Source organism: Thermococcus chitonophagus, assembly GCF_002214605.1.
Classification (GTDB): Archaea; Methanobacteriota_B; Thermococci; order Thermococcales; family Thermococcaceae; genus Pyrococcus; species Pyrococcus chitonophagus.
Genome location: NZ_CP015193.1, coordinates 1,781,437 through 1,837,825 on the forward strand (window position 1 = coordinate 1,781,437; position 56,389 = coordinate 1,837,825).

Here is a 56,389-nt window from a genome sequence, read left to right on the forward strand (position 1 = left end):
TTGCCACACCAATTACCGCAATAAACCCGATAATTTCAACTTTACTTGCAATAACCTTCCTTAAGGAGCCTCCAAACTGGAAGATATGGGTGAGTCTTGGCCTGGTGGTTTCGGGAATATGGCTACTCACGTCCTAATCAAGTTTTATCTTTTTCACGACTTTAACAAGGAAGGTTTTCCCGCTTTTTTCCCTAACTACGAGGCCTTTCTTCTCTAGGTTCTGAATTGCCCTGCTTATTGTTGGTCTCGAATAACCAACTATTTCCGGAAGTTCTTCCTGCTTTATTTCTCCACCATTCTCTATTATTGCTTTCAAAACTGCTACTTCTTTTTCGTTTAATTGGTCAAGTATTTCCTGCCTCTTTTCTGATCTTTTTTTGCTTAGATACACTAAGAGGGGACTCATGACCAAAAACGCGACGATCATTCCAAGTAGAAATGAGAGCTTTGAGCTCTTAGTGGAAGGTGGAACCGCCGTTGTTGTATTGGTCTCGATTGGAGGGGGCTCAATATCTCTCCCTATCCAGTAGGTTTCATACCCCATCTTTTCCAGGGTTTTCTCGATTGTTTCATTAAGCCCTAGTCCAACTAAGATCACCATTGTTGGATGCAATGCTTTTATTCCTTCTAAGGCCGCAGGTGAAAGCTGGTTTTCCCACGTGAGGAGGAGAGGATATTTGTATTCCATTGCAAATTTTGCTGCAGCTAGAGTTGACCCGTAGTCCCAGGCACTTGCCAGAACAACGACCCTACTCCCATTAGGATAAAAATGAAGAGCAAGTTTTTCTGCAGTTTCAGTCCTGTCAGCTCCCCCAATCCTTGTGACGCTGAAACCCATCTCCTTAAGCTCATTTTCAACTTCCAAACTTATCGCATTTGCACTGCCGACTATAAGAACCCTGTTTCGTCCAAGCTGAATGTAAGAGTATAGCTGAGCCTTTGTCACTTTATCCAATTTTTTTGGATTTACTGGCAGTATGGGGACATTTATAAGGTGAGAGTAAGGGAGAGCTATTAGGTAGTCAATTATATCATCATTCCTCACAATTATGAGATCATACTGAGGATATGAAGCATAAACGGAAGTAATGAAGAGTGATAGGAATACTAGCGAAATCAAAACTTTCTTCATTTAAACCCCCTCCTCTCTAACCCCAAGGTTTTTAAACTATTTAAATTTTCATGCATCGGGCTAAGGGGGAACCCGATGAATCCCGCTGATGAAAGTGGAGGTGGGAGGAAATGGCAACGTTCAAGCTTGTAATTTCCGATCCAAAGAGCGGAATAGCAAAGCAGATCGAGATTACTGGAGACGCCGCAGAGAAGCTCATTGGAAAGAAGATAGGAGACCAAATACCAGTAAAGGAGCTTGGGATAGATCTAAACGCACTGTTTGGCAAGGAGTTTCCAGAGGACGTTAAGATAGAGATCAGGGGTGGAACAGATAAGGATGGTTTCCCAATGAGACCAGATGTCCATGGACCAAGGAGAGTTAGGATCCTCCTATCCAAGGGACCGGGATTCAGACCCAGGGAGAAGGGAGAGAGGAGAAAGAAGACTGTAAGGGGTAACACAATAAGTCCCGAAATCGTTCAGGTTAACGTCAAGCTTGTGTACTAAAATTTTTAACCTTTCATTTCTCATTATCTCTTGCGCGGCTCAGACCGGCTGGGGCCGAAGCGATGGGGCCGCGCTGGACCGGGCTACATCGAGGTGTTGCTTTTGATATCACTGGCAACTCTAATACTGGTTTTAGCCCCGCTATTGCTTATCCTGATTGCATGGGAGTCAAAGGAGAGCCAATACCTAATTATAGCCTCCCTCCTATACGTCCTTTTAGCTCCTCAAAAGTACTTTCCAATGATACTCCTTATCCCCACGATATTCGGCCTAGCACCTAAGTTTGCAAGAGAGCTAGGATTTCTAATTCTTGGAATGTTCCTTATTGATCCAAATGTGAGGGCAGACCTCACACCCATGAAAACACTTTCCCTAAGTGCATTTACCCTATTGCTTTCTGTTATAATTTCTCCCCTTCCCAGAGGAAAAGCCAAGAGAATTTTTTATATAACAGTATTAGGGATACTATCAGGTCTACTAGGGATAATGATAAAGCCTTTTCCGCTTATAGCAATCTCTTACCTATTGGCTTTTCCAATAACGTTGACAAGCTATGCGTATGCATTTGTTACAATTGCTGTTTCACTCTTATTGCACGAAGTGGGTCTTTATTCTTTTCCCTCCCCAGGAACACCGAATTCCAACGTACTTCCAGCAATAATACTTCCAGCCATTCTGATAGGGTATTCTATTTATATTGAAAGGAAGAATATAATGATGAAAAGACAAACAATAATGCTCCTGATATTTGCACTTCTATTAATTCCTTTTCTAAATTTAGCAAAGTTAGAGTTTGTTCTTTTAATGTCAGCTGTTAGTATCAGGTTAATTACTTCTCTTCCCCATCCTGAGGAAACTTTATAGCACCAATTTTAGCAGGCTTTATGTATGGACCGATTTCCTTTATTATACCTGGGGCGTGAGTACCTTTCTTCAGGATTAGCATTGTTTCCATAAGCCCTAGCTCCTCTATCCTCCTTACATCCCTACTATGCCCTGTCTCGACCAAAGCCCTTTCCACATTTTCGCTTATCGTGCCAACTATGAAAAGCTTATCGTACTTATCACTTGTCCATCCCTTTATCTTCCTTACCCAGCGGTCAGTAAGGTAGGCCTCTATTTCCTGGGCCAACTTTTCAACTCTCTCTATCCTTATTTCAACTGGTAGATAGTCAACCCACCCAAATTCCCTTCTCATCTGCCTTACCGGTTTTTCTCCAAAAGTCCGTTTGAGCCAGTAGAGAGGAACTAAAGCATCCTTTGGCCGCGGTTTCAGAATCCCAATGTCGACGTAAACACCGTAGCCTACTTTCCCAAGGTCAACAAGCCTCCCTAAGAGTACATCGCCCTCATTTACACTTGCCAGAGAATAAGGAATTTCACCCCATTCTTCCCTAATGAGGTTTGCAGATATCTCACTATCTTCGCCCTCAAGCGTTATTTTAACCCACTGCCTTATTGTTATTGAAACTCTCCACTTTACATCAAGGTCTCCAATTAAGGATTTCAACTTCTTGTTGATCTTACTAAAACCACTCCTATCCCCATAAATCTTCTGAGGTATTATAACTTCCATAGGGCGTCACTTTCTCCTGCTTTTCTTTGACTTGGATTTTGGAGCTTTTCTCAGGCCCAGCTCTATTTCAAGCTCCTCAATTCTCTTTTTTAATTCTTCTATAATAGCCGAGTTATCGTATTCATGGAGTATTTCACCACATATAGGACATGTAAAGCCATACTCAAAGGCTTCATCAAAAGTCAGTTTTGGATGCCCTGGGGTGCCACAGTGGTAATACACTTCATTTGTTTCCTCTTGGAGCATTTTCTTCAACTTTTCGAGCTCTTGCATTTTTCTTGCCTTAATGATTTCAGGTAACCTCTTGGTCTCAATATGCCAGTAATAATAATACCATCCCGTCTCGTCATCCCTTATTCTTTTAAAATCGGCTAACTTTGCATCATAGAGAGCGTAAAGAATCTTCCTAACGGTATTAACTCTAATCCCCGTGATTTCAGCTAACTCTTCATCTGTGGCTTCTCCTTTCTTTTCAAGAGCCTTTATTACTTCTACAGCTTCATCTCCCCCTATGTCCCTTGCTATCTCAAGAAGGGCCTTGTTCCTTCTGGCCATTCTCTTAACCTCCCAATTTTAACCACTTTCCCCAATGAATTAATATGGACATAACCCTATATATACTTTAAGGAAGATATTCAAGAAGGGCGGGAAAACGTTATTTAGTTAAGTACTCATCGACAAGCTCTTTAGCGGAGGGTTTATATATCTCAAGAACCTCAATGTCCTCTATTACATTCCCCTCTCTTAGCTTCAATTTAACTTTACCACCATAGACTTGGAGATCTAAAAGACCATAGACAACGTCCTCTGCTTCTATTGGACTCTTGAACTTCATTATATACTCTCCATCTTCAGTAATAAGCTTCACCCACCATTCATTCTTCCTCTTAAACGGCCTGGTAACCTTTGGCTTGAACTTCTCGATGATTACTTCCAACTATGTCACCCCCACATCTCTGAAGTTGCTGGCCCCTTTGGGATTTATCAACCTAACTGTCCACAAAAAAGCTTATAAAACTTCTGCCGAGTTAGTCATCGGGTGGGCCGGTAGCTCAGCCTGGTTAGAGCACCGGGCTTTTAACCCGGTGGTCGCGGGTTCAAATCCCGCCCGGCCCGCCAAACCTATCCTTATTTATTTTAGGCGTCCTCCTATTGACACCATAGTTCCTTCTGCTAAGAAACCTAAAACACATTTTCTGCCCCAGCAGGCTATGTGTTGATTTTATAACCCCTCAAGATCATTTAGATAATAAAATATCAAGATCAAGAGGTGATGAGTTATCCTAATTATAGGGATTGATATAATCAGCGAAAATCCAAAAAGATTTGCCGTCGTAACTTGGTTTAATGGTAAGATTGAGAGGAAAGGTGAGTTTAACCTATATAGACTTATCAGATATATCAGGGCAAAAAGACCCGATATAATTGCAATGGATAGTGTTACCGAGCTTGGAGAAGACTTAAGGAAGTTTCTTCGAGCACTTCCAGAAGGAACTAAATTAGTACAAGTAACCGGGAGACCAGGGGAGCAGAAATCCCTTTGGAGTCTTGCTAAGGAGCATGGAATCAGGATTACGGATAAATTTGATCCTTACGAGGAAGCAAAAGTCGCAGCACTTCTCGCCTCCAAAGGCGTCGGCTATGAAGTCTTGGCGTTTGAAGATGAAGTTCTAATCACAGTAACAAGGGGGAGAAGTCAAGGAAAGGGGGGATGGAGTCAAGACAGGTACAGGAGAAGAGTTCACAGCCTAGTCCAAGCGAAGGTCAGGCAGATTGAGGAGGCCCTTAGAAGGGCCGATATACCCTTTGATTTGGAGATAGAAGAAAGGGATTACGGTGTCTCAAGGGGAGAGTTTAAGGTTTATGCCAGTAGAGAGGAGCTTGCCGGGTTAGTAAAACCAATGCGAGGCGGAGACGTTGAAATTAGGATAAAACCGGTTGAAAGGAAAGTCCTTGAGTTCGTCCCCCTAAAGGCGGAAACTGCGATAGAAGAAAGGAAGAGCATAATAGTAGGACTGGATCCTGGGATAACTGTGGGAATTGCCGCGATTGATTTAGACGGCAAGATACTTGCTATATACAGCGAGAAGAACATGGCACTAAGCGAGATAGTTCGCTTTATAAGCGAGATTGGACATCCTGTAATAGTTGCAACAGACGTTAATCCTGCCCCAGGATTAGTTGAAAAGATAGCAAGATCGTTTAAAGCACAACTCTTCGTCCCCAGGGAAAGTCTCAAGGTAGAGGAAAAGAACGAGTTGCTCAGGAACCTAGGAATATCAGTGGAAGATGACCACCAGAGAGATGCTCTGGCTGCTGCCTACAAAGCATACCTAAGGTACAAGCCAAAGTTTGAGCATATTGAAGCAAGATTAAGGGAAGTTGGCCTGTGGAAGAAGAGAAACGAGATAAAGGCCCTTGTTTTGACTGGATATAGCCTTGGAGAAGCCATAATGAAGGTCAAGCTTGCTGAAAGACCAAAGGAGGAACACCACGAAGAGGTCAAGCCAGAAGTAGATGTGGCATCTTATATTGAAAAAATAAAGGCTCTCGAGAAGGCAATAGCAGAACTCGAAAGGGAAAACGCAGAACTTAGAGCTATAATCGAAGAACAGAGGAAGATAATTGAAAGGCTGGAGAGAAAGCTCGCGGAATTTGATGAAGGAGTCAGATTTAAAGTACTTAAGGAGAGAGAAATAAGGGCGAGAGATGAGAGAATAGCTATTCTGGAGAAGAAGTTAAAGAAGGAAAAAGAAAAAGTTGAAATCTTAGCAAGAAAGCTTGCTCAAACCAGGAAGATGCACAGACTCGAGCTCAGCGGGAAGGTATACCCAATGAAGGTTCTTGAGAACTTAACTTGGAAGGACTTAGAGGAACTCGAGAAAGATATTGGGATAAAGAGGGGAGATATAGTATACGTTATTAATCCAGCTGGAGCGGGAAGGAAGATAGCAGAACACCTTGCAAAGAAAAAAATAAAAGCTATAGTTTCTCAAAAGGAGTTGCCAGTAGCAGTTTATGAAGTATTCAGAGAAGAGAGAATCCCGGTCTTGCTTGAGGGGGAGGATATCAAGGTAATAAGACTCGACGACTTTGCCGTTGTCAAAAGGGAGGAGCTTGAAGATATAATTAGAAAGAAAATTAAGGAGTGGGATGAAGAAGAAAAGAGGGAAGAACTAGAGAGCGTCCTTAGGGTGATAGAGGAGTACAGGATAGAGAGGGTTAAGGAACTCATCAGGAAGGCTGAGGAGGAAAGGCAATGATACTAGTCATTGCCGAAAAGCCCAATGTAGCGAGGAAAATAGCGGGAGCCTTAGCCGAAGGAAGACCAGCAAAGAAGAGTCTCTTTGGGGTTCCATATTATGAGCTCTTCAGAGATGGTAAAAAGCTGATCGTTGCTCCCGCCGTGGGGCATCTCTACGGTCTAGCTCCTAGGCAGGATTTCTTTGGCTATCCTATATTCGACATAGAGTGGGTTCCGGTGTACGTCGCGGAGAAAGGAAAAGAGTACGCAAAGGACTACATTAAGCTTCTTTCCGTTCTTGCCAAGAGGGTAAAGGAATTCGTGGTTGCATGTGACTATGATACTGAAGGTGAGGTTATAGGGTATACTGCACTAAAGTATGCCTGTGGTGTGGATCCTGGGGTAGCTAAGAGAATGAAGTTTTCCGCGCTAACCAAGAGGGATCTAGTAAAAGCATGGTATAATCTTGAGCCAACGATAAATTTCGGAATGGCAAACGCGGGAATCGCGAGGCATGTACTTGACTGGTACTGGGGAGTAAACTTATCCAGAGCACTAACCCATGCCATAAAGAGGGCTAGTGGAAAGTGGATAGTTCTGAGCACAGGTAGGGTTCAAGGCCCTACCTTGAAGTTCCTCGTTGAAAGAGAAAGAGAGATTCAAAACTTTGTTCCAAAGCCCTACTGGGTTATAAAGCTTATTTTTGAGAAGAACGGACAAAAATTCGTCGCTAATTATGAGAAAGACAAAGTCTGGGATGAAAAGGAGGCAAAGAAGATAGTCCTCGAGGCAAAGAAAGGACCCGTAAGGGTAGCAGGGGTAGATGTGAAGAGACAGAAGAGAAATCCACCTGTTCCCTTTGACCTTGGAACCCTGCAGAGAGAAGCTTATTCTTCCTTCGGTTTCAGTCCCAAGAAAACCTTAGATTTGGCTCAGAGTCTATATGAGAAAGGATTCTCCTCTTATCCCAGGACTGAAAGTCAAAAGTTGCCAAAGAACTTGAACTTTAGGTACATAATTCAAAGCCTGGCAAAGATGCCCCAGTACAGGCCCTACGCTCACATCCTCCTAGGCATGCCAGAACTTAAGCCAGTGGAAGGCAAAAAGGAAGATCCAGCACATCCGGCAATATATCCGACTGGAGAAGTCCCCAAGCCCGGCGACCTAACGAAGGATGAGGAGAAGCTTTACGACATGATAGTTAGGAGGTTCCTCGCGTTATTCATGGAGCCGGCCGTGAGGGAGAGTGTAAAGGTTACTATTAAAGCTGGCCCGCATAAGTTCATTCTTTCTGGAGGCAGGACAGTCAAGGAAGGATGGCTCGCCGTTTACGGAAAGTACGTTAAGTTCGAGGAGGTAACCCTCCCAACGTTCTTGGTTGGGGAGAAGATCAGAGTTCTGCAGATAAAGAGAGAGAAAAAGAAGACAAAGCCTCCTGCAAGATACTCTCCTGCAGCAGTAATAAAGAAGATGGAGGACTTGGGGTTAGGAACAAAGGCAACGAGAGCTCAAATACTCGAAACCCTATATCAGAGGGGCTACATAGAAGGGAAAAAGAGCATAAAGGTAACTCCCCTGGGGATGAAAGTAATTGAAACCCTCGAGAAGTACGTTCCCGAGATAATTAGCGTCGAGCTAACGAGAGAGTTCGAGAAGAAGATGGAGCTAATAATGCAAGGAAAACTCACAAAGGAAGAGGTCATTGAAGAAGCAAAGCAGAAACTAATCAAGATACTTGAGGAGTTCAAAAAGAAGGAACTTGAAATCGGCCTTGAGTTAGCTAAGATAGTCGTTGGGGAGGATAATGTGGAAAAGCCCCTCGTCGTTGGAAAGTGCCCAAAGTGTGGGGGAGACCTAATCGTCAAGTACAACAAGAAGACTGGTAAGAGGTTCATCGGTTGCTCAAACTGGCCTAAATGTGACGTTACTTACCCGATTCTTCAGAGAGGAGAGATAATCCCCACAGGGAGAACGTGCTGCAACGGAGCGCCCGTGGTCATAGTTAAGGATGGGAAGGAAAAGAGGGTAATCTGTCTCGATATGAACTGCAAGAAGTGGTAAGGTATTTAAAATAATTCGCATTTATTAAACTCATGTCACTTGAGGAACTATACAAGTATCTAAGATGGAGGATGGATCCTAAAGATGAGGGAGCAAGAAAGCGATTCCAGAGGATAGTTGAGGTAGCAAAAAAGCTTGCTCTCCCAGAAAATGAGAGAATTTTAGATATATGTGCTGGAACGGGAATAGCGGGCGTTGCCTTTGCTTTAGCTACCAACGCATCAAAGCTTACAGTTCTTGACGCAAGAGGGGATGATTTGGAGAAGGTCAACGAGTGGATTAAAATTTCGGGGAGAGATGTCCCAGTAGATAAAGTCGTTGGAGACGCTAGGAGTGTTCACGAGCTCGTTGGAGAACATGATATTGCGGTGCTTTGGGGATTAACGATGCCCCACTTCGACGCATTCGATGCTGTAAAGCTGTTCGCCTCAGTTGCCCTAACCCTTTCAAAGGAGGGGTACTTCATAATCGAAGAGACCGACAGAGTTTATGGAATAATGTACATGGTGGGTTACAAGGACTTCCTCGTTGAGAGCGAGGGTGAAGGCTATCAGCTGGCCTCAGTGCATTCAGGCTACGATAAAGGGAGAGGGGCGTTTAAGAGGACTTATTATAAGCTCCCAGGATTCGAGAAGGTCACTGAAGAGTACCACAGGCTCTGGGATCTAGCCTCTCAACTTGCAATTGGGTCGATATTCTTCAGAGAGTACAAGCTTTTTGAGAGGTTCCAGCACGGAGTGCAGGGGGTTTCCGATGTTATAGTGTTCAGAAAACCAAGGAAAAATGTTGCAGAGGAAATGGTTCACTCTCCATCTTCTACCTTTTGAATTGCTATTCTTTTTGCAAACTCTACCAGTTCTTTTGCATAGTTTATCAGCTTCCTAGCTATATCCTCAGAGTAGTACTCGTAAGGGGAACCCTCAGAGTACGCTAGTGGATACCTTGATGTTATGTAGTTCCTATCAAGCTCCATTGCCATATTATACATTTCATCTGGTACTTTAACTCCATGCTCTTCTAAAGCCTTTAGAAGTTTTGTTATGGAATGCCCAGGAAGTGTGATTCCTAAAGCCCTTGTTATTGCTTTCATTGCTAATTCTGCCGCCTGCTGAGCCTTAAAGCTCGCCCACTCATAGTCCTTGTACTCCAAATCCCTCTCCGCAGACCTTAATGTTCTCTCAGCCTGCTTTATCCACCTCTCATACTCGCTACCTTCAAACATCGTTCATCCCTTGGATAGTTATCTAAAGAGAGATATAACTATTTCTGAATTAGATAAGATTAATTTTTTGATTTGAGCCCTTAGAAAACCTTTTTAAGAAAAAACAGCTCGAAGTAAAAGTAAGAGGGAGAAGTTATGAAGGCAATCTATAGGGAGATGTGCCCAAACTGTAACGGTGCCATAACCGACAATAGACTTGCAAACAAGAACCCATGTGATGCATGCCTTGATGAACCCGAAGTTCATGAGGACTACTTTGAGCTCATAACTGCCATTAGGAATGCACTAAAGCTGAGAGGAACGCTAAAAGAGTGGGAGAAAATATACAGGTTAAATAAAGAGGTAAAGGACGTTGAAGAGTTCTTTAAGAAAGCTACAGGTTTCACGTTTTGGAGCGCCCAGAGAACATGGGTCAAAAGGATAATTAAAGGGAAAAGTTTTTCCATAATAGCTCCCACGGGAATGGGTAAGAGTACATTTGGTGCATTTATCTCAATATACTTCGCAATTAAGGGGAAGAAAAGCTACATTGTGGTCCCTACAACACCCCTAGTGATCCAAACGGTCAAGAAGATTAAGGGGATGATTGAAAAAGCTGGTGTTTCTGTAAACCTTGTCTATTATCACGGCAATTTAAAGAAGAAGGAGAAAGAAGAGGCATTAGAAAAGATAAAATCAGGAGATTTTGATATCCTTGTAACATCAAGCCAATTCTTAGCTACTAGGTTCGATGAGCTTTTAAAGGACAAGCACTTTGACTTGATATTCGTCGATGATGTTGATGCGTTTCTTAAGGCCAGCAAGAACATAGATAGGTCACTCTTAATGCTCGGCTTTAATAATGAAATTATAGGAAAGGCCTGGGAAATAATAAAGTTAAAGAAGCAACTGGCAAAACTCCTCTCAAAAGAGAATTCTAGCGAGGAAGTAGAAAAGCTAAACAAGGAAATAGAGAGACTTGAAAGGGGAATAGAGAGATATAAGAGGGAGCATGAAATAGGAATTCTAATAGTTGCATCCGCTACAGGAAGTGCAAAGGGTGATAGAATTAAGCTCTACCGTGAGCTTTTGGGCTTTGAGGTTGGAAGTGGAAGGAGCGTTCTCAGGAACATAGTCGATACTTATATACTTCCAGAGAAAGGCATGGAAGAGCACGTTGTGGAGCTACTAGAAAAGCTTGGTAAAGGGGGCCTAATTTTCGTTCCAATAGATAAGGGGATAGAGTACGCTGAACAGTTAACGAACTATCTGAAGGAGAGAGGCTTTAAAGTTGAGCTTGTATCTGCTAAGAACAAGAAGGGCTTAGAGCTCTTTGAGCAGGAGAAAGTGGACTACCTAGTGGGGGTTGCAACTTATTATGGAACCATAGTTAGGGGATTAGATCTGCCCCACCTCATAAGATTCGCAATTTTCACGGGAGTTCCCAAATTTAGGTTTTCCCTTGACCTTGAACAACCGACTATCTATAGAGTTCTAGGCTTAATGAGTGAAATCCTAGAGTTCTTGCCCGAGGAGAAAAGGAGTGAAGGAGAAAAATTATATGCAAGGCTTAGAAGGCTCATTAGGAACATTCCCCAATTCGAGCTTATGAAGATAGAGGAAGCCCTAGCGGAAGGCCTAGAGCTTGAAGGATTTCACAGTCACGTTCTTGAGGTATTTAGGCAGGCCGTTGAATTCCTGAGGTCTGCTCTCAAGGATAAGGAAGTTCTGAATAAAATTGCCGAGAATCCCTTCCTGAGCCTAAAGAAAGAAGGAGAAAAATGGTACATTGAAATTCCAGATGTGAGAACCTATATTCAGGCAAGTGGAAGAACGTCAAGACTTTTTGCAGGTGGAATTACGAAGGGACTTAGCGTTATCATCGTCGATGATCAGAAGGTATTCAACGGTTTAGTGAGGCAGATGCGCTGGCGCTTTGTGGAGTTCGAGATAAAGAGGTTTGACGAGATCAACCTTGAGGAGATACTCAAGGAGATCGATAGGGATAGAGAAAAGGTAAGATTAGTTATTGAGGGCAAGATAAGCGAGCAGGTAAAGGATCTCGTAAAATCTGCCTTAATGATTGTTGAAAGCCCAAACAAAGCAAGGACAATAGCGAACTTCTTTGGTCAGCCAAGCAAGAGGAGAATTGGAGACCTCGTAGCTTACGAAGTCAGCATTGGAGATAAGATGCTCACGATATTAGCTAGTGGAGGCCATATGTTCGACCTCGTTACCACGGAAGGCTATCATGGAGTTCTAATGCTTGAGAGGGAGGGGAAGAGGTACTTTGTTCCCGTCTACGATACAATTAAGAGGTGCAGGGACTGTGGTCATCAGTTTGTGGACTGGGAGCAGAAAGGAGTTTGCCCCAAGTGTGGAAGCAGGAACGTTCATGATGCCCTTGAAAACGTCAAGGCAATGAGAGATCTTGCCCAGGAAGTTGATGAGATACTAATCGGTACAGACCCAGATACCGAGGGAGAAAAGATAGCGTGGGACATAAGGAACGTTCTCTCGCCGTACGCTCCAAACATAAAGAGGATAGAGTTCCACGAGGTAACGAGGCCGGCAATTCTCAAGGCGATAAAGGAGGCAAGGGACATAAACGAAGATAGGGTAAATGCCCAGCTCGTCAGGAGGATAGAGGATAGATGGATAGGATTCGAGCTGAGCCAAAAACTGTGGCAGGTCTTCGAGAATAGGAACCTCTCCGCGGGGAGGGTTCAAACTCCAGTCCTGGGGTGGATAGTGCAGAGGTACAAGGAGTTCACTGAGAGTGAAACGGACTTCCTGGGGATAACCCTTGAAAACGGCATAAACGTGACCCTCGAGGGCGTTAAGGGGGAGGTTGAAGAGGTCACGGTCAAGGAGGTAACGATAGAGGAGAGGGAAATCAATCCACTCCCACCGTACACTACCGATGCAATGCTTCAGGATGCTTCAAGGTTCCTGGGCTTTTCTGCCACGAAGACCATGCAACTGGCCCAGGATCTTTTCGAGTTGGGTTTAACAAGTTATCACAGAACTGACTCAACTCACGTGAGCAATACTGGAATAGAGATCGCCAAGGAGTACATAACCCAGGAGATTGGAGAGGAATACTTCGCCCCCAGGAAGTGGGGAGAGGAGGGGGCCCATGAAGCGATAAGACCAACGAGGCCAATTGACACTGGGAGGCTTATTCAGCTAATCAGAGATGGGATAATAACTTTACCAAGGAACCTAACTAGGGATCACTTCAGGCTCTATGACATGATATTCAGAAGGTTCATAGCTAGTCAGATGAAACCAGCTAAAGTTCTCTACGAAAAGGCAGTTCTTGAGACACCGTTTGGAGAAGTTGAAGTTGAGGGCTACATCGAGGTACTATACGATGGGTGGTCCAAGATAAAGCCACTACCCCTAAAGCAGATACCCAAGCTCGAGAAGGGTCAGAAACTTAAAGTTAAGGAAGTAAAGCACTGGAGAGCCCCAAAAGTCTCCCTGTACACCCAAGGTGACGTTATTGCATTAATGAAGGAGAGGGGAATAGGTAGGCCCTCCACCTATGCAAAAATAGTCCAGACGCTGTTACAGAGAGGGTACGTAATAGAGACAAAAGGTAAAAAGAAGTTAGTTCCCACAGATAAGGGAATAAAGGTCTATCATTATTTAGTAAGCAAATATAGAGACTTAGTAAGCGAGGAAAGGACAAGGCAGTTGGAGAAGATTATGGACGAAATTGAAGAAGCAAAGGTCAATTATCAGGACGTTCTCAACGAGCTTTATGAAGAAATAAAGAGGTACGTTGCCTCCTCTTGATACTCTTTTTCTTTGTTGAGTTAGTGTTCCGTATTTGGAACAATTAATCTGGATTTGATTATTATGGTATCATCAAAAATCTTATTAGGTAGAAATCATATGCATGAACATGCAATCCTCCTATAAGTATCATAAGTATTTACCTCTTCGATGGTGTAAAGTTAAAGCTTTATCATAATATGGGAAAACTTTTATATAACAGTTAAGTCCCAAAAATATTGACAAGTTTGTGGTGGTGGTAAGAATGAGCAAGGATAGGATGGTAGAGCTATTACAAGAACATTTTGAGCTAAACTTATACGAAGCTAGAGCTTACGTTGCCTTAGTAGCGTTTGGAGTTCTTACACCTGCAGAGTTGGCAAGTGTTTCTGAAGTTCCTGCACCAAGGACTTACGATGTCCTGAGAAGCCTCGAGAAAAAGGGCTTTGCCATGAATCAACCAGGTAAGACAAACAAGTACAGACCAGTACACCCAGCTAACATACTCGAGAAGTTCATTCAGGACTGGCAGGAGAGAGTGAAAGAAGAACTCGAAGCTAAGAAGAAGGCTAAGGAGGAGCTACTTGAGCTCATGGCTCCCCTCATAGAGACAGAAGTTCCAAAGTACGGTGTTGAGAGAGTATGGGTCGTTAGAGGAATCAAAAACTCAACATTAAAGACCAAAGAGATGCTCGAAGAAGTTCAGAACGAACTCTTCCTTGCAGATGATGGCTTCATTGCGATTAACCTTGAGGACGATATAATCAAGGCCGTTGACAGAGGAGTTAAGGCCAAGATAATCTTGACCAAGAACCTCCTACCCAGGATCAAAGGTTCAAAGCTAGTTCAGTATGCAAACGATGGAAAGATCGAGCTTAAGGTTCTCGAGAAGTTTGACCTGCCAATGCTTATCTGTGACGAGGAAGTGTTCTTTGCTCTCGAAGACCTCGCAGCAAGGTACTTCAACTACGAGACCCAAGTTTGGATAAAGGATCACAGGGTCGTTGACCTCTTCAGGAAGAAGTTTGAGGAGTACTGGGAGAAGGCAGAGAGCGCCTAAAGGTACTTAAACTCTTCCTCTTCTGGCTTTTTCTCCCTTATCTTCCAGAATATCTTACCGTCCTTTTGAAAGCTCTCAACTTTTCCCTGCTCCGCGAGCCTAAGGAGAAACCTTCTTGTTTCAAGCCTCGAAAGCCCCGTCTCTCTTGATATTTCCTCTTCACTCTTCTCCCCAGCCTCAAGGGCTTTTAGGATTTTCAGATGCTTCATTTTCCTCCCTCCAGCTTTTTATACCTCTCGATTATTGTAAGTAGCTTTTCCATGACCTCAAGATGAACCCTAAGCTTTTCAACTTCCGTAGGCATTGAATTCGCTAGCTCTTTAAACTTTTCCATTAAAACTTCCTCTACGCCTTTAAGCTCCCGCTCCCTCTTCTTTTCCCTGTACTCACAAACGGGACAAAAGACCCTCCCGTCTTTTTCAAAGAGAGGGGAGCCACATTTAGGACAGTGCTTGTCAAGCATTTTTGCACCTGAGAGAAGGAGAGGGGCTATTACCTTTCTGATTTCTTCGTCGGTTATCATGAGACCACCTCCCTGATAAGGGAGAACACTTCTATTACTGCTCTTCTACCGAGCTTTGACCTTGCAACCCTGTCGCTGACTTCAGCAATGTCAACTGCAACTATAGTGAAGTCCCTCAAAATCTTCTCAAGAATCTCAAGCAGATCCTTGAGAGTTAACTCTCCATGCTGGAATCTGGCTATCCTGTATTCAGGCCTCAACACATCCAAATCTATTGTAAGGTAGATCTCATCCCCCAGGAATCTTCTAGCCTCGTCTATAACTTTAAGTCCGTGTTGCTCTAGGTTCATGTACCTCCTCCACCTACCCCTAACTCTTCTAGTCCTAGGTAAGGCGGGGAATATTCTAACGTTCCTCGTCCACAGCTTCGTCCTTTCGGTAGTGGGTATCATCAGGACAGCCCCTATGACGCTTGCCCTCTCAACTATCCTATCCTTAAGCGCGTAGGCAAGCCAAGAGGCGTGATCGAAGTAATCCTGCATTAGGTCAGTATGAGCATCTACGCTCAAGACGGCAGGAGGTTTTAGGGCCCGGAGGATACTATAAGTTCCGGAGTGATCCCCAATAACGTAAATTTTGTCCTCCCTGGGTTTCTCCGTTATCGTATAGTCGTCAACTAAGCCCTCCCTTTTAAGGAGCTTTGCCACGTACACTACTCCATCCCTGTTGGGCTTCTCGCCTACGGCCAAGAACGTCACCATGCTAACCACCTCAGGTCTTGTACACCCTCAGATCCAAGACGACGTGCCAAACCCCTGGGGCATACCTCTTTATTTTGAGCTCGTTCAGCTTTTCAACCTCATATCCGTGCTCCCTAGCAATCTTTTTGAAGGTTTCAAGGGGTTCCCTCGGCATTAACTTTTCGGGAACTGTGTTGTGGTAATGGATTATAGCTTCATTCTTGGCTATCTCGAGGGCTTTAGGGATGAATTCATGGGTTTTAACGACGTAGCCCATGAGTATTCTATCGGCTATGTCCTTCCCAGGGAAGTCCCTATTGTCCATATTGTATGCCGTCATCCTGTCTTGGACTTTGTTTAGATGAATATTCTCTACCAAGAATTTGAAGGTGTAGGGATCTTTCTCTATCGCTATCACCCTAGCTTTACAGTGAACGGCTATTGGGAGGCTTAAGTGCCCTACCCCAGCGAACATGTCAACGACGAGCTCATCGGGCCTAGCAATGCTCGCCATCCTAACCCTCTCTTTGACGTTCGCGGGGGAGAACATTATCTTGGCAACGTCAAGCTTGTACTTAATCCCGTTTTCAACATGAATCGTTACAGTATCCTTTCCGTAAAGCAATTCATAATCAGGCTTCCTCGTTTCCCCGTGTATGTGGCCCTTCCTCAAGACGGCCTTTGCACCAATGACCTCAGCGTACACTTGGGCTATTCTGTGCTTGTAGGGCTCAAGCTCTGGCCGGAGGGGAAGCAACAAAACATCTCCTATCTTAACCCATCTCTTCGGGAGCAAGCTCACTAACTCGGGGGGAAGCTCCTTAGAGAGAATTTCCCTAATCTTTGGCTTTATCACCTGGGTTCTCATTTTTCAGTCCCCTCTTAACCTTCCCCAGGATCTCCGCGAAAACTTCGTTCCTGTTCTCTGGAGTCAGCCAATAGTACTCTCCCAAAGGCCTGTACCTCTCAACTAGTTTCCTGTGAACGGTAGCTAGGAGGGGCTTTTCACTCTTGAGAACTAGGCCGAGAGCCTTTAAGAATTCGTTGCTCTTGAACTCCATTGGCCCTATCTCATCTATTATTATCAGGTCAGCTTCCCTGAGGGCCCTTGATATCGCTGGAATTGCGACCCTCTCAAAACCCTCAATATCTATAACATACTTTCCCAGCCTAGGTTGCCCGTAGCCAACGTAAGCCAACCTGCCAATTTCACCCGTGTCGATCGCTATCACCCTAAAGCCAACCCTCTTCGGGCCGCTCCTTATCTCTTGAGTTATTATCCCTCCGACCTTGTAGCCCTCTCGTCTTATTTCATCCGCTATCCTCTTGGCTAATGTTGTCTTCCCAACTCCGGGCATTCCGCTCACGAAGAACCTCATGGGTAGAAGTAGTCGTGAGGCTTAATAACGTTAAGGTATCACTGCCTTCATTCCGTTGGCCCTGATGACCTTGGGCACTACATTGTAGCTCTCCCATATCACCTTTTCTGAGATGTCCTCAGGAGTCCCACGCCAGAGAACCCTACCGTATTTGAGAACAAGGATTTCATCCGCGTAGTTGAGGGCTATATTAAGATCGTGGAGAACAGCCACTATGACCTTTTCTTCCTTGAGCTTGAGTAGGAGGTCGACAACTTCTTTTGCGTGGTTTATGTCAAGGTGACTAGTTGGCTCATCCAGTAACATTACATCACTTCCCTGGGCTAGAGCCCTCGCTATTAAGGCCAGCTGATACTCGCCACCGCTCAGGTTGGTTATCAGCTCATTTTTCTTTTCCAAAAGTCCAACGCTTCTCAAGGCCTCTTCAACATCTCCACCACTTGCGTACGTTCCAAGCTCAACGAACTCTTCAACCGTAAAGGCGAACTCAGGGAAAGAGCTCTGAGGAACGTAGGAAACTATCTTCGCTCTTTCCTTAGGTCTTAGACCAATCAAGTTTATGTCCCCGTACTTTATCTCACCCTCCGGCCTTAGTATCCCAGCTATGCACTTAAGTAGGGTGGATTTCCCGGATCCATTGGGCCCTATTATCGCCAGCAACTTGCCCTTTTTAGCGGTAAAAGAAACGTTATCTAAGATTTTTCTTTTTCCGTACGAAAATGATATGTGAACGTTAAGATCAGGCATACAGCTCACCTCTCTTCTTCCTCATCAGGAGGTATGCAAAGAACGGTGCCCCGAAAAGAGCAGTGACTATCCCTATTGGAATCTCAACGGGCGGTGTTGCAGTCCTGGATATTAGGTCAGAGAGAACCATCAATATCCCTCCGAACATTGCAGCAGTAGGAAGTAGCCTCTTGTGATTCGGCCCGACTATAAGCCTCATTACGTGCGGGCTTACAAGCCCCACAAAGCCAATTATACCACTCTCAGCAACGGCAACGCCCGTCATTATGGAAACTGCAAATATTATCATCTTCCGGTACAGGTTAACATCCAAGCCCAGGGCTATGCTCTCTTCCCCCAACAAGAGGAGGTTTAGCTCCCTCCAGCTTAGGAACAGCAGAACTGCACCTAATACAGAAACCCCAAGCATTATCCCTACTTTCCTCCATGTCGCGAGGGCAAAAGTTCCAAAAAGCCACAGCAAACCCTGATGAACTTTATCCTTGTTCATATAAAGAATGTACGAAGTTACGGCATGAGAGAAGAATCCCACAGCTATTCCAGCCAGTAGGAGAATGTCAACAGGAATGTGCCCGTTGACCTTGGATATTGAATACACCAAGTAAACAGCAAGGATGGCCCCAAGGAAAGCCGCAACTTCAATATACCTGGTGTTGTAAACTAGAGCCAAGGCCGCCCCTATAGAGGCTCCCCCACTTATGCCCAGTATATAGGGATCAGCGAGGGGATTCTTGAAGAGGGCCTGAGTTGCCGTTCCTGAGAGAGCTAATGAGAAACCAACGAGATATGCTAACAAGATTCTCGGCAACCTGATCCCCAGGATTATGAATTCCATGCCCGACAAGTTCCCGCTCCTATAAAGAGAAATCGTTGAAGGGTTAAGAGATGAAAAAACCTCTCTAAGCGGAATCTTAACTGAACCAAAGGACAGAGCTATTAGTATGGAGGCAATTGAAAGTAGAGAGAGGGTAAGACTTACCTTCCTCACGATTTGGATAAATATTCCATCAGCTTATATCGTTTTCCTCCTTGATCATGTGCTTATAATAATACCACAATCCCCTAATTATGTCCCTGAGCTCTATCATGGTGTATAGCTCAGTCCTGTTTATCAGCTTGGCAGTCTCCTTCCAATCGTGGGCTTGGAGAACCCTGTGGATCAGAAGTACTATCTGCCTCTCATCGAGGTAAGGCCTCATCCAGCCGTCGAGGAAGTACAGCTTTACTAAGGGCTTGACGGCATCTACCACGGTGTCGTACGTTAGAACTCTCTTTATGAACATTTCGAGCCTCCTCTTTTGGGTCTTAGTGAGGTATATTGGGTAGCTAACAGCCTCACCGAACGGGGTCTCGAAAAGCCACCTCGCTATTTCGGGCTCAAGATCCCTATGGGTGTCACCTAACCATTCCGTTAGCCTTAACCTGAACTCATCATTGGCTTTCTTCACGATCTCCTTAGCCCTCTCGCTTATCGGCTTTATGACTATTGCAGTATACTCACCGCTCACGGGATTCCTCGTTGGACTTAGGTGAACCACGGCGAAGCCATTCCTCACCCAGAACCTTATTAGCTCGGGGCTCGCACCGAAACCTGAACCAACCCAGTCAAGGCCCTTCTCCTCGGCTTCCTTAACGAGTAACTCGAGAGCCTTGCTTCCCAAGCCCAGATCCATCGCATCCGGGTGCGTTGCTATTCTCACAACCCTATAGCCCCTCAGCTTTGCGAACTCCTTAGCGTAGTGGTGCTTAACCATCATATCCGGGATTATATTGCCGGGAGGCTTGTATCCCTTGGCCATCTTATCTATTACCGCCTTTGGAATTCCTCCCTCCTTAGCTATCTGGATTGCAGTTACAATTTTCCCGTTCTTGAGCCTTAGAACCCTGGCTTCATGGTGAGGAGCATCGGCCAGTAAAGCTACATCGCTTGGCCTGTTTCTGTAGTGGGCTAAAACGTAGATCCCAACGAAGTGTCTCAGGTCTTCCCTGTCGTTCTCGAACCAGTCATCTAAGTCAGGCTCCTCTAGATAAACTTCCATCTTCCTTATTAACTCATAATCCTCCTCGGTTAGCTCAACTGGCTCAGCATCTAAGAGGAGAACATCGAATAGCCACTTCTCTATTGGGTCTCCCTCCGCATACCTTATTGGAACTGAGAGGTGGACTTCCTTATACTCCCTCTTCTCCTTAGCCTTCTTGAGGAACTTAACCGAGAACCCCCTTCCAGCTCCCTCGTAACCATGTATTGTTGAGGAGAATACAACCCTTTCTTTCTCGAGGTACCTGTGCAGAATTGGAACGTGAATCCCTGCTGCTTCATCGACTATGTAGAGGTCAGCTTTCTGCCTATAACCCTTAGTTGGTGGGTAATACCTTAGGGCAATTCCTTTGGCGTATAGCTCTTTTATTAGGCCATTTTCTTTAACGGTCTTCGTCTTGTAACCCAGAACTTCTAAGCTCCTCTTCGCGAACCTGAACAGACTTTGCACGTTCTCTATCTCTGGGGCCGTAACAACTATCCTAAACCTTTTCTTCTTGCTTGTGACGGCCAGACCTACAGCAGCTATTCCCACGGAAACGCTCTTACCCCTCCCCCTATCAGCCGTTAGGACTATCATTCCCTCGTTTTCTATTAAGCTCTCAAGGGCCCTCAGAACTTCAACTTGACCCCTAGTTAGGCACAGTTCGTACAACTCCCTGGGAAACCTCGTATCCTTTGGGATCTCAACTTTTTCCCTCTCAGGGAGCTTTGCTTGACTCTTGTACTTCCTGGGCTTCCTTTCAGCCTTTTTCTTGTCGGCGTTTATTATGTATATTCCCTTATGCTCCGTGAACTTTCTGATTAACCTCCTATTGAACCTCTTCTTCACGTCCTCTATGGTGTATGGTGGTGTAACTAGACTCTTGTGGAATCCCGTCCACATGTCCTTCCACTTCTCAAACGGATTTGTGAGGACGAATATTATCCCTCCACCCCTTACGGTTTCAATGATCCTTCCAAGATCGTTCGGAGAGTAGTCGTAGCTTAGATCAATTATCAGGACATCAAAAGTCCTCCCCAGGATGTCCCTGCTATACTTGAAAGTTACAGATGTTAAATCGGCATTCGGGGCAAGAACGGAGAAGTGCTTCCTGAATTCCTCAAATCTCCTTCTTCCATACGTTTCTTCCCCCAGTGCGTCTGTAGCATACAGAACCTCTACCCCCTCGGTGTCCCTAAGCTTTCTATCGAGAAATTCGGGGATGTACTCGGAGATAACCCGAGCAACGCCTCCAGCTAGAATTCCAGCGAGTTTGGCCTTCTCTAGGGTTTCACCTTGAAGAACTATCATTCTTCTGTGAAAGTTTTCAATAGCCTGTGCTAAAGCCGTCTCAGTGAGCTTGATAAGTGATTCTTTAACCTTCTCATTTCTCGCGTACTCACGGATATCCTTTGGAAATCTAACTTTAAGCGTCATCTTTCATCCCAGTAAAAGAAGATTGTGGGAACTTAAAAACTTCAACTTTCTTGACCCTTCAGTATTTGCTGGATGTCATTGTAAATTGTATCCCTAGAAACGCCAAACATTCTGGCCAGCTCGGAGATGTTCAATGCCTTAGGATTAAAGTTTACTAGCTCGAGTAGCTTTGCCAATATTTTCCTCCTACTTTGGAGCTTTAATTCTTCAAAACTTGTTTTAACGGGCTTATTATATAAGATCACTGCAACCGCATAGGTTCTTCTAGTTACTGGAGTAGTGTATGTTTCCAAGGAGAAGTCTTGAATTTCTATGTCAGGTGTTATTTTGGAGTTCAGTTTCTCCTGAAGCTCCTCTATTGCTCGATCCTTGCTCCCGGAGACGGCATAATCAACTATTATGCCAGGCTTGTATGGCTCTCCAAGGTCAAAAGATGCCATTATTGAGATCGATAAAAATGCACCCATTGTTATCTTTATTTTCGATGTTGTGACTTTTCCACGCGGTGGGAACTTTCTTTGAGCTAGATTGTTCAAATTTTTGATGCATTCCCTTACGTTAGCCCCTTCTGAGTGCAATATAGCAAGCATATTTCAACACCTACAAAAATGATTTATATCACAAGCAGAATTGGGGGTTAATGTATATATAGGCTTCGATAGAAGATATTATAGAGTATCAAACGCGGAGGTGTAGGAAATGAGAAAGGCTCAAGGAGCAATTGAATACCTTTTCATGATTGCTGCAGCCTTGATAATAATAGCGGTAGTAATAAGGTACCTGAGGGGTACAGGTGAAACGGCAGGACAGCAAGCTAACCAGACGGTAAGCCAGGCAGGACAGCTCATTCAGAGTGCTATAAGTCAAGCCATCAGCAACGCAACCAAGTGAATATACCTCTTTTTAATTCTCTGACTTTTAAAATATTTTTACCAAGGTGAATTCTAGTGAAGAGGTCACAAGGTTCTATCGAGTACCTCATACTCTTGGGGATCACTATAGTAATAATATTCATAGTTGTTGGCTATGTAGCAACTTATACCCACAGTGAGGCTTCTACAGCCAATAGAACAGCAGGTAATGTTATATCCAATGTAAAGGAAGGAATCCTCAACATAACAAGTGAAGAGGCTAATAGATAGTATCCACCTTTATTACTATTTTCCCCCCTTGCCCTCCAAGTTTAATATACCCTTTTCTGACATCTATCTTCCCCTTGATTATTATTTTATATTTTCCAAAAAACATGGTGTTGTTAAGGATCGTAAAGTTCCCTGGAACTTTCAATATAACCTCCTTGGCATAAATGACAAGAGTAGAACCCACTAAACTAATTCTTGCCGAAGTGTTATCCTGGACTACTGCATAATCGTTGCCACTTGCCACCACCTTTAGTGAAATTGGGCTCTCATGAAAGCTCAGCCCTAAGATTTTATCCCCATTGTGAAAAAGCACCAGAGAACCTCTCTCTGTTCCTATATTCAATGGTTTAGCGCTACCCTTTTTATAAACTTCAACAACTTCACCGTCCGAGTAAGAGTGGGCATACGTGAGGGTATAATTAGTGTGAAGAACATTTAGAATTTCCTTGTACTTTTCTCCTAACCCAGGTTTTTTGAGCATCGAATAGAACCATGTATCAACTATTATTGTTGACGTATTCCCAAGCCCCTTCATGAACTCCCCTGGATCAAGCTTTCTCAAGTACAGGAGACCAAAGTTATCAATATAGTAAGGGGGTTCTGAAATGCCGTGAATGAAAGCTATCATTGGATTAAAGGAATAAGCAGACCCTTCAACTTCTGGCTCCCAAAGAATTTCTTCATGCTCAAGGAATGCTATTGGAAGCTTTCCCTGGGGCAGTGTGGCCGAAAATATCAAAGATATTACCAAGAAGGGGGCAACTTTTTTTGGATCCCTTAGCGAAGTAGAAAGCGCTATCATGGCCAAGAGGATTAAGGGATATAGAAAGCGAGGGGCCCCAGGCATTGGAGCTAGAGCATAAAATAAGGCACCAAAAAACAGTAACTTAACTAAATCCTCCCTCATTTTCTCCCCCACGGTTACGTAAAGGAACAATAGGAAGAGTAGGAGGGTGTAGGGATACAGCATTTCAAAATTTGATCCTCTTATATTCGAGATAACACTAGCTAGCGCTGAGGGTAAGCCCATAAAAAGGATCCCTCTACCTTTATTTGCTAAGTAGACATCTTCTATATATTCATTCCCACATAGGAGGAAAAATGGTAGTTCAACTATTGCCTTTCCAATTATAGCATATGAGAGCAGGGAAAATGCTCTGTATAGGTCAAAAGAAGCATTAAATTCCACAGCCTTCTCCTTAAGCGCGAAATACGTTAACAGGAGCAAAAAAGTGAGTAATCCATACTTCGCTCCCATAATCTCAATTGATGAGAACCCAGGAACTGGAAATATACCCTTAGTCAATTTATGAGGGTATAAGATTGTCACTGGCGTGATAATAAGGATGTACGCTAGATACGCCTCTACCAATGCTTTGAAGATGCTTCTTTTGACTCTTACGTTCACAATAATGCTCATCAGTATTGCAACCGCAAAAGGTAAGAACGTGTGCTTGATTGAGGTCCCCATCCCGAGAACAAAAGCAGAGAGCTTTGGTCTTCCCTTAATGTAAAGATATACACTCAAGAAAACGAAAAGCTCGAGAAGAGTCTCGTGTAATGCCAGGGAGTTAAGGAATATTGTCTGAAGGTCTAAGGTTGGAATTAACGCTATAAGAATTCCCCTTCCCCCCAAGGCCTCACCAAGTTTATAGGCTAATATAACCGAAACAAGGCCGAGGAACAGGGACAGACCTCTACCCCAAACGTACGTTGCGGGGAATATCTTAAACCACAACGCTAACAGGATGTAATAAAGGGGAGGATGAACAGTGAATATATCCTTATACGGTATAGTTCCCCTGGCAAATTCTTTTCCTATCATCAGGTAAGTTCCCTCATCGTAGTCAAAAGACCCATAGAAATGAAAGAGAAGCGGCGCCCTTAGGATGACATATACTGCAATCACGGAGAGAAGGAGTATTTCTTTTCTCATTTCAACCACCCTCAAACCTCACATATTCAACCCCCAGGGGGTTTAGGTATGAGCAATTGCATAGTATCCTTATATCGTGAAGGCCTGGAGCTAGATTTACTGGAATTCTTAGTACCTTTGGTTTTTCTGAAAGTTCAGTTGTCAGAGCTAGCCTATCGTCAACGTAAATATTTGCTTTTTCACGTCCTTTTCCTACTGCAATTTTAATTTCCAACATTTTAATGTACTCCTTTGTACAGAACAGTATCGTTGAATTCTTTGATACCGAGACGGCGTAAGGATATCCCATAAGCCTTAGCTTTTGAGTGGCATAGTTCTTTATTATGAAGCCATGGACAAAGTACTTCGTTGAGTTCAGCCAACTTATCTCCCCCGATGCTAGGTAATACGAGCACACCTTCTCAATAGCTCTGCTAGAGGTCTTATTTACCCGGGACAACAACCAGAGGCCATTATAAAACTCAAGTATTCCATATTTAGAATAGAGCTGGGTAACATCTAGTGGATACGCCCTAAGCTCCCCAGCTCCCCTGCTGTCAACGTAGATGTAGGTTGCATTATCAACTCCCCCTCCATAGCATTTTATTGGAGTATCGGTTAGTATCGGTATCCATCTTCCCGAATCAAACTCACATGCCGTCAATACTTCATGATCTCCGACAATTTTGTGAACTTTAAGAATGAAATCCACAGTTTCATCGTCTAGCAAGTAAGAGGACTCACTTGCGAGGTGCTCTATTCTTACATATGGGAAAGCGAGTGCAATACCCGCGATTAAGAGAAACACCCCCAAGGATCTCCAGCGCCTTATTATCAAGTAGAGCCCCTGGGCACTTATTATGGGTATCAGAGGTGTGGCAAGCATAAATGCTCTCTCCGAGTTCCATATGGCAGATACTACTGGAACATGAACCCTGAAGAATATTTTGTTAAGGATTATAAGCAGAATAACAAAAAAAGTTCCCGAGATTGGCCTGTAGACAAATAGACCAAGCAAAAATGCAAGACCAAAGATAATTTGACCATTCGACACAAAGGTATATTTTAGCATGTGTTTAAGGAACTCAGGGTTGTCCTTATTTGGGTAGTAGCTGTTGACCTTAACTGTTCCTTCAGCATATTTCTGAGGAAGGGGCATGAAAATTATCATCAATATTAGGCTCGTGGCTAATTGATATGAGAACTTCCTAAGATCTCTCAAGACGAGAAGTGCCATTATCTGGAAAACTATATACTGGTAGGGGTGAACAATCCCCATAGTCCCGCCAAAAATCCCAAGTATTGCTGGGCTGGACCTCTCCTCCCTGACTTCAAATAGGACAAACGCGGAAAACAGAAAGAGAAGATAATTGAAAAAGGCCGGTAATAGGGCATATTGCACAAAGTAGAAATAGAGAGCAGAAACAGAGGTAATGGGAGCTGCTATTAACCCAATTTCTCGCTTTATCTTCTTACCAACCAAATATGTAGCAACCGGAAGGTACGCTATTTCAAAAAGTCTCAGGGCATTCATAGCATATATGATCTCCCCACTAACCCCGCCAGTATAGAAAGCAACTAAGACATGATAACCTGGGGGGTAGTTCGAAATAGTCTTGCTGAAGTATTCAGGAACGAGTGAGGGGGAAAAGTATGGGGTATTAGAAAGCAATATCATTTTGACTTTTGAGCCATGAAACCACGTATCAGCGGCCCTATAGTCTGGAAGGAGGAAGTAAAAGCTCCTGACCAAAAACGAGAGGAAGATTGATGCTAGAAGGACTGCACCGTCAAAATTTTCAATTTTAATCCTTATACTCGTCTTTAGACTTAAAACAACCGAAAAAACAGCCATAGTGGGCCAGATAACAGAAAAAGGGATCCCTATTCTACCAAAAAATAGCCCAACAAGAATCACTACAATGAAGCCAATACCGGGGCTCAAAAGCAGAACTTCCCAAGGATCAGAGTTCTTAAATAATCTGCTTCCAGTTAGAAAACCAAGTATAGATGTAGCTAGGATCAGAGAAAAGGGATGTCTAGAGAGGAAAAGGAATGCCAGTATTAATCCTCCGGACACTCGCAGGGCTTTTTTCCACAATACGGACACACCCCAGGATACTTCTTCTTTGCCGCCTCCTCCAAATCAATACCCACAAGATTTGCTAAACTCGCGAGCCAAGCCAAAACATCGGCAAACTCCTCTTCTAGGGCATCTTTATTGTTCTTTCTCAAAGCCTCGGCTAGTTCACCAACCTCCTCAACAAACCAGAAAAACGTCCTCTCAACTCCTCTCTTCTTATCCTTGTGATAGTAAATCTCTCTGATCATCTCTTGGAACTCGCTAATCTTCATTTTCTCACCCCCTGGGTTTTTCTATCATAGCACAGGATGTAGAAAGCTAGTAGGGACTTCCACTTACCGTAAGGTTCTATGACCTCTCTAACGTCCTTCTCCCTAACGTCCTTCACCTTCAGCCCAAATATCTTGGCTATCCCCCTCCTCAACCCTAAATCTCCAGCCGGATAAACGTTCTTTCGAAGTCCGTACATTAGGAACAACTCTGCACTCCACTTCCCGATGCCCTTGAACTTCGTGAGGTACCTTATCGCTTCCTCTTCACTAAACTCCCACAGATCAAGCCTCAAATTTCCTTTAATGAACTCCTGGGTTACGGAAAGTATGTAGTTGGCTCTATATCCAAGCTTCGCTTCTCTGATTTTATCCCCTAAGGAGAGGATATCCTGGGGTTCTGGAAACAGGTATAGATCACCCGCTTTTCTCCCAGCTAGCCTCACTAGGTTGTGTATCGCCTTCTGTGCGAACTCAAAACTTATCTGCTGCTGAGCTATAACCTCAACTATCGCCTGATACAAGCTTGGAGCCCCAGGAATAGTCAAGCCATAAAATTCCTCGATCAAAAACGCAAACTTTGAATCGCTTATCTCGGAGTAAAAGGATTCTAGATCCGTATCAAGCCCCAGGACAAACCTTATCTTCTCTATAGCCTCCTTCTTCTCTCCCCGCGAGAGATTCTCGGGAACTATGAAGTCTCCATCGTAGCCCACTACACCCTGGGGTAAAGCTTGCCAGAACACTCCCCTTTCGTACTTCCACGTCCCGTTCTTTATCATCTCATGCGTCGTTTTCTTCAGGTCGATCATTTTAACCACGCTCAGCAAGGCCCTATCATCACTTTTCAGTGCAGTTCGCTCTCATCATCGCCAGCCACTATGTTTTTTAATGCCCAACTTAAAAGGCTTAGTGGGGAAAGTTATGGCCAAGGCTAAGCCAAGGTACTGCGAGCTTTGTGGAAGGGAGATAAGGGGGCAGGGGCACGTTATAAGGATTGAAGGTGCCGAACTTTTGGTCTGTGACGAGTGCTACAGAAAGTACGGGAGGAAGCCCGGAACCTTCAGCATAATGCCCAGGAGAGAGCCAACGAGAAGAGCATCAACTCCAAGGCCCAGGCCCCAGGTGAGAAGGGAGAGGCCGTTAATAACCGAGGACATCGTTGAGGACTACGCGGAGAGGGTCATGGAGGCAATAAGGAGGAGCGGGCTGAGTTATGAGGAGCTCTCCCATAAAGTGGGTCTCTCCGTTAACGTTCTGAGGAGGATAGCTCACGGAGAGTACACGCCGACAATTGAAGAGGCCAGGAAGCTTGAAAGATTCTTTAAGATAAAGCTCATTGAGAAAGTTGAGGCTGACTTCGAGCAAAAGCCCTTAATCCCCAAGGACTACGAGCCAACTCTGGGGGATATAGCGAGAATAAAAATTAGAAAGAGGAAGAAGTAGCTAGTGCCACGTTGTTACTTTCCTCTCAACTTTTCCAGCCATGGCATCTTTGATCGCTTGCTCAATTATCTCCAAGGCCTTCTCCGCGACCTCTTGGGTTAGAACAAGTGGCGGGGTTATCCTTATCACGTTCCCAAACATTCCATAGCTCGGGAGGATTAGGCCAAGCTCGAATGCCCTCCAGCAGATCTTCCCTGTCATCTCCGGATCTGGCTTATCCCCTTCTTTAACTATCTCCACTCCGATCATTAGTCCTTTTCCTCTGACATCACCTATTATCTCGTACCTCTCCTGCATTTCCCTTAGCCTCTTCCTTATGAACTCTCCAACCCTCAGGGCATTCTCCAATAGTTTTTCCTCTTCTATTATCTCTAGCGTAGCCTCAGCTGCTGCAGATATTACCGGATTTGCGGCTGGCGTAAGAAGGGCAGAGCCGCTCGTCACTTCCATAGGCTCTTCCTTTCCGATGACCCCACTGAGGCCCATTCCGCTTGCAACACCTTTGCCAAAGATCATCAAGTCAGGCTCAACGTCGAACCACTCGCTACCCCACCACTTTCCAGTCCTTCCTATTCCGGTCTGAACTTCATCCATAACCAAAAGGATTCCATGCTCCTCGAGGATTGGCTTTAGTTCCTTGAAGAAGTTCTCCGGAGGAACAACTATTCCCGCATCACCCTGAATTGGTTCAGCAAAGAGGGCGGCAACTTCATCCGGGGGAACAACGTGGGCAAATACGTAGTTCTCAAGGTAGTCAAGGAACCTGTTTATGAGCTCGTCGGGCTCCTCGTAACCGTTAATTCCCCATACGTTCCTGTAGGGATTCGGGTATGGAAGCCAGAACACCTGGGGCATTAGCGGAGAGTAACCCCTCTTCTGGGAGACTTGGAAGGATGCTATGGAAGTTGCCCCAAACGTCTGCCCGTGATATGCCCCTATAAAGGCCAGAATCCACGGCCTTCTAGTTGAAAACTTTGAGACCTTAATCGCCATATCTACGGCATCGCTTCCGCTTAGCCCGAATATTATCTTGGGGTTCTTTATTATCGAGATCTTTGCCAGTTTTTCAGCGACCCGTATCGCCCTTTCATTGTGAGTGTAGCCAATCATCGAGTGTTGAATTAACTCTACTTGCTCCTGAACTGCCTTCACCAGTTTGGGATGAGCGTAGCCCGTGGATGCAGCTGCAGCTCCCGCCAAGAAGTCTATAAATATATTGCCATCGACATCTTCTATAAGCGGGCCAAACCCTCTTTTAGGAACTAAGGGAAACAGCTTTACTCCGATTCCCGTTGATAGTACCTTTCTTTCCCTCTCTACAAGCTCCTTTGCTTTTGGTCCTGGGGGCTTAACAACTATTCGAGGATACTCCATAATGCATCATCTCAAAGAAATATTATGTGAACAAAAAATATAAGTTAAGCGAAAAAAGTTGGAAGAATGACAAACGTTATGGGTTCTTGGATATGAACTCCTCGGTGTACTGCTTGATTATTGGGTATAGCACTATCAGTCCGATGAGGTTTGGAATGGCCATCAGCCCGTTCATCATATCCGAGAAGTTCCAGACGTCCTCAAGTGGCTTGACTGCACCGATGTAGATGAAGATCACGAAGAGTAGGTTGTAAACGAGGTGGAGCTTTGGATAGAGGTTGGCGAACTTGTTTGGATCCTGGGTGATCCACTTAGCTAAGTACATGACGTTCTGCCTTCCGTAGAATGACCACGCCAGAATCGTGGAATATGCGAAGAGCACTATTCCTATTGCCACCATTATCTTTCCTATCTGCCCGAACGCTTCAGCAAATGCTGCCTGAGTGAGCGGTGCACCGTTTAAATCTGGGTACTTTGCATAAGCTCCGGTAACTACTATGCTTATTCCAGTAAGTGAGCAGATTATCAGTGTGTCAATGAATGGACCGAGCATAGCAACGTGAGCCTGTCTAGAGGGATGATCAGTTTTAGCGGCAGCGTGGGCGAGGGTTGCCGTTCCAAGGCCTGCCTCATTGGAGAAGAGACCTCTCTTGACACCCCAGATTATAACCTGGCCTATGGCACCACCGGCAACTGCCTTTCCTGTGAACGCATCCTTGATTATTGTCGCAATTGCACTTGGTATCTGGCCTGCAAACTTGATCCAGACTCCGACCGCGAAGAGGAAGTAGATTATTGCCATGAAGGGAACGAGCATCTCGGCAACTTCACCGATCCTCTTAATTCCACCAATGACTACTATGAACGTTAGAACAGCCAGCGCAAGTCCAGTAACCCATACTGGAATACTGAATGCTTCCTTTATTGCCGCAGCCACTGAATTTGACTGTGTCATGTTACCAATGCCAAAAGCTGCTATTGCCGCGAACAGGGCGAATAATACTGCCAGTATTTTTCCAATGCTCGGTAAAAACTCCTCCTTCAGAAGTGCCAATCCAAGGATCGCAAAGAGAACTGCAATGATAAACGCCAAGATCTTGAGTCCTCCGCTGAGACCAAGCCCATCCTTTGCAATAAAGATTGCAAAGAGTATCGTCATTATCGAGGCTATGACCCTGCTAATTCCAGTCCCCTTAACTTCTGAAAAGCCCCTCTCGAGGAAATTAAATGTTCCTCCGATCATTGTTCCATCTGGGAGTTTGCTTCTGAAGGCAACGCCCAAGAGGCCCTCTGAATATCTGGTTGCCATTCCAACAAGTGCCGTAACCCACATCCAGAAGAGTGCCCCAGGACCGCCAAAGTGAATTGCCGTAGCGACTCCAGCAATGTTACCGATTCCTACAGTTCCTGAGATCGTTGCCATTAAAGCTTGAAACGGCGTAATATCTCCTTCGCCAGTCTTTTTCCTACCTTCAAAGAGCGTATATCGAATCGACCATCCAAGTCTCCTGAACTGTATTCCTTTGAGCACTATTGTAAGTAGCAATCCTGTACCCAACAAAAGGACTATCATTGGCGGTCCCCAAACTTCACCATCCAACCAATTGACAAAGTCCATAATTCCACCCATTAATGCACCCCCAAGTATATTGTCGAATTTCATTATTGCATAATGGAATATTTAAGACTTGCTTGCTCCTAATTTAACATACATGAAATTCTTTGCACTATATAGAAAAGTTTAAACATTAGGACTCCCAAGCATGTATCAATGAGAGCAAGGATCGTGCTACTATTTATCGTAATACTTGCAATGATTGGTTTAATCAGGGGAACAGCCCATAGCGAGTGGGGAAGTTTAAGTGCCGACGTAATTCTTGAGGCAATAGTCTTCATCTATATTTTTGCGGCAATAGTTGCGTTTATATTCCTAATTCTGATAAGGGAAAAGGACATAGAGAGGGAAGATATGTATAATTGGAAGTTCTCCCTTAAAGAGCTTATCCTTTATGGCCTCTCATTTGTAATGGTTATGGTATACTTCTTCATCATCACCAAAGGACTCAAACTTCTTGCAAAATCACCAAAAAACGAAACAAGTACGAGAGTCGCCGTAGGAGGCACCTCCCCAACGCTCTTCAGACCTCCAGTCATGAGCAAGCCCGTTCCCACTCTGATAAGTTACATCCCGATAATCCTGCTACTGACAATAACAGTTTTCCTGGGACTTGAAGTCATTCGAGGGGTAAGAACCATTACAAAGAAGAGACAAGTAAAGAGAACACTCACGGACTTTGATATAAAGCTCCAAGAAAAGGGCCTGGATCTGTTTTCAAACCCCAGGGAAGCAGTTATAGAGCTGTACAAAAAAGCCGTATTATGGCTCGAAGTGTTAGGGATACCATATAAAGAAAGCTGGACGCATTGGGAACACGCTGAAAAGGTGGCTTATAAGAGGAGAGCGTATGTAGAGTTAGCAAGACTCTTTGAAAAAGCCAAATACGCACCAGACAAAGTCACGTATGAAGATGCAGAAAAGGCATACAAGCTGTATCAGGTGATAAAGGGTGAAAGTTAAGTACATAATACCTCTTATTCCGGCAATGGTTGCATTCACTTATGGCTCCTATCTAGTTAGGTGGATATTTGCGATAATAACCGCAGCCATCCTATTCGTATATTCTCTAGAAGACGTCGAAATACCGGCAAAATTTAGATTTAAACCGGAAGTCAACATGGATGATGAAATTAGACGTCTATCAAATATAGTTAAGAGAACAGAGAGAAGTAACACAGCCAGGAGGATAGTAGTTGATCATATCTTAGAGGCATATCACAATATGGGTTACGAATATTCAGACTTAAGGAAGAACCCGCCTGAAGCTTTAAGGTTACTTAAAGATGAAAGCAATTTCCTCGAAAGATTAGAAAGATCACTGGAAATATTAGAGGAGGAGGTAAAATGAACATAGAAAAGAAAGCTAAGATGATATTAGATGAAGTTAAAAAAGCCATAGTTGGGAAGGATGGTGTTCTGAAGTTGATTCTCGCTTCAATACTAGCGGATGGCCATATTCTCATTGAAGACCTCCCTGGACTTGCAAAAACCTTAATGGCTAAGAGCTTCGCAAAGGCGCTTGGCCTTCAATTTAAGAGAGTTCAGTTTACACCTGACTTATTGCCAAGCGACATCCTGGGTATTAATGTATTTAATCAGAAAACACTAGAGTTTGAATTTAGAAAAGGACCGGTATTTACCAACATTCTCCTAGCCGATGAAATAAACAGATCACCTCCCAAGACCCAATCAGCCCTTCTTGAGGCTATGCAAGAAAGACAGGTAACAATAGATGGGAAGACGTATCCCCTTCCCAAACCATTTATCGTAATAGCAACTCAGAATCCAATAGAGCAGGAGGGAACGTATCCCCTCCCAGAAGCCCAGCTAGACAGGTTTTTAGTTAGACTTAGAGTTGGATACCCAAATCGTGAAGATGAAAAAGAGATTCTGAGGAGGAGAATAGAGAGAAAGCAGGAAGAAGTCGATATTAAACCTGTGGTGAGTCCAGAAGACGTTCTAAAAATGCAGAAGGAGATCGAAGACGTGTATGTGAGCGATGCAATAATTGAATATATAGTGTCGATAGTATGGGCCACTAGGGAGGATAAGAGGGATATCGAAGTTGGTGTATCTCCAAGGGGAAGCTTGGCCCTTCTCAAGTTGGCAAGAGCTTACGCAGCCATTAATGGGAGAGATTATGTAATTCCAGACGATGTGAAGGCGATCGCTGTTCCAGCTTTGAGCCATAGAATTATATTGAAAAGGGAACTATGGTATACAAAAGTCAGTCAAGAAGCCATAATAGAGAAGATACTCGACAAAGTCCCAGTTCCAAAATTTGAGTGAGGAGCTATGAAAGCAACTGGAAGGGCTTATTCGTTAATGACGGTCGCATGGGTTATTGTCATAATGTCTTATCTCCTAGTCCGATGGGAGGGGATAGCCCTCACACTTCCTATTTTGACTATTTTTCTGCTTTCTTCTCTGCTCTTCAAACCAACAATCGATATTGAAGTGTCTAGGGAAATCTCATCATCACGGGTTATTGAAGGCCAAAAAGTCACGGTAAAGCTACGAATAAAAGCGAAATCCAAAGTGATATCGCTCTACATTCAGGATTTAACCCCAAATTCTGTTGAGATCATTGGTAGGAACTTTGCCGTTTTCTCGTTTAACAGTGGGGATGAACGTGAGATTAAGTATGAAATTAAAGTCCCACGGGGTTACCATAAGTTCGAAGGAGTTAGGGTCGTATACCGTGACCCATTGGGCCTGTTTGAGGAAGATAAGGTTATAGATCTCTACGATGAGGTAATTGGAGTTCCCCAAATAGAGGATATTATAACACCATATACAACAAAAGGCACTAAGATTACGATTGGACATCTCCCTTCTCCCAGACTCGGTGAAGGGTTAGAATTCCATGCCATTAGAGAGTACCAACCGGGTGATCCAATCAAGATAATAAACTGGAAGGCCACCGCTAAGCTTGGCAAGATAATGGTAAATGAGTTTGAGAGTGAAAGGAAAGTAGATGTGGTTGTTATAATTGACGCAACGTACAAGGGACAAAGCGTTTTTGACTACATGATGCGTGCAGCTTCTTCAGTATTGCTGGATGCCTTAGAGAACGGAATGAGCTTTGGTATCTTAATCTCTGAAGCGGTTCCACTAATGATAAATGTCGATTATGGAAAGAGACACTTTTTCAGATGCATTGATGCCCTGAGCATGGCTAAGCCAGACAAAAACAACCTTATCTTTTACCAAGTGGAGCATCTCTCAAAAACGAAGATACCACCAAGAGCCCAAATTGTATTTATCTCACCCTTCTTGACTAAGGAAAGTGAGGAGGCACTAATTGCCCTCTATACGCGGGGATACAGAGTAGTTGCAATAAGTCCCGATCCATACTCAACATACACTCCACAAACAAAAGAGGAGAATCTTGCAATAAAGTTGTTGTCATTAAAAAGAAAAGCTAGGCTCAAAAAAATGAGGAAATACGCCGTTATTATTGACTGGAATCTCAAGAAATCGTTGAGATCAGCCATTATGGAGGTTATAAAATGAAGATGAGGATATTAACGATATTTATCCTTGCAGTATTCCTTCTTCAATTTTCCCATGGTGTTATTCTCATTCCACTTTCACTTCTCAGCATCTTTTCCTTTTCCCTTGGAGCGGTGTTCCTAGCGATATTGGGGGCGTACCTAATAGCCACTGGAGCAACAGGAATTCTCGGGGTAATGACAATGGCCCTAGCCCTACTCGCGGTAGAGGTGGGAGAATTGGAAAGAATAAAGGCACCAGCAAGCCATTACCTTATTGCCACGCTTAGTGTGGGCTTGGCAATCCCACTCTACCTGATTACCTTAGGACTGTCGACCCTTAAATTCCCCCTTGACGTTACTTGGATTGCCGTAGTGTTTGCCTTCGCTCTATACATCTTTATAAGGCAGTCACTCTTCAACGGGTAGCCTCATCCTCCTAACGATCAGCAACGTCAGTATTCCGATGAGGGGCATTATCGTCAGCTCAGCCAGTGCCAAGGTCTCGCTGTGCTTCGCCAACAAATCGGTCACGGTAGGTGCAACAGCGTTAGCAGAGTTTGATATCAGACCAAGTGCAAAGTTAGCCCTAGGAACGACTTCCTGGGGGTATGTGGCTGGAGCGCTAGTCCAAAACGCGGGGCCCGTACCCTGCAGTGCCCCTACAAGGACAACACTTGCTAGGGCCAAGCTATAGTTCCCAGCCAGCATGGCTTTTGAGTAGACGACAAGTCCCAGGAACGCAACGGCATATGCTATTATCATGACTCTAACTATGGCATTGAACAAGCCCCTGGGGTCAGTATTCTTCTTTGAGAGCTGGTAACCGAGGTAACCAAACCCTATGCTCCAAAGAGCCTTAGAGATGCTAAGAGTCGTGGAGAGCGTTGCAACGTGGCTCTTGGTCCATCCCATCTTGTATCCGAGGCTACTTGAAAATCCTATTATGGTGAATATTACCCACAGGGCGGGGAAGAACGTGAAGCCAAGAACCCAAGTAAAGGGGAGTTTCCAGACATTTACCTTCGCTTCCCCTCCCCGTGGATGCCTTATCTCAAAGTCCTCCGTAAAGGCGTACCACAGAGCGTAAACAACGTATATGACCAAGCCCGTTAAAATGAACCCCATCTTCCAAGAGACGTAGCCCAGGAGATACCTCGCGCTTATACTCCCAAAGACGCCTCCCCAGAATATTCCGGAAAGTATTATGCCCTTTGCAAAGGGCCTTTCAGCGACGAAGTATCTCGCTATTTGCGTACTGAACAATGGAACTAGCCCAACAACGAAACCCTGAATGAATCTAAGGAAGACAACAGCATTCCAATTGCCAACAAAGGGTATCAGCATTTGGGGAATTGCAGCCCAAGAGACAACAATTCCGACGCTTCTCTTAAACGACCCCTCATACAGCCTCGTATGGCCTATCAGGAATGCGACGAATAAACCAAAAACATAGGCTATGTGTTGAAGCTCATAAGCTGAATCGGGAATTCCAAAGTGCTTTATTATGTCCGGCCTCGCAACACCCATGAACGTTAGGGTTCCAAAGCCCGCGGTCATCAATAACGTGTCAAGTATCACGGACTTCCACCTTCCCATTGTACCACCTCCTCAAAGCTTTCCAAGCAACATCAACACGCCAAACGCAATGAATAGGACTCCAGCAGCTTTGTGAACGATATCTAAAGGCAAAGAGTCCTTAATTTTCTCACCTATCAGGGCCCCAATTAAGTTGACCAATGCCAATCCCAATATCGCCCCTATAAAAGCTTTCCACCATCCATATTTCGATGCGAAAGCTATCGTAGCGAGTTGAGTTTTATCTCCAAGTTCGGCCAAAAAAATAGCTAGAAAGATCTGAAATATCTCTTTCATCCTTTCACCTCGCTCAATGCTCCCTCTATCCTGTCCATAGCCTCTATAAGCTTCTCTTTACTTGTTGCATAGCTTATTCTTATGTACCCTTCTCCATTCTTTCCAAATGCCGTTCCTGGGATTACAACAACCCTAGCTTTTTCAAGTAGCCACTCGCTGAACTCCTCGCTACTCATTTCAGTTTCACTTATGTTCGGGAATATGTAGAAGGCACCTTTTGGCTCTCTGACGTTTATGTAGGGCATCTTCTTCAACCTGTCAAGCACGAGCTTTCTCCTCTCTGCATACTCTCTCCTCATCTCCTCGACGGCTTTCCAGCTCTCCTCACTCCTCAGTGCCTCAACCCCCGCCACCTGCACGAAGGAAGTGACGTTCCCTATTACATAAGCGTGAAGCTTAACCATGTCCTTTATTATTTGACTTGGAGCTATTGCAAACCCTAACCTCCATCCGGTCATTGCAAACGTTTTCGAGAATGAGTTGACGAGTATTGTGTTCTCGGGAGCGAACTTTATCATTGGATAGTGCTTTGCATCGTCATAGAGGAAGTGCTCATATGGCTCATCGCTTAATATGTATATGTTGTAATCCTGAGCTATCTCAGCTATCGCCTTTGCAACTTTCTTATCGAGAACTGCCCCCGTTGGGTTGTTTGGATAATTGACAACTATCATCCTGGTCCTCTTCGTCACGAGCTCAAGTAACTCATCCGGATCAATCATGAAGTCATTTTCCTCTCTAAGTGGTATCCTTATTGGCTTAGCCTCAGCAAGCTTAGCATCCTCTACATAGCTAACGAAGGCAGGATCTGGAATTATTACTTCATCCCCCTGCTCGAGCAGGGTCTCGAAGGCTATGTAAGTTGCCTCGTAGGCACCCGCAGTCACTATAACGTTGTCAACCTCAACGTCAACGTCGTAAAACTTCTTGTAGTACTCGACTATTGCCTCTCTAAGCTCCTGAATTCCAGCGTTTGGTGTGTAGTGGGTCCAACCTTCGTCCAAGGCCCTCTTAGCAGCTTCCTTAACATTAGCGGGAGTGTCAAAATCGGGCTCTCCGATTCCAAGTGAAATAACGTTCTCCATTTTTGACGCTCTCTCGAAGAGCTCCCTTATCTTCGACCTCTGAATAAGACCCATCCTAGCGGCGATGAAGTACTTCTTCTTCTGCCTCATAACTACTCCCCCCGCGTTTCAAGGGTTGTAAATATCTTATTAAAATTTCACGGATGCTTTGCTCAAAGACTTTCTAGAAAACTCAGTATTTAAAACAAAAGAAACCCTAGAGGGCCTCGATAATTGCAATTTTTTCAAAACCCTTTAAGACTTCCTCAAACTTACACTCTTCTAAAGGTAACTCTTTCAGCCCAAACTTTCTAATAGTATCGGTTACCGAATCGGAACCAAAAGAGATGAGTATATTCTCGCCTTCTCTAGCACCTACTTTTTCTATAGCCTCCCTTATCTGCCTGTTTTGAGCTAATCTTATTAGAATCTCCCCTTTAACGGTTTTCGCAACGTTTCTTCCTTCCTTGAAGGCCTTCAAGGATATTATTGTTGCAAATAACACAACTTCCCAACATTTAACTGAAACTACCTGGCAATTTTCTGGACAGCTGTTGATTATACTCTCAAGGAGGGAGCCCGGGATAAAGATCTTCGCAATGTAAATATCTCCCATCCTTGTAGGAATTTTCAGCATTTTAACCCCCATAACTAAGAGAAGCTTTGAAGTTTTAACATTATTGTTATCTCCAACTTTCCCTGTCTCCAAAGAGGTTCTTTTTAAATTTATCTGCTGTCTGTAAGGATATGAGACAGTGTGCACTACTCCCTTTTGTACTAATGCAACAATGGAGGTCATCTGATGAGCAAATTACTTTTTCCGGGGAGTTGTTTTTCATAATTTTTAATTTTTGGCGGTTGATTTTATTAATTTTTTAAGATTTATATTATCCTAATAATAAAACACGCCAAAAAGTATTTAACTAATTAAAGCGCAGGCTTAGAATAGGAAACCCCATAAGGGTGTTGCAGAGATGGCCAAGATGAAAATAATTAGCGTCCAACTGCCCCAGAGCATGATACACGGCCTTGATGCTCTTGTTAAGAGGGGTGTTTTTCCTAATAGGAGCGAGGCCATTCGAGTAGCAATCAGGGAACTTCTGAAAAAAGAACTCTACAAGGAGGAGCTTCAGGAGGAGCTCCCTGAGTACCTTGTTAGATAACTTGGGGGAGGAGGGGAGAATGGTATTTAAAAAATTGTTAGAGCAGGCCGGAATTGACTTGGATTTCGATGGAGAGAAACTTGAGACTTCCGAGTTTTTTGGAGATGGTGAAGATCTTATAAAAATCGCAGTCATCGGTGTTGGTGGTTCGGGAAATAACACGATAAGTAGGCTTTATGATTTGGGAGTACAAGGAGCAGATTTAATAGCAATGAACACTGATGCCCAGCACCTACATCAAATTAAAGCCCACAAGAAACTCCTTTTGGGAAGGTCAATAACCCAGGGAAAAGGATCAGGAGGAGATCCGAGAATTGGATATAGGGCTGCAGAAGCTAGTGCTAATGAGATAGCAAAGATAGTCAAAGACTATGATCTTGTCTTCATAACTGCCGGAATGGGTAATGGAACTGGAACTGGAGCAGCTCCAGTAGTTGCAAGGATAATAAAGGAAACTGCGAGGAACAATGCAAGGTTACAAGAGCCTTTAGTCATCAGCGTTGTTACGTTCCCCTTCAAGATGGAGGGATGGGTTAGAATCGAGAAAGCTAAGGCTGGAATAAAGATGCTTCTTGAGCACTCAGATACCGTAATCATAATTCAGAATGACAAGCTGATAGATTTAGTTCCAAACCTTCCAATACAAACAGCTTTCAGGTTCGCTGATGAGATAATAGCGAGAATGGTGAAGGGAATTATAGAAACTATAAAGCTACCTTCAATGGTCAACATCGATTACGCTGATATATACAGCGTTATGAAGGGTGGAGGTCCCGCTCTTATAGGAATTGGAGAGAGCGATTCAAACAACAGGGCAGTAGATGCCGTAATGGAAGCTTTGAACAACAAGATGCTGGAAGTTGAGTTTGGATCAGGAGATAAAGCCCTAGTGCACTTCACTGTAGGGCCAGACGTCAGTCTAAAGGAAATAACGAGTGCAATGGAGATAGTGTATGAAAAGCTTGGTGAGAAGAGCGAAATAAAGTGGGGAGCAATGGTAGACCCAGATATGGGCAAGACCGTAAGAGCAATGGTCATAATGACAGGCGTTAAGAGTCCCCAGATACTTGGTTACAAGGAAGGAGTTGAAGTCCATGCACTTACTGATTCAAACCCAATAATATCCCCTAAGGACATAATGGCTGTGGACAGCAAAGTTGATGAAATATTTGCAGAAATAGACCCAAGAGGGAGAAGATTTAGCAAGGACAAAAAACCCTCTTACGATAGAATATTTAAGGATCTTGGCTTCTACGAGCTTTAGCCTTTAACTTTTTAACTTCCAATTCTTACACAGTTTCTAGGTGGCTTTAATGGGGGCAGTCATCAGTATAGCCAATCAAAAAGGAGGAGTAGGAAAAACAACTCTTGCCTTAAACCTTGGACATGCCCTCGCTAAACTTGATAGAAAGGTTCTTCTCGTTGACATTGATCCACAGTTCAACCTGACATTCGCCCTGATTGGGATGGACGTAGTTAACTATGAAGACAAAAATGTTGGAACCTTAATGACCAAGGAGAGCCAAATAGACGAAGTGATAATTAACGTGAAGGAAAACCTCGACCTAATTCCAAGCCACCTAACCCTTTCAGCGAAGGAAATAGAGATCTTAAACTCCTACAATAGGGAGAGAAGACTAGAGAAAGCTCTAAAGCCAGTGTTTCCTGATTATGACTATATCATAATTGACAACCCTCCAAGCATGGGAATATTCTTAGTTAACTCTCTTACTACTTCAGATTACGTTCTGATTCCGCTCGAGCTCAGCTACTTTGGTGTAATAGGAATGCAACTGATGTTCAACTTAATGGCAATGATAAAGGAAGAAACAAACGACAGCCTAAGGCTACTCGGCATAGTCCCGAACAAATTTACCAGACAGACAAAAGTCCCTCAAATGAGACTAAAGGAACTCAAGGAGCTCTACCCAGATGCTCCAATACTCCCCACGATCCCCAAGGCGATAGCAATAGAGAAGGCCCAAGCAGAAGGGAAAAGTATATTTGAGTACGAGCCTGATGGTAAGGCAAGCAAAGCATTTGAAAAGCTTGCTAAAGAGGTGATCTCAATTGTCGAATGAAAAAGGAAAGATACCGAAGCTCTTCTCAGGTTCCCTTGATGACCTAACAAAACCTGGGAAGAAAAAGAAAGAGGAGAAAGATCTCAAAAAGGAGAAAAAGCAGAAAACCCTTTACATATCTCTTGACACGAACAGAAAGCTAATAGAGCTCTACGCTGAAGAGGGAAGAAGGCAGAGCAAAATAGTTGAGGATGCTGTTGACCTATACTATTACCTAAAGAAAGCCTTGGGTGAAAGGAAGTTTGATGAGCTAATGGAAGTCGTTAAAAGGGAGGACCCAGAACTTCTAAGGGACTATTTGGAGAGGTTTAAAGCTTGAACTTTTCTTCATAAACATCTTTAAAAACTTTCATATGAAGGTTTTGATCGATGACGGATGAGCTAGAATTCATTAGAAGAAAAAAGATGCTCGAGCTGATGAAAAAGGCAGGGATCATAGAGGTAGTACCAAAGAAGAAAGTGCTAATAGAGGTCATTACCTCACCAACCTGTCCCTATTGCCCAATAGCAATGCAGATGGCAAGAGAAATTGCAAGGAAATATAAAGGTGTAGAAGTCAGAGAGCTAAGCATAGCAACGCCAGAGGGCAGGAAGAAAGCAATAGAACATAACATAATGGGGACTCCAACGATACTCATAAATGGTAAGGTGGAGTTTATAGGATTGCCAAGCTTTCCCGCGTTCGAAAAGAGGGTTAGGGAGCTCTTATCTTCCTAAGGATAAGATCCATTGCCTCGTCTAAATTCTTTGGTATCCCAAGATTGAGATCATAAAAGAGTTCTATTAAAGGCGGAACGTCGAGATCATTCTCCCTTAACAGCTCGGGAATTAAAACATCCTGAGGAGGCCCAACTTTTACAAGCCTACCTTCAGATATCAAGGCAATTCTATCACAATTTAATAAGTATTCAGGCTCATGAGAAGCCAAAATTACGGTCCTTCCCTGGGTTCGGAGCCTTCTGATAATGTTTTCTACAAGCTTCTTTCCCCTAAAATCCAGATTTGCGAATGGCTCATCAAAAACTATAACCTCGGGGTCCATAGCCAATACCGTAGCTATCGCAATCCTCTTCTTTTCTCCAAAGCTAAGCTCTTTGGTTTCCCTGTCAATGTACCCTTCCATGCCAACGAGCCTAAGGCTCTCAATGACCTTCTCTTTAAGCTCTTCTCCCCTGAGTCCCAGGTTATATGGCCCAAAGGCAACATCTTCAAAAACAGTCGGCATGAAGAGCTGATCATTTGGATCTTGAAATACAATTCCCACTATCCTCCTAACCTTCTTAGGTTCCTTAACAGGGTTTATTCCTTTAATCTTAATTTCTCCTCTTTTAGGTTTCAGAATGCCATTTAAATGAAGGATAAGTGTGGATTTCCCGGCACCATTTGGACCGAGCAAGCCGAAAACTTCTCCCTGCTTGATTTCAAGTGTTATTCCTCTGAGAACTTCCCTATCATCATAGGAGAAATATACATCCTTAACCTCTATCATACCAAGAACCCTCCCAAAGCCAATACTGTAAGTGGAACTACTACTTTACTGCTCCCGCAACTCAGGTCAGGGAAAGTTTCAAAGTTCCTCGAGAGCATTGCCCAGTAAATCCTAACGCTCCTGTAGTACGCCCTCACTAGCAACTCTCCTATGAGGGAGCCAAGCATCTTATAGTACTCAAGCCTGCCAACGCTTATACATCTCGAGTCGAGAGCTTTTTTCATCCTCTCTGCCTCCTCTATCAGGAGGTCTATATACCTGTAAGTGAACATCAAGGTTAAGGTAAGAATCCTGGGGATCCTAAGCTTCTCCATCTCAGCTATTATCGTCGGGAAACCAATCGATGACACTATTACCACCACGGTAGAAGAGGAGAGATAAGCCTTGCCCAGGAGAAGGAAGAATCTGTAGACTCCCTCTCTGGTTATTAGCCCCAATGGAGTGTTGAGTATAGGAGTGCCCGGCCAGAAGAGCGCCGTCAAGAATATTAGGCTTTCAAAGCTAAATAAAACCCCGAGGAACTTTATTACTCTTCTTTTCGGTCTAAGCGCTACCACGATTACCAAGAACAGGCCCAAGAAATATACAAGATCATCAAGCCTTTTCCTAGTTGCTACTGCAAATGCATAAATGAAAATTAGGAAGAGGTACATCTCAAGCACCCTTTGCTAGCTTGGCCATTCCATATCCAATGACGAAAGCAAGGGTTATTCCAATTATTCCAGCTATCATCCCCTGTCCCCAAGTTTCTCCATAGTCAAGGGGAGCATGATATATTGGCTTCTCCTCAAGCCCGACTTTTTCCATTGTGGCCTCAAGTCCATCAGGATTGCTCGAGGCTAGGGGCAGGACGATCGCCAGTATCGCGAGTATTATCAAAATCCCCTTCACCACGTTCCTCATGCCGGCACCCCCTGAAGCTCAGGAAGCTTTGTCCTAACCGCGTTAACAACTGCCAGCGTGATTATGGCCTCCCCAATGCCTATCACCGCGTGGTAGCCAACCATTAGGCTCAACACTTTCATAAAGGGTAGGCTCTTGCTTACTCCAATCTCCACGGCAACCAACGCTGCTCCGGTGACAACTGAAGTCCAGGAAGCTACAGCTATCGCAAGCTGTTCATTAATAGCCTTAAGCCTTGAGTACAGGTAGTACCCCAGGAAGGCACCAATGATACCCATGTTGAGTATATTCGCGCCTATAGCCGTTACTCCCCCATCGCCGAACAGCAGGGTTTGAATCAGCAGAACTGCAGTGATCACTATTACCGCGGCATAGGGTCCAAGAAGTATCGCAACTAGCGTTGCCCCAAGCAGGTGACCGCTGACTCCTCCAATGATTGGAAAGTTGACCATTTGGGCCGCAAATATTCCCGCGGCAAATAAGCCGAGTAATGGAATTTTATCCTCTGGAAGGTTCTTTAGCTTCCTAAGGGAGTAGCCGACGACTCCTATTGTTACAGCGTACGTTACAATGATAACTGGGAGGCTTAGCAAACCGTCGGGAATGTGCATTCTCAACCCTCCTTTTGTGTTATCATTTGCAGAATTAGTAGCACGAAATTAAAACGTTTTTAAAACTGCATGTTACCAACTAAAGGTTTGCTCATCGTTGCATTTCTACGTCCATTGAAGCCTAAGAAACCTTATAAGGTCGTTTTACAAGCATGAAAATGGTGGGGCTTAATGCTCGATTACTTCTTCAATCCTAAGGGAATAGCTGTTATTGGCGCTTCTAATGATCCAAAGAAGCTCGGTTATGAAGTTTTCAAGAATCTAAAGGAGTACAAGGGCGGAAAAGTTTATCCAGTGAACGTCAAGGAAGAGGAAGTTCAAGGTGTCAAGGCCTACAAGAGTGTCAAGGACATCCCAGGGGAAGTTGACCTCGCAATAATAGTCGTCCCCAAGAAGTTCGTCAAAGACACCTTAATCCAGTGCGGAGAGAAGGGGGTAAAGGGAGTCATAATCATAACGGCAGGCTTCGGAGAGACGGGCGAGGAAGGAAAGAGAGAGGAGAGAGAGCTAGTTGAGATAGCCCACAAGTACGGAATGAGGATAATAGGACCGAACTGCGTTGGAATAATGAACACCCACGCGAACCTAAACGCAACTTTCATCACCGTTGCAAAGAAAGGAAGTGTTGCCTTCATAAGCCAGAGCGGAGCGTTGGGAGCTGGAATAGTGTACAAGACGATAAAGGAGGATATAGGGTTTTCGAAGTTCATAAGCGTCGGAAACATGGCAGATTTGGACTTCGCTGAGATAATGGAGTACTTAGCAGATACTGAGGAGGACAAAGCAATAGCTCTGTACATAGAGGGAATAAGGAATGGTAGAAGGTTCATAGAGGTTGCAAAGAGGGTAACGAAGAAGAAGCCCGTAATTGCGTTAAAGGCAGGAAAAAGCGAGAGCGGGGCTAGGGCGGCTTCATCTCATACTGGTTCACTCGCTGGAAGCTGGAAGATTTATGAAGCAGCATTTAAGCAGAGCGGGGTTTTAGTGGCGAATACTATCGATGAGATGCTGAGCATGGCAAGGGCATTTACGCAACCGCTACCAAGAGGAAATAGAGTTGCAATAATGACGAACGCTGGAGGTCCTGGGGTCCTTACGGCGGATGAGATAGACAAGAGAGGATTAAAGCTGGCTAACTTGGAAGAGAAAACGATAGAGGAGCTTAGATCATTCCTACCACCGATGGCTGCTGTGAAGAACCCAGTGGACATGATAGCCTCCGCGAGGGGAGAGGACTATTACAGGACTGCAAAGCTTCTCCTGCAAGATCCAAACGTTGATCTCCTAATAGCGATCTGCGTAGTTCCAACTTTCGCCGGAATGACTCCTACTGAGCACGCTGAGGGCGTTATAAGGGCCATGAAGGAGGTAAACAATGGAAAGCCAGTTCTCGCAATGTTCATGGCAGGTTACGTTAGCGAGAAAGCTAAGGAGTTGTTGGAAAAGAACGGAATTCCAACATATGAGAGGCCTGAAGATGTAGCTTCTGCCGCCTATGCTTTAGTTCAGCAGGCCAGAAATGTTGGAAAGTTGGAGGTGGAGTGAATGGTTAAGGTTACCGATATAGTTTTGTGGGATAAGCCCGGAGAAAGAGTCCTCCTCTTAGGAAACCAAGCAATAGTTAGAGGTGCACTCGAGGGCAACATTGCGGTATTTGCAGCCTACCCGGGAACCCCCAGCTCTGAAGTCACTGATACGATGGCCGCAGTTGCCAAGAGGGCAGGAGTTTACATGGAGTACTCGACCAACGAGAAGGTTGCGTTTGAAACGGCATTAAGCGCTTCCTGGGCTGGGCTCAGGGCAATGACGGCGATGAAGCACGTTGGTTTGAACGTTGCAATGGACTCATTCATGACCGTCAGCTACATGGGAGTTAATGGCGGTCTAATAGTCATGGTCGCTGACGATCCCAGCATGTGGTCTTCACAGAACGAGCAGGACACCAGGGCGATAGCCAAGTTCGCCAACATCCCAGTCCTTGAGCCCTCAAGCGTTCAAGAAGCGAAGGACATGGTTAAGTATGGCTTTGAGATAAGCGAGAAGTACGGGCAGATGGTAATCCTAAGGACCACGACAAGATCCTCTCACATGAGAGGAGACGTGGTTCTGGGAGAGCTTCCGGAGGAGATAAAGCAGGCAAAGAGGAAGTTTGGAGAGTTTAAGAAGAACCCAGAGAGGTACGTTGACATTCCCGCGTTCCAGAGGCCCAAGCATGCATGGTTGCTCGAAACGATAGAGAAGTACAGGAAGGAGTTCGAGAACTCCTCGTTCAACTGGATTGAAGGCGATGGAAAAGTCGGAATTATAGCCCCAGGATTGAGCTACGCATACGTAAAGGAAGCTCTGGCTTGGCTTGGCGTTGAGGACATCAAGATACTCAAGCTCGGAACGCCGTTCCCAGTGCCCTATGGATTACTTGAGAAGTTCTTCGACGGCTTAGAGAAAGTCCTCATAGTTGAGGAGCTCGAGCCAGTCGTTGAGGAGCAGGTTAAGCTGTGGGCCTACGAGAACAAGGTCGACGTTCCAATTCACGGCAAGGATCTCGTTCCCAGGATATTTGAGATGACAACAAGGAGAGCAGTAGAGGCTATAGCAAAGTTCCTGGGGCTCGATCTGCCGGTGAACTTCCAGGAGATAGATGAGAAGTACAAGAAAGTCCAAGAGATAGTCCCACCGAGGCCGCCATCGCTCTGTCCGGCCTGTCCACACAGGAACACGTTCTTCGCGATCAGGAAGGCAGCATCTCCAAAGGCAATATTCCCGAGCGACATAGGCTGTTACACCCTAGGCGTTCTCCCACCGCTCAAGACCGTCGATACCACGATAGCCATGGGTGGCTCAATTGGGGTTGCCCACGGATTGAGCATTGCGCTTAATGGTTCAGTGGCCGAAGAGCAGAAGAAGACCGGCAAGGAGAAGAAGATAATAGTGGCAACTATAGGTGACTCAACGTTCTTCCACACTGGGCTTCCAGCTTTAGCTAACGCAATTTACAACCGCTCAAACGTTCTAATCGTTGTAATGGACAACCTAGTTACTGCGATGACTGGAGATCAACCTAACCCAGGAACAGGAGAAACACCGCATGGCGAAGGAAGAAGAATTCCAATAGAGGAAGTTGCCGCGGCCATGGGTGCAGACTTCGTTGCCGTAGTTGATCCATACGACATAAAGGCTACCTACGAGACAATAAAGAAAGCCTTAGAGGTCGAGGGAGTCAGCGTTGTAGTTGCTAGAAGAGTATGTGCACTCTACAGGATCGGCCAACTCAGGAGGGAAGGGAAGCAATGGCCAATCTATCAGGTCAACGAGGACAAGTGTACCGGATGTAAAATCTGTATCAATGCTTACGGCTGTCCAGCGATCTACTGGGATCCGGAGAAGAAGAAAGCCAAGGTCGACCCGCTCATGTGCTGGGGCTGTGGAGGTTGCGCCCAGGTGTGTCCGTTCGATGCATTTGAGAAAGTTAGGGAGGGTGAGCTATGAGCGTGAAAGAATACAACATCGTGATCACCGGTGTTGGCGGTCAGGGAATACTCACCGCAGCGAATTTGCTCGGATGGGCTGCGCTTAAAGCCGGTTATAAGGTGAGGGTTGGTGAAGTTCACGGAATGAGTCAGAGGTTTGGCTCGGTCATTGCTTACGTTAGATTCGGCGAGGACGTTTATGGAGCAATGGTTCCAGAAGGCAAGGCTGACGTAATCTTGAGCTTCGAGCCCGTTGAAGCTTTGAGATATATCAACTATCTAAAGAAAGGCGGCCTAGTATTCACGAATGCTAGGCCAATTCCCCCAGTTCAAGTCTCAATGGGATTGGCTAAGTACCCAAACATGGAAGAGATAAAGAGGATCGTTGAAGAGGAGTTCGGTGGGAAATTCTTGGCCTTCGATGCCGAAAAACTTGCCATTGAGGCAGGGCACGTGATAACGACCAATGTCGTTCTAATCGGAGCACTAACCCAGACCCCAGGATTCCCACTTTCAGCAGAGCATGTTAAAGAGGTAATAAGGTTAAGTGTTCCTCCCAAAGCCGTCGAGGTTAACATGAAGGCCTTCGACCTTGGTGTAAAGGCAGCTAAAGAAATGCTTAGACTTTAGCTAATTTTGTTTTTCCCTCTTATTTCTTTCTTGTAATATCCACACAATTGGAAATCTGGAAAATGTCACTCCTCCATGGTCGATAGCTTGATTCATTTACTTTTTAATTCTACGGAAGCCGGGAATATCCGTCAACACCATACCGTCTCATCGGACAGTAAGTATGTTGATCAGTTATAAGAACATTTTTTTCACTATATTCCATGCTTCTTTTCACGTTCCTTCTCTATGTCCTCATGCATATCGCCTGGTAGACTTGCGTGGAAGATTCTGTTAACCAGGTTATAACTTTTCGAGACGAACCCGAACAGTGCGACTGCTGAGAACACCAACAGCACGACGATAATACCCCAAACTCCTCCACCAACGTATGCAATTATTACTGGCCCGGCGAACACTATCTCAATTAGTGTGACCGCAGCGACAAGCAGCGACAAGGAGTATCTTGTACCCATACTTCTCCATAAACAGTACAAAGTCCATACTGGTCACCACACTATTCTATTACCCCTTGATATTTATTATTTCTTTTGTAGTGGGTATTTCCGACAGCGATGTGACTTTCCAGACTGTTTAGTTCTACGGAAACATAATATGGGCATGGAATACAAAGAAAAAGCTCTGTACTTTCCACACTATTGAGTTCTACGGAAACGAGGGGCGACGGTAAGCCTGAAGCCGGGCAGGAGCGCAGTCAAGATACCGGCTTTCCACACTATTTAGTTCTACGGAAACGGAAACGAGGTGGCACGAAGGGGACGAAACAGCAATAGACGAGTTCCTCTTTCCACACTATTTAGTTCTACGGAAACGGAAACAAACAGTTGATCGCGGAGGCGCTGAGGAGCGGTTGGAAGGTCTTTCCACACTATTTAGTTCTACGGAAACCGGCTTATGCCTACTCTCCCCCAAGTCCCCTTTGCCCTTTCCACACTATTTAGTTCTACGGAAACGGCCATCGAGGCGAAGATAAAGGCCAAGCAGGAGGCCTTTCCACACTATTTAGTTCTACGGAAACGAGAACGAGATATGGAATTGCGGTGTTATGGGCGGCAATCCCGACAAAAGACTTTCCACACTATTTAGTTCTACGGAAACAGGTAGTTCTCGACAGTCTTCTCTGCACCCACGAGCTCTTTCCACACTATTTAGTTCTACGGAAACCAGGGTGTTGCAATACTCCCGAGGGTCGTTGTTCCAGTGTCCTTTCCACACTATTTAGTTCTACGGAAACACACGCCAACATTTGCTAGGATACTGCAGGAGGGGTTCTTGGTCTTTCCACACTATTTAGTTCTACGGAAACCTGAGACTGTGGGGTCTGCATACGCTTCCACGTCCACTTTCCACACTATTTAGTTCTACGGAAACCCTTTAATTCCGCCACCTCATCTTTACTTGCAAACTTGCTTTCCACACTATTTAGTTCTACGGAAACGAAACTGGCAAACCTATTCGGATTACTTATTACTACGATTCTTTCCACACTATTTAGTTCTACGGAAACATAATCTTCAAAGACGGCGACTACGTGATTGCAAAGAACGGCCTTTCCACACTATTTAGTTCTACGGAAACGTGAACAAGGAGTGGTACTAGAGTTCTGGACAAACATCTTTCCACACTATTTAGTTCTACGGAAACGAGGTTCGCAAATGGGTCAACAGACGTAACATTCGCTTTCCACACTATTTAGTTCTACGGAAACTAGTCACCAAATCACATACAAGATATATGAGGACGGGGTAGAACTTTCCACACTATTTAGTTCTACGGAAACCAGAACTGCACGACTGGGCCGACAAAACCTTCATCGAGAACTTTCCACACTATTTAGTTCTACGGAAACCTACGGAAACGAAATAGAGAAGACTTAGAAACAACAAAGACAGTAGGGATGGCTTTCCACACTATTTAGTTCTACGGAAACTTGCTCTCGCTCTTGTATGTCTCTGGGTCGATGTTGACTTTCCACACTATTTAGTTCTACGGAAACAGTTTACGGCCGCAAGTGTTGAGGCGAGGAGGGAAGCTTTCCACACTATTTAGTTCTACGGAAACAAACTGGCAAAAACAACAATGAGATCAAGAGGCTAATCTTTCCACACTATTTAGTTCTACGGAAACACGATAGGAGCTTAGGCTTAGCAACCTACCTTTACGGCCTAAGATCTTTCCACACTATTTAGTTCTACGGAAACGTGAGCGATTTAGAGGCTGAGCTACACAAGTACGAACTGCTTTCCACACTATTTAGTTCTACGGAAACACAGTTAGCTGAGTCCCAACATCTGCAATTTTTCCAAACCCTCTTTCCACACTATTTAGTTCTACGGAAACATGGGTGTGGAGGACGTGCTTAGTTATTTGGAGAAGAGAAAGGAAGACTTTCCACACTATTTAGTTCTACGGAAACATGGTGGAAACGTGAGCGCTAAAATCCTATCTCGCCAGCTTTCCACACTATTTAGTTCTACGGAAACAAACGGCGCACCCCCAAAGAAAAGGGAAAGGGCTAAAAAGGCTTTCCACACTATTTAGTTCTACGGAAACGTCGCTCTCAGATACTCAATTGACCTTACTAGGGACTCACTCTTTCCACACTATTTAGTTCTACGGAAACTGTGAGGTTTTTGGCTTTGTTCGACTAATACTCTCTTCTAAGAGCTTAAATAATTTATCCTTTTGGGAAACCCGTAGCACTATCATTCCTTTATAAACCTACCCTGAAAATAATGGGGCCAGAAAATGACAATAATCCATTAACTCACTCCTACAAACCCGTAAAATTAACTTTCAAACAATCGAAATTGAATAAGCCAGAAAAAAGTTCGAGGCACTGAATTAATTCAAAAACGTGAGTTAATTAGAACTCCTAGACCATCCGATTTAAGGGTCTCAGGACTTTAAATCAAGAATAAGGCTAGGAGAAGTTATAACCATCCAGTTAGCTAAAACGTCCAGCAAATTACCACTGATAAGATACTCCAAAAGCAGAAGTTTATAATATCGAATTAAACTAAGTATTCTTTCCTCTAAACTATTAATCAGGAATTCTAGACCCGAGCAGGCCTTCAATAGGATAAAACAACACCAACAAACCCAAAACCAACACATGAAAAACCCAACATAACAAAAAATAACACGTTAAACTAATACCATGCTACTTTTTCTTCTTCTTTTTTTCCATTTCTTTTCTCTTTATCCTCTCTTCGACTGTCTCTCCAACACCCAGCTTATCTTTTAGTATTGGTAGCCAGAGGGTTTCCAAAATTACCGATGCCAGAACCGTAACAACGACAACGGCCATTATTATCTCTCCCCAGTAGACGCTTATCCCTTCATGATACTTCAATGCCAGGCTTAGTGGTAGAGATGCCAAGGCAGATGGCACTACTCCCCTAGGCCCTTCAAGGGCTATGAATAAGTACTCCCTGGGGCTCCACCATTTGAGGATTGGAAGCGTGGCTAAGGGCCTTGCAACCAGCATAACGCCGAGGGCCACTAAAAGGCCCTTCCCCAAGTTGCTGGCTATAACCTGAAGGTTCATCTCTGCCCCGAGAACCACGAATATGAATATCGTTGCCAGTGCAGCTAAGGTATCATTGAAGTGAACTTCTTTCTCTATTGCCCGCTGTATCCTCTTAAGAACTCTAACATCCTCCCTGGGCTTGAGAACCTTGTAGTTCCCCAGGATTATCCCTGTCACTGTTGCAACTAGGTATCCTGAAGCCTCAAGCCTCTCTCCTATGAAGAATCCAAGGAATGCAAGAGAGAGTGAAAAGGCTTCTATTTCAGGAAAGTCGTAGATCTTAGTCGCTTTTATGAACTTATATCCAGCAACTCCCAACAGTATCCCTATTCCAATTGAAACAGCTACATTGTAGAGGAAGTAGATAATCCCAGCCCCATAAACTCCAACTCTAGCTGAAAGCTCTGAGAAAAGCCCACCACTCGCCCCAGGAATGAGCATTGAGACTGCTATTAGCGTCAGAACTATCCCAAGAGGATCATTGAATATAGATTCAGTGACTATTACCGTTTCGATGTCCTGTCTAACTCTGTACTGTCTGAAGAGAGGAATTAAAGTTGCCGGATCAGTTGCCCCAATTATAGCCCCAAAGAGGAAGCCTAATAGGAATGAGGAGTGAAATACTGCTTCAAAAATAAATCCGGCGATTATAGCGGTAATAAGAAGGCCTACCGTGTCGAGGGTTGCTATCGTGCCAAAGTTCTTCCTCAAAATCTTCCAACTTAAGTTGTGCCCCTCTGTGAAGAGGATTATTACAAGACCAAAAACCCTAACGAAGTCAAATATTGAGTGTGCGAGGCTCCTTGGGATAAGGTTTAGAACTGGACCAATTAACATACCAGCTAGTATGAAAATTGGGATATATGATATGCCAGTCCTCCTACTTATTATCATCGAGAGCACTCCTATGAAGAGGACGAGAAAGATAGACTCCGCAAATGTTAATTCAATCATTTTAGATCCCTTCTTCTAATATGCATTCACTGACTCTCAGCCTGTTTTTTGAGTCTAGGAACAACGTAAAGTCCCTTTTTGCAAGTCTATCTTCAACGGGAGCATGCTCGACTAGGAAAGCTATTATTTCAGCTGTGCTATATGGGACTTTCACTCCTGCTTCATCAGCTTCCTTAAAAAGTTTTTCAGGTATGTTGAATATATCTTCCCCAGCTCTGACTTCCACTCGAACTTTTGAATTTATTTGTTCCCATAATAGAATAGTGTTTCTGGCTTTTTCTATTTTTTCAAGGGCTCTTTTCTCCAAAATGCTTACGTTGGCCCTGCTTGTTCCCAGGATCTCCGCTATTTCACTCTGCTTCAATCCCTTTGCCCTTAGCATAAGAACCTTTATCTGTTGATCGGTAAGAAAGGTCTTCATTATTAAGCACCATTGCTTACCTATATAAGATAGTTAAAATATTTTGCTCAGCCATCGCAGATATCATCACCAACTCAGAGACGCCACCCTTCTTCATCGCGTTTTAATGTACCATGTCTGAATTAAAAAGGATTTCTACAAGAAGTGTTTAAGATTTCAAAGCCAAGAAAAAAGGTATTTTCTGGCGGACCGGCGGGGATTTGAACCCCGGACCTGCGGCTTAGGAGGCCGCCGCCCTATCCTGGCTAGGCTACCGGTCCACTGCCCGCTAGTTCATCAATGAGATTAATTATTTAAAGTTTACGGTCAGGAAACGTTTAAACTATTCTCACCCCATCCCAGAGGGGTGGTCAAATGATCAAAGTCAAGCTCGTAAACTACACTCCAAAACCACTCGAAACCATAACCTGGGCCGCCCTCATAAGCTATTGGGAGGAGTGGACAACTGAGTCTTTTGAGAAAATAGGAATGAATGACGTCGAGAGGCACCTCCCAAGGGTTTTGGGGTATGGTCACGAAAGCATTTTGGAGCACGCAACTTTCACCTTTGCGATAGAAGGATGCTCGAGAGTCTGTACCCATCAGCTGGTCAGGCATAGGATTGCAAGCTACACCCAACAGAGCCAGAGGTATCAATTCGTTTCTTCCGTGAAGCTAAAGGAGTACAAGCTCCCCAAACCCTCAGGAGAGAAGAGGAATCCGCACTGTAAGCTCAGCATAAATCAAGAGAAGGAGATCGTTAGATGGTACCTTGAGGACGGTCTCTCATTATGGCAGATAGCAAAGATAACTGGACTCCACCCTGCTTCTGTTCTCTCGATACTTCGGGCGTATGGTGTTACCCCCCAAAAAGCAGCGGAAGTGTACAATGGTAAAATCGTGAATGAGAATTTCTTTAAAGATATAAATGACCCAGACAAGGCTTACCTCCTCGGTTTCATAATGGCAGCTGGCGACATCGATGAAGCAAAGAACGCCCTCATACTTGACAAGAAAAACTTTGAAAATACTCTCTTAATGGAGATAGCAGAACGCATTGGACGTGGGGCAAAGATAAGGGCTCAAAAGGACAAAAATATCGTTTGGATTTGGGTTGGAAACAGAAAGCTGATTGAAGACCTCAAAAAGTGGGGGGTTTCTGAAAAGGATAAAAGAACCCTAAATAAGGTTATTAGGGAAATCACTAAGGATCTCTGGCCACACTTTCTTAGGGGTTACTTAGACGGGAATGGGTATATCAGGGTTATTTTCAAAGATGGAACTTTTCAAGGAGTGGAGGTAACGTTCATTAGCCCGAGCAAAAAAGTCCTTGAAGACCTCGCGCTCATGCTCTCTGAACTGGGGCTTCCGGAAGGTGAACTAAAATACCATGAAACTCAAGGAAACTGGTACCTCCGCTACACCAAGAGCAGTAGTTCCGAAGACCTATTGAGACTTCTGTACAAGAGCGTTGATCCTCTCCTTACGAGGAGAAGCAACATACTGAAGGCCCTAACAGTTGTTCCAGAGCTCAGGGAGAGAATAAAAGCCTCTATACTCAGAAGACTTGAAGAGTATGAATTCACGATCCCCGAAAGCGTTTTAGAAGATCCATTTTTAGCATACAAGTGGTATGATCTTATGAGAGATGCCAGGGAGCTCTACATTGAGTCCGTTCAGGCAGGAACTCCAAAGGAAGACGCGCGTTTCATTCTCCCTCAGGCCGTTAAAACCAAAATCGTGGTCACGATGAACTTAAGGGAGCTCAAGCATTTCTTCGGGTTGAGACTCTGTGAGAGGGCCCAGTGGGAAATTAGGGAAGTGGCGTGGAAGATGCTGGAAGAGCTCGCAAAGAGGGAGGACATAAGGCCAATAATAAAGTGGGCAAAACTCGGGCCAAGATGCATCCAGCTCGGCTACTGTCCGGAGAGAGAGTTAATGCCCCTAGGTTGCTTCCAGAGGACAAAGGAGAAGTGGAACAAACTTTTAGATCTTACTAAATAAAGTATAAAACATTCGGATTGTTACTTTTTTGTTACCTTTATCAGTCATTCATTTTCAAGAATCTTTTAAGTTATGTCTATCTGACTAACTTATGTGGAAAAAGCTTTTATTCATTATATTCCATTAAGAAGTGGTGACATTATGGAGGATCTCAGCGATATCAGTAAGCCATCAAGAGATAACTATAAGGATCAAAATGATCCTCTCGATCCAGTTATCTCAAGATGGCATGAAATTATGGAAACAACGAACCCAAGGTTAGTGGGGAGTTTAGACCTAGAAAATGGAAGAATCGAGTATTTTGAAGTAATTGAAGATGCAACAGCAGAGAACATCATTCTCCATGAAAGTTCAACGATATACTTTTCAATAAAGATTAAGCCTCCTCAGGTTCCAGAAGACGTAATTATCCAGCTTCTAGACGTGGCTCTTGAAAACCCAATAAAGCATTTCCGAGATCCAAAGAGAGTTCTCGAATTTATAGTGGCAGGTAACGATTTTTCTACGATATTTGACGTGTATTTTACCCTAAAGGGAGCATATCCCCTGTACTCAGGTAACATCTCAGATATCGGAAACCTGCTCCTAATGATATCCCAGCTATCTGGAGAGTACTACATCTCAGGGATTTCATTTGATGGAACAAGCTACTTTAGGGTAGTATTGAACTCGGGCATGATAAGAGCCTATAGGGCTAGGGGGAAGGAAACGCTACTTTTTGTGAAGATATGGAAGCTTTAAGTTTTTAAATTCAGGGGCTTCTCACGAGCTTAGGTGGTTCAATGGAAGAGCTGAAGTCGTTCATACTAATGTACGCAGGTCTGTTTGCAATAACTAATCCCATAGGAGCAGTTCCAGTTTTTATGGGCGTTGTAAGCCACCTTCCAATAGAAAAGAGACATGAAGTTGCCAGGAAGGTTTCAATAACAGTACTAATAACGCTTATAACCTTCGCCTTAATAGGCCAGTGGATATTCAAGTTCTTTGGCTCAAGCGTTGATGCCTTCGCAATTGCCGGTGGAATTCTGCTGTTCAGAATGGGAATGGAGATGCTCTCCGGAAAGCTCTCCTCAGTGAAGATAGACGAAGAGGAAGTAACATTAGAAGAGGTAGCTGTAATCCCTTTAGCAATTCCGCTGATCTCCGGTCCTGGAGCCATAACCACGGTTATGCTATACATGACTAAGGAGAATCCAGCCATTGTCATTTTGACAATAATCACCGTAAGTGTTACGGTCTATCTTATCCTATCGTCAGGTAATAAGATAATTGAGAATATGGGTCGAGTGGGAATTAAAGTAACGACGAGAATGATGGGACTAATCCTTACCTCAATGGCAGTTCAAATGATAATAAATGGGATAAAAGGAGCATTCAACTTGTGATCACTCTACAGGCTCAAACCTGTCCTTTAACTTTTCTAGAACCCCTGGGAGCGTAGTGTACTCCATCTCCTCAAGAGGTAGCCTGTGAGGCTCGAATGGTCCGTGCCTCCTCATGTAATCCGTAATCTCCATTGCCTTCTGCCTGGCCCACTCAAAGG

At 44.3% G+C, this 56,389-nt stretch carries 58 protein-coding genes, 2 tRNA genes, 3 pseudogenes and 1 CRISPR repeat array (2 of these 64 running past the window's edge); of the genes and pseudogenes, 30 read left to right on the top strand and 33 right to left on the bottom strand.

The features are described from left to right. Window positions 1-137, top strand: the end of a protein-coding gene (locus A3L04_RS09820; protein ID WP_172799788.1) for a DMT family transporter. Its footprint begins 721 nt before the window's first position; only the last 137 of its 858 coding nucleotides appear in the window; its start codon lies off the left edge, out of view; it ends in the stop codon at window positions 135-137. Here the strand turns inward: A3L04_RS09820 and A3L04_RS09825 are convergent. Beyond that, window positions 134-1,132 carry a cell wall-binding repeat-containing protein gene (locus A3L04_RS09825; RefSeq protein ID WP_068577669.1) on the bottom strand — a complete coding sequence of 333 codons (999 nt, stop codon included), beginning with the start codon at window positions 1,130-1,132 and terminating at the stop codon, window positions 134-136. The two genes, A3L04_RS09820 and A3L04_RS09825, sit on opposite strands and share 4 nt — an antisense overlap. 110 nt (window positions 1,133-1,242) lie before the next feature. Between A3L04_RS09825 and A3L04_RS09830 the strand changes: the two genes are divergently transcribed. Then, the gene (locus tag A3L04_RS09830) at window positions 1,243-1,620 is read left to right on the top strand and encodes a 30S ribosomal protein S6e (RefSeq protein WP_068577671.1); all 378 of its coding nucleotides are present in this window, start codon (window positions 1,243-1,245) and stop codon (window positions 1,618-1,620) included. Between the two features lie 240 nt (window positions 1,621-1,860). After that, window positions 1,861-2,484, top strand: coding sequence for a hypothetical protein (locus tag A3L04_RS09835; RefSeq protein WP_157092424.1), 624 nt, complete (start codon window positions 1,861-1,863; stop codon window positions 2,482-2,484). Here the strand turns inward: A3L04_RS09835 and A3L04_RS09840 are convergent. From A3L04_RS09840 to A3L04_RS09850, 3 genes are all read right to left on the bottom strand, one after another. Beyond that, window positions 2,450-3,196, bottom strand: a complete 747-nt coding sequence (locus tag A3L04_RS09840; protein WP_068577674.1) for a DUF2110 family protein — start codon at window positions 3,194-3,196, stop codon at window positions 2,450-2,452. The genes A3L04_RS09835 and A3L04_RS09840 overlap by 35 nt on opposite strands. Window positions 3,197-3,202: 6 nt before the next feature. Further along, window positions 3,203-3,751, bottom strand: a complete 549-nt coding sequence (gene tfe / locus A3L04_RS09845) for a transcription factor E (protein WP_068577675.1) — start codon at window positions 3,749-3,751, stop codon at window positions 3,203-3,205. Between the two features lie 100 nt (window positions 3,752-3,851). Then, window positions 3,852-4,133 carry a hypothetical protein gene (locus tag A3L04_RS09850; RefSeq protein ID WP_068321048.1) on the bottom strand — a complete coding sequence of 94 codons (282 nt, stop codon included), beginning with the start codon at window positions 4,131-4,133 and terminating at the stop codon, window positions 3,852-3,854. 104 nt (window positions 4,134-4,237) lie between these two features. Here A3L04_RS09850 and A3L04_RS09855 point away from each other — a divergent pair. The 4 genes from A3L04_RS09855 (at window position 4,238) to A3L04_RS09870 (ending at window position 9,328) form a co-directional block, all read left to right on the top strand. Continuing rightward, window positions 4,238-4,315: transfer RNA gene (locus A3L04_RS09855), tRNA-Lys, on the top strand. Window positions 4,316-4,626: 311 nt separating this feature from the next. After that, window positions 4,627-6,459 (top strand): DUF460 domain-containing protein, encoded by a 1,833-nt coding sequence (locus A3L04_RS09860; RefSeq protein ID WP_231963759.1) that lies wholly within the window; start codon window positions 4,627-4,629, stop codon window positions 6,457-6,459. Beyond that, a complete protein-coding gene (topA, locus tag A3L04_RS09865; protein ID WP_068577678.1) occupies window positions 6,456-8,501 on the top strand; it encodes a DNA topoisomerase I in 2,046 nt (681 codons plus the stop codon). Before A3L04_RS09860 ends, topA begins: the two co-directional genes overlap by 4 nt. Before the next feature lie 32 nt (window positions 8,502-8,533). Next, window positions 8,534-9,328 carry a class I SAM-dependent methyltransferase gene (locus A3L04_RS09870; RefSeq protein ID WP_068577680.1) on the top strand — a complete coding sequence of 265 codons (795 nt, stop codon included), beginning with the start codon at window positions 8,534-8,536 and terminating at the stop codon, window positions 9,326-9,328. Here the strand turns inward: A3L04_RS09870 and A3L04_RS09875 are convergent. Beyond that, window positions 9,304-9,723 carry a HEPN domain-containing protein gene (locus A3L04_RS09875; protein WP_068577682.1) on the bottom strand — a complete coding sequence of 140 codons (420 nt, stop codon included), beginning with the start codon at window positions 9,721-9,723 and terminating at the stop codon, window positions 9,304-9,306. The genes A3L04_RS09870 and A3L04_RS09875 overlap by 25 nt on opposite strands. A 135-nt stretch (window positions 9,724-9,858) precedes the next feature. Here A3L04_RS09875 and rgy point away from each other — a divergent pair, with 135 nt between their 5' ends. After that, window positions 9,859-13,506, top strand: a complete 3,648-nt coding sequence (gene rgy, locus A3L04_RS09880) for a reverse gyrase (protein ID WP_068577684.1) — start codon at window positions 9,859-9,861, stop codon at window positions 13,504-13,506. 244 nt (window positions 13,507-13,750) lie between these two features. After that, window positions 13,751-14,545 carry an HTH-type transcriptional regulator TrmBL2 gene (trmBL2, locus tag A3L04_RS09885; RefSeq protein WP_068577686.1) on the top strand — a complete coding sequence of 265 codons (795 nt, stop codon included), beginning with the start codon at window positions 13,751-13,753 and terminating at the stop codon, window positions 14,543-14,545. On the opposite strand, the gene A3L04_RS09890 is transcribed toward trmBL2, so the two are convergent. From A3L04_RS09890 to A3L04_RS09930, 9 genes are read right to left on the bottom strand one after another with little or no spacing between them, the layout of a single operon-like run. Beyond that, the gene (locus A3L04_RS09890) at window positions 14,542-14,754 is read right to left on the bottom strand and encodes a helix-turn-helix domain-containing protein (RefSeq protein WP_068577688.1); all 213 of its coding nucleotides are present in this window, start codon (window positions 14,752-14,754) and stop codon (window positions 14,542-14,544) included. The two genes, trmBL2 and A3L04_RS09890, sit on opposite strands and share 4 nt — an antisense overlap. After that, window positions 14,751-15,068 carry an Sjogren's syndrome/scleroderma autoantigen 1 family protein gene (locus A3L04_RS09895; RefSeq protein ID WP_068577691.1) on the bottom strand — a complete coding sequence of 106 codons (318 nt, stop codon included), beginning with the start codon at window positions 15,066-15,068 and terminating at the stop codon, window positions 14,751-14,753. Before A3L04_RS09895 ends, A3L04_RS09890 begins: the two co-directional genes overlap by 4 nt. Then, entirely contained in the window at window positions 15,065-15,769 is a 705-nt protein-coding gene (locus tag A3L04_RS09900) for an arginase family protein (RefSeq protein ID WP_068577693.1), read from the bottom strand. The genes A3L04_RS09895 and A3L04_RS09900 overlap by 4 nt, the downstream gene beginning before the upstream one ends. Before the next feature lie 10 nt (window positions 15,770-15,779). After that, complete coding sequence (taw2, locus tag A3L04_RS09905; RefSeq protein WP_068577694.1) at window positions 15,780-16,616, bottom strand: tRNA(Phe) (4-demethylwyosine(37)-C(7)) aminocarboxypropyltransferase Taw2; 837 nt, start codon at window positions 16,614-16,616, stop codon at window positions 15,780-15,782. After that, window positions 16,585-17,127: an NTPase gene (locus A3L04_RS09910; RefSeq protein WP_068577695.1), complete on the bottom strand. Its 543-nt coding sequence runs from the start codon at window positions 17,125-17,127 to the stop codon at window positions 16,585-16,587. Before A3L04_RS09910 ends, taw2 begins: the two co-directional genes overlap by 32 nt. Before the next feature lie 30 nt (window positions 17,128-17,157). Continuing rightward, on the bottom strand, window positions 17,158-17,874 hold the full coding sequence (locus tag A3L04_RS09915) for an ABC transporter ATP-binding protein (protein ID WP_068577696.1): 717 nt from the start codon (window positions 17,872-17,874) through the stop codon (window positions 17,158-17,160). Further along, window positions 17,867-18,862 (bottom strand): FecCD family ABC transporter permease, encoded by a 996-nt coding sequence (locus A3L04_RS09920; RefSeq protein WP_068577698.1) that lies wholly within the window; start codon window positions 18,860-18,862, stop codon window positions 17,867-17,869. The genes A3L04_RS09915 and A3L04_RS09920 overlap by 8 nt, the downstream gene beginning before the upstream one ends. 19 nt (window positions 18,863-18,881) lie before the next feature. Further along, the gene (locus A3L04_RS09925) at window positions 18,882-21,332 is read right to left on the bottom strand and encodes a tRNA(Met) cytidine acetyltransferase TmcA (protein ID WP_068577700.1); all 2,451 of its coding nucleotides are present in this window, start codon (window positions 21,330-21,332) and stop codon (window positions 18,882-18,884) included. A gap of 41 nt (window positions 21,333-21,373) precedes the next feature. Beyond that, window positions 21,374-21,922 carry a helix-turn-helix domain-containing protein gene (locus tag A3L04_RS09930; RefSeq protein WP_068577702.1) on the bottom strand — a complete coding sequence of 183 codons (549 nt, stop codon included), beginning with the start codon at window positions 21,920-21,922 and terminating at the stop codon, window positions 21,374-21,376. Window positions 21,923-22,031: 109 nt separating this feature from the next. Between A3L04_RS09930 and A3L04_RS09935 the strand changes: the two genes are divergently transcribed. Then, window positions 22,032-22,223, top strand: coding sequence for a class III signal peptide-containing protein (locus A3L04_RS09935; protein ID WP_068577705.1), 192 nt, complete (start codon window positions 22,032-22,034; stop codon window positions 22,221-22,223). Between the two features lie 56 nt (window positions 22,224-22,279). Then, window positions 22,280-22,474, top strand: a complete 195-nt coding sequence (locus A3L04_RS09940) for a class III signal peptide-containing protein (protein ID WP_068577710.1) — start codon at window positions 22,280-22,282, stop codon at window positions 22,472-22,474. On the opposite strand, the gene A3L04_RS09945 is transcribed toward A3L04_RS09940, so the two are convergent. The 4 genes from A3L04_RS09945 to A3L04_RS09960 are packed head-to-tail and all read right to left on the bottom strand — an operon-like array spanning window position 22,464 to window position 27,553. Further along, entirely contained in the window at window positions 22,464-24,410 is a 1,947-nt protein-coding gene (locus A3L04_RS09945; protein ID WP_068577712.1) for an ArnT family glycosyltransferase, read from the bottom strand. The genes A3L04_RS09940 and A3L04_RS09945 overlap by 11 nt on opposite strands. Window position 24,411: 1 nt before the next feature. Further along, the gene (locus tag A3L04_RS09950; protein WP_068577714.1) at window positions 24,412-26,490 is read right to left on the bottom strand and encodes a hypothetical protein; all 2,079 of its coding nucleotides are present in this window, start codon (window positions 26,488-26,490) and stop codon (window positions 24,412-24,414) included. Then, window positions 26,454-26,744, bottom strand: coding sequence for a MazG nucleotide pyrophosphohydrolase domain-containing protein (locus tag A3L04_RS09955; RefSeq protein WP_068577715.1), 291 nt, complete (start codon window positions 26,742-26,744; stop codon window positions 26,454-26,456). The genes A3L04_RS09950 and A3L04_RS09955 overlap by 37 nt, the downstream gene beginning before the upstream one ends. Next, window positions 26,741-27,553: a DNA-3-methyladenine glycosylase family protein gene (locus tag A3L04_RS09960; RefSeq protein ID WP_068577717.1), complete on the bottom strand. Its 813-nt coding sequence runs from the start codon at window positions 27,551-27,553 to the stop codon at window positions 26,741-26,743. The genes A3L04_RS09955 and A3L04_RS09960 overlap by 4 nt, the downstream gene beginning before the upstream one ends. A 112-nt stretch (window positions 27,554-27,665) precedes the next feature. Between A3L04_RS09960 and A3L04_RS09965 the strand changes: the two genes are divergently transcribed. After that, a complete protein-coding gene (locus A3L04_RS09965; protein WP_068577719.1) occupies window positions 27,666-28,187 on the top strand; it encodes a multiprotein bridging factor aMBF1 in 522 nt (173 codons plus the stop codon). Here the strand turns inward: A3L04_RS09965 and A3L04_RS09970 are convergent, their stop codons facing one another. After that, window positions 28,188-29,561 (bottom strand): acetyl ornithine aminotransferase family protein, encoded by a 1,374-nt coding sequence (locus tag A3L04_RS09970; RefSeq protein ID WP_068577722.1) that lies wholly within the window; start codon window positions 29,559-29,561, stop codon window positions 28,188-28,190. A gap of 76 nt (window positions 29,562-29,637) precedes the next feature. After that, window positions 29,638-31,191 (bottom strand): alanine/glycine:cation symporter family protein, encoded by a 1,554-nt coding sequence (locus A3L04_RS09975; protein ID WP_068577723.1) that lies wholly within the window; start codon window positions 31,189-31,191, stop codon window positions 29,638-29,640. Between the two features lie 141 nt (window positions 31,192-31,332). Between A3L04_RS09975 and A3L04_RS09980 the strand changes: the two genes are divergently transcribed. Genes A3L04_RS09980 through A3L04_RS10000 form a run of 5 tightly spaced genes read left to right on the top strand, consistent with a single transcriptional unit; the run spans window position 31,333 to window position 35,102 of the window. Further along, window positions 31,333-32,139 (top strand): DUF4129 domain-containing protein, encoded by an 807-nt coding sequence (locus A3L04_RS09980; protein ID WP_068577724.1) that lies wholly within the window; start codon window positions 31,333-31,335, stop codon window positions 32,137-32,139. Then, window positions 32,129-32,527 (top strand): hypothetical protein, encoded by a 399-nt coding sequence (locus tag A3L04_RS09985; RefSeq protein ID WP_084448878.1) that lies wholly within the window; start codon window positions 32,129-32,131, stop codon window positions 32,525-32,527. The genes A3L04_RS09980 and A3L04_RS09985 overlap by 11 nt, the downstream gene beginning before the upstream one ends. Further along, a complete protein-coding gene (locus A3L04_RS09990; RefSeq protein ID WP_068577725.1) occupies window positions 32,524-33,468 on the top strand; it encodes an AAA family ATPase in 945 nt (314 codons plus the stop codon). The genes A3L04_RS09985 and A3L04_RS09990 overlap by 4 nt, the downstream gene beginning before the upstream one ends. Window positions 33,469-33,474: 6 nt before the next feature. After that, window positions 33,475-34,695 (top strand): DUF58 domain-containing protein, encoded by a 1,221-nt coding sequence (locus A3L04_RS09995; RefSeq protein ID WP_068577726.1) that lies wholly within the window; start codon window positions 33,475-33,477, stop codon window positions 34,693-34,695. Further along, the gene (locus tag A3L04_RS10000) at window positions 34,692-35,102 is read left to right on the top strand and encodes a hypothetical protein (RefSeq protein ID WP_068577727.1); all 411 of its coding nucleotides are present in this window, start codon (window positions 34,692-34,694) and stop codon (window positions 35,100-35,102) included. The genes A3L04_RS09995 and A3L04_RS10000 overlap by 4 nt, the downstream gene beginning before the upstream one ends. Here the strand turns inward: A3L04_RS10000 and A3L04_RS10005 are convergent. The 4 genes from A3L04_RS10005 to cgi121 form a co-directional block, all read right to left on the bottom strand. Then, window positions 35,085-36,272: an MFS transporter gene (locus tag A3L04_RS10005; protein WP_068577728.1), complete on the bottom strand. Its 1,188-nt coding sequence runs from the start codon at window positions 36,270-36,272 to the stop codon at window positions 35,085-35,087. The two genes, A3L04_RS10000 and A3L04_RS10005, sit on opposite strands and share 18 nt — an antisense overlap. A gap of 12 nt (window positions 36,273-36,284) precedes the next feature. Further along, window positions 36,285-36,548 (bottom strand): TMEM165/GDT1 family protein, encoded by a 264-nt coding sequence (locus A3L04_RS10010; RefSeq protein ID WP_068577729.1) that lies wholly within the window; start codon window positions 36,546-36,548, stop codon window positions 36,285-36,287. Further along, entirely contained in the window at window positions 36,545-37,723 is a 1,179-nt protein-coding gene (locus A3L04_RS10015; protein ID WP_068577730.1) for an aminotransferase class I/II-fold pyridoxal phosphate-dependent enzyme, read from the bottom strand. Before A3L04_RS10015 ends, A3L04_RS10010 begins: the two co-directional genes overlap by 4 nt. Before the next feature lie 106 nt (window positions 37,724-37,829). Beyond that, on the bottom strand, window positions 37,830-38,249 hold the full coding sequence (cgi121, locus tag A3L04_RS10020; RefSeq protein ID WP_068577732.1) for a KEOPS complex subunit Cgi121: 420 nt from the start codon (window positions 38,247-38,249) through the stop codon (window positions 37,830-37,832). Between the two features lie 337 nt (window positions 38,250-38,586). Between cgi121 and A3L04_RS10025 the strand changes: the two genes are divergently transcribed. Genes A3L04_RS10025 through A3L04_RS10045 form a run of 5 tightly spaced genes read left to right on the top strand, consistent with a single transcriptional unit; the run spans window position 38,587 to window position 41,573 of the window. Then, window positions 38,587-38,775, top strand: coding sequence for a ribbon-helix-helix domain-containing protein (locus A3L04_RS10025; RefSeq protein ID WP_068577736.1), 189 nt, complete (start codon window positions 38,587-38,589; stop codon window positions 38,773-38,775). Between the two features lie 19 nt (window positions 38,776-38,794). Then, window positions 38,795-40,039, top strand: coding sequence for a cell division protein FtsZ (gene ftsZ / locus A3L04_RS10030; RefSeq protein ID WP_068577738.1), 1,245 nt, complete (start codon window positions 38,795-38,797; stop codon window positions 40,037-40,039). A gap of 49 nt (window positions 40,040-40,088) precedes the next feature. Then, on the top strand, window positions 40,089-40,856 hold the full coding sequence (locus A3L04_RS10035; protein WP_068577740.1) for a ParA family protein: 768 nt from the start codon (window positions 40,089-40,091) through the stop codon (window positions 40,854-40,856). Then, a complete protein-coding gene (locus A3L04_RS10040; protein ID WP_068577742.1) occupies window positions 40,846-41,175 on the top strand; it encodes a CopG family transcriptional regulator in 330 nt (109 codons plus the stop codon). Before A3L04_RS10035 ends, A3L04_RS10040 begins: the two co-directional genes overlap by 11 nt. Before the next feature lie 50 nt (window positions 41,176-41,225). Then, window positions 41,226-41,573, top strand: a complete 348-nt coding sequence (locus tag A3L04_RS10045; protein ID WP_068577743.1) for a thioredoxin family protein — start codon at window positions 41,226-41,228, stop codon at window positions 41,571-41,573. Here A3L04_RS10045 and A3L04_RS10050 read toward each other — a convergent pair. Genes A3L04_RS10050 through A3L04_RS10065 form a run of 4 tightly spaced genes read right to left on the bottom strand, consistent with a single transcriptional unit; the run spans window position 41,551 to window position 43,859 of the window. Further along, the gene (locus tag A3L04_RS10050; RefSeq protein ID WP_068577744.1) at window positions 41,551-42,345 is read right to left on the bottom strand and encodes an energy-coupling factor ABC transporter ATP-binding protein; all 795 of its coding nucleotides are present in this window, start codon (window positions 42,343-42,345) and stop codon (window positions 41,551-41,553) included. The genes A3L04_RS10045 and A3L04_RS10050 overlap by 23 nt on opposite strands. Further along, entirely contained in the window at window positions 42,342-42,998 is a 657-nt protein-coding gene (locus A3L04_RS10055) for an energy-coupling factor transporter transmembrane component T family protein (protein ID WP_068577745.1), read from the bottom strand. Before A3L04_RS10055 ends, A3L04_RS10050 begins: the two co-directional genes overlap by 4 nt. 1 nt (window position 42,999) lies before the next feature. Then, complete coding sequence (locus A3L04_RS10060; protein WP_068577747.1) at window positions 43,000-43,248, bottom strand: PDGLE domain-containing protein; 249 nt, start codon at window positions 43,246-43,248, stop codon at window positions 43,000-43,002. After that, window positions 43,245-43,859: an energy-coupling factor ABC transporter permease gene (locus A3L04_RS10065; RefSeq protein ID WP_068577749.1), complete on the bottom strand. Its 615-nt coding sequence runs from the start codon at window positions 43,857-43,859 to the stop codon at window positions 43,245-43,247. Before A3L04_RS10065 ends, A3L04_RS10060 begins: the two co-directional genes overlap by 4 nt. A gap of 171 nt (window positions 43,860-44,030) precedes the next feature. Between A3L04_RS10065 and acdAII the strand changes: the two genes are divergently transcribed. From acdAII to A3L04_RS10080, 3 genes are read left to right on the top strand one after another with little or no spacing between them, the layout of a single operon-like run. After that, window positions 44,031-45,404, top strand: coding sequence for an acetate--CoA ligase I subunit alpha (gene acdAII / locus A3L04_RS10070; RefSeq protein ID WP_068577751.1), 1,374 nt, complete (start codon window positions 44,031-44,033; stop codon window positions 45,402-45,404). Continuing rightward, complete coding sequence (gene iorA, locus A3L04_RS10075; RefSeq protein ID WP_068577752.1) at window positions 45,405-47,345, top strand: indolepyruvate ferredoxin oxidoreductase subunit alpha; 1,941 nt, start codon at window positions 45,405-45,407, stop codon at window positions 47,343-47,345. Window positions 47,346-47,347: 2 nt separating this feature from the next. Next, complete coding sequence (locus tag A3L04_RS10080; protein ID WP_068579558.1) at window positions 47,348-47,956, top strand: indolepyruvate oxidoreductase subunit beta; 609 nt, start codon at window positions 47,348-47,350, stop codon at window positions 47,954-47,956. Window positions 47,957-48,150: 194 nt separating this feature from the next. On the opposite strand, the gene A3L04_RS10085 is transcribed toward A3L04_RS10080, so the two are convergent. From A3L04_RS10085 to A3L04_RS10100, 4 genes are all read right to left on the bottom strand, one after another. Further along, window positions 48,151-48,393, bottom strand: a complete 243-nt coding sequence (locus tag A3L04_RS10085) for a hypothetical protein (RefSeq protein ID WP_157092425.1) — start codon at window positions 48,391-48,393, stop codon at window positions 48,151-48,153. A 123-nt stretch (window positions 48,394-48,516) separates the two neighbouring features. After that, window positions 48,517-50,579: a CRISPR direct-repeat array (repeat unit 29 nt; unit sequence CTTTCCACACTATTTAGTTCTACGGAAAC). Between the two features lie 540 nt (window positions 50,580-51,119). Continuing rightward, window positions 51,120-52,442: a cation:proton antiporter gene (locus A3L04_RS10090; protein WP_068577756.1), complete on the bottom strand. Its 1,323-nt coding sequence runs from the start codon at window positions 52,440-52,442 to the stop codon at window positions 51,120-51,122. A gap of 1 nt (window position 52,443) precedes the next feature. Continuing rightward, window positions 52,444-52,863: a Tfx family DNA-binding protein gene (locus tag A3L04_RS10095; RefSeq protein ID WP_068577758.1), complete on the bottom strand. Its 420-nt coding sequence runs from the start codon at window positions 52,861-52,863 to the stop codon at window positions 52,444-52,446. A gap of 182 nt (window positions 52,864-53,045) precedes the next feature. Next, window positions 53,046-53,123 (bottom strand) — tRNA-Arg (locus A3L04_RS10100). Window positions 53,124-53,217: 94 nt separating this feature from the next. Here A3L04_RS10100 and A3L04_RS10105 point away from each other — a divergent pair. The 5 genes and pseudogenes from A3L04_RS10105 to snatA form a co-directional block, all read left to right on the top strand. Continuing rightward, window positions 53,218-53,500, top strand: a pseudogene (locus A3L04_RS10105) (FAD-dependent thymidylate synthase); the annotation flags it as partial. An 11-nt stretch (window positions 53,501-53,511) separates the two neighbouring features. Beyond that, window positions 53,512-54,279, top strand: a pseudogene (locus A3L04_RS11465) (LAGLIDADG family homing endonuclease); the annotation flags it as partial. Between the two features lie 135 nt (window positions 54,280-54,414). Further along, window positions 54,415-54,846: pseudogene (gene thyX, locus A3L04_RS11335) on the top strand (FAD-dependent thymidylate synthase); the annotation flags it as partial. 141 nt (window positions 54,847-54,987) lie between these two features. Then, window positions 54,988-55,587, top strand: coding sequence for a hypothetical protein (locus A3L04_RS10115; protein WP_068577760.1), 600 nt, complete (start codon window positions 54,988-54,990; stop codon window positions 55,585-55,587). Between the two features lie 41 nt (window positions 55,588-55,628). Next, window positions 55,629-56,231: a neutral amino acid NAAT transporter SnatA gene (gene snatA / locus A3L04_RS10120; protein ID WP_068577762.1), complete on the top strand. Its 603-nt coding sequence runs from the start codon at window positions 55,629-55,631 to the stop codon at window positions 56,229-56,231. Here the strand turns inward: snatA and fbp are convergent, their stop codons facing one another. After that, a protein-coding gene (fbp, locus tag A3L04_RS10125) for a fructose-1,6-bisphosphate aldolase/phosphatase (protein WP_068577764.1) crosses the window boundary here: on the bottom strand, window positions 56,232-56,389 show its end. Its footprint extends 970 nt past the window's final position; 158 of the gene's 1,128 nt are visible here — the last part of the coding sequence; its start codon lies off the right edge, out of view; the stop codon is at window positions 56,232-56,234.

Coding starts and splice junctions, on each gene's coding strand:
- A3L04_RS09825 (WP_068577669.1), bottom strand. CDS start 1,132: ATGAAGAAAGTTTTGATTTCGCTAGTATTCCTATCACTCTTCATTACT.
- A3L04_RS09830 (WP_068577671.1), top strand. CDS start 1,243: ATGGCAACGTTCAAGCTTGTAATTTCCGATCCAAAGAGCGGAATAGCA.
- A3L04_RS09835 (WP_157092424.1), top strand. CDS start 1,861: ATGATACTCCTTATCCCCACGATATTCGGCCTAGCACCTAAGTTTGCA.
- A3L04_RS09840 (WP_068577674.1), bottom strand. CDS start 3,196: ATGGAAGTTATAATACCTCAGAAGATTTATGGGGATAGGAGTGGTTTT.
- tfe (WP_068577675.1), bottom strand. CDS start 3,751: ATGGCCAGAAGGAACAAGGCCCTTCTTGAGATAGCAAGGGACATAGGG.
- A3L04_RS09860 (WP_231963759.1), top strand. CDS start 4,627: ATGGATAGTGTTACCGAGCTTGGAGAAGACTTAAGGAAGTTTCTTCGA.
- topA (WP_068577678.1), top strand. CDS start 6,456: ATGATACTAGTCATTGCCGAAAAGCCCAATGTAGCGAGGAAAATAGCG.
- A3L04_RS09870 (WP_068577680.1), top strand. CDS start 8,534: ATGTCACTTGAGGAACTATACAAGTATCTAAGATGGAGGATGGATCCT.
- A3L04_RS09875 (WP_068577682.1), bottom strand. CDS start 9,723: ATGTTTGAAGGTAGCGAGTATGAGAGGTGGATAAAGCAGGCTGAGAGA.
- rgy (WP_068577684.1), top strand. CDS start 9,859: ATGAAGGCAATCTATAGGGAGATGTGCCCAAACTGTAACGGTGCCATA.
- trmBL2 (WP_068577686.1), top strand. CDS start 13,751: ATGAGCAAGGATAGGATGGTAGAGCTATTACAAGAACATTTTGAGCTA.
- A3L04_RS09890 (WP_068577688.1), bottom strand. CDS start 14,754: ATGAAGCATCTGAAAATCCTAAAAGCCCTTGAGGCTGGGGAGAAGAGT.
- A3L04_RS09895 (WP_068577691.1), bottom strand. CDS start 15,068: ATGATAACCGACGAAGAAATCAGAAAGGTAATAGCCCCTCTCCTTCTC.
- A3L04_RS09900 (WP_068577693.1), bottom strand. CDS start 15,769: ATGGTGACGTTCTTGGCCGTAGGCGAGAAGCCCAACAGGGATGGAGTA.
- taw2 (WP_068577694.1), bottom strand. CDS start 16,616: ATGAGAACCCAGGTGATAAAGCCAAAGATTAGGGAAATTCTCTCTAAG.
- A3L04_RS09910 (WP_068577695.1), bottom strand. CDS start 17,127: ATGAGGTTCTTCGTGAGCGGAATGCCCGGAGTTGGGAAGACAACATTA.
- A3L04_RS09915 (WP_068577696.1), bottom strand. CDS start 17,874: ATGCCTGATCTTAACGTTCACATATCATTTTCGTACGGAAAAAGAAAA.
- A3L04_RS09925 (WP_068577700.1), bottom strand. CDS start 21,332: ATGACGCTTAAAGTTAGATTTCCAAAGGATATCCGTGAGTACGCGAGA.
- A3L04_RS09930 (WP_068577702.1), bottom strand. CDS start 21,922: ATGCTTGCTATATTGCACTCAGAAGGGGCTAACGTAAGGGAATGCATC.
- A3L04_RS09935 (WP_068577705.1), top strand. CDS start 22,032: ATGAGAAAGGCTCAAGGAGCAATTGAATACCTTTTCATGATTGCTGCA.
- A3L04_RS09945 (WP_068577712.1), bottom strand. CDS start 24,410: ATGAGAAAAGAAATACTCCTTCTCTCCGTGATTGCAGTATATGTCATC.
- A3L04_RS09955 (WP_068577715.1), bottom strand. CDS start 26,744: ATGAAGATTAGCGAGTTCCAAGAGATGATCAGAGAGATTTACTATCAC.
- A3L04_RS09960 (WP_068577717.1), bottom strand. CDS start 27,553: ATGATCGACCTGAAGAAAACGACGCATGAGATGATAAAGAACGGGACG.
- A3L04_RS09965 (WP_068577719.1), top strand. CDS start 27,666: ATGGCCAAGGCTAAGCCAAGGTACTGCGAGCTTTGTGGAAGGGAGATA.
- A3L04_RS09970 (WP_068577722.1), bottom strand. CDS start 29,561: ATGGAGTATCCTCGAATAGTTGTTAAGCCCCCAGGACCAAAAGCAAAG.
- A3L04_RS09975 (WP_068577723.1), bottom strand. CDS start 31,191: ATGGGTGGAATTATGGACTTTGTCAATTGGTTGGATGGTGAAGTTTGG.
- A3L04_RS09980 (WP_068577724.1), top strand. CDS start 31,333: ATGAGAGCAAGGATCGTGCTACTATTTATCGTAATACTTGCAATGATT.
- A3L04_RS09990 (WP_068577725.1), top strand. CDS start 32,524: ATGAACATAGAAAAGAAAGCTAAGATGATATTAGATGAAGTTAAAAAA.
- A3L04_RS09995 (WP_068577726.1), top strand. CDS start 33,475: ATGAAAGCAACTGGAAGGGCTTATTCGTTAATGACGGTCGCATGGGTT.
- A3L04_RS10000 (WP_068577727.1), top strand. CDS start 34,692: ATGAAGATGAGGATATTAACGATATTTATCCTTGCAGTATTCCTTCTT.
- A3L04_RS10005 (WP_068577728.1), bottom strand. CDS start 36,272: ATGGGAAGGTGGAAGTCCGTGATACTTGACACGTTATTGATGACCGCG.
- A3L04_RS10010 (WP_068577729.1), bottom strand. CDS start 36,548: ATGAAAGAGATATTTCAGATCTTTCTAGCTATTTTTTTGGCCGAACTT.
- A3L04_RS10015 (WP_068577730.1), bottom strand. CDS start 37,723: ATGAGGCAGAAGAAGAAGTACTTCATCGCCGCTAGGATGGGTCTTATT.
- cgi121 (WP_068577732.1), bottom strand. CDS start 38,249: ATGCTGAAAATTCCTACAAGGATGGGAGATATTTACATTGCGAAGATC.
- A3L04_RS10025 (WP_068577736.1), top strand. CDS start 38,587: ATGGCCAAGATGAAAATAATTAGCGTCCAACTGCCCCAGAGCATGATA.
- ftsZ (WP_068577738.1), top strand. CDS start 38,795: ATGGTATTTAAAAAATTGTTAGAGCAGGCCGGAATTGACTTGGATTTC.
- A3L04_RS10035 (WP_068577740.1), top strand. CDS start 40,089: ATGGGGGCAGTCATCAGTATAGCCAATCAAAAAGGAGGAGTAGGAAAA.
- A3L04_RS10045 (WP_068577743.1), top strand. CDS start 41,226: ATGACGGATGAGCTAGAATTCATTAGAAGAAAAAAGATGCTCGAGCTG.
- A3L04_RS10050 (WP_068577744.1), bottom strand. CDS start 42,345: ATGATAGAGGTTAAGGATGTATATTTCTCCTATGATGATAGGGAAGTT.
- A3L04_RS10055 (WP_068577745.1), bottom strand. CDS start 42,998: ATGTACCTCTTCCTAATTTTCATTTATGCATTTGCAGTAGCAACTAGG.
- A3L04_RS10060 (WP_068577747.1), bottom strand. CDS start 43,248: ATGAGGAACGTGGTGAAGGGGATTTTGATAATACTCGCGATACTGGCG.
- A3L04_RS10065 (WP_068577749.1), bottom strand. CDS start 43,859: ATGCACATTCCCGACGGTTTGCTAAGCCTCCCAGTTATCATTGTAACG.
- acdAII (WP_068577751.1), top strand. CDS start 44,031: ATGCTCGATTACTTCTTCAATCCTAAGGGAATAGCTGTTATTGGCGCT.
- iorA (WP_068577752.1), top strand. CDS start 45,405: ATGGTTAAGGTTACCGATATAGTTTTGTGGGATAAGCCCGGAGAAAGA.
- A3L04_RS10090 (WP_068577756.1), bottom strand. CDS start 52,442: ATGATTGAATTAACATTTGCGGAGTCTATCTTTCTCGTCCTCTTCATA.
- A3L04_RS10095 (WP_068577758.1), bottom strand. CDS start 52,863: ATGAAGACCTTTCTTACCGATCAACAGATAAAGGTTCTTATGCTAAGG.
- A3L04_RS10115 (WP_068577760.1), top strand. CDS start 54,988: ATGGAGGATCTCAGCGATATCAGTAAGCCATCAAGAGATAACTATAAG.
- snatA (WP_068577762.1), top strand. CDS start 55,629: ATGGAAGAGCTGAAGTCGTTCATACTAATGTACGCAGGTCTGTTTGCA.